Raw genomic sequence first — 55,144 nt, 5'->3', positions numbered from 1 at the left:
CGTCGCCGCCGAGCCTCGCGACCATCTCCCCGGGCGCGGTGGCGCAGGCCTGGAGCCGGTCGGCGACCTCCACGAGCAGCCGGTCGCCGGCCGCGTGGCCGAGGCTGTCGTTGACGGTCTTGAAGCCGTCGAGGTCCAGGTAGCACAGGCCGAAGCGCTGGCCCGGGCCCGCGCTCAGGGCCTTCTCCAGGCGTTCGAAGAAGAAGCTGCGGTTGGGCAGGCCGGTGAGCGCGTCGTGCGTGGCCTCGTAGCGCAGCCGGAGGTTGAGCAGCCGCCGCTCGGTGGTGTCCTCCATCAGCGCGAGCTGGTACTGCGGGGTGCCGTCCGCGTCGCGCAGCAGGGAGACGGTGAGGTTGGTCCACAGGACGGTGCCGTCGGGCCGGTAGAAGGCCTTCTCCACGTGGTAGTGCTCGCGCTCGCCGCGCACCAGTTCGTCGTAGAGCCGCCAGGTCTGCGGCGCGTCGTCGGGATGCGTCCACTCCGTCGCCCGGCGTCCGCCGAGCGTGGGGCCCGCCACGCCGAACATGCGCATCAACGCCTCGTTGACCTGGAGGACGTTGCCGTCCAGGTCGGCGATGCCGATGCCTATGGCCGCGCCCTCGAAGACCGCGCGGAAGCGGGCCTCGCTGGCGTGCAGCGCCTCGGCGACCACGCCCTGCGCCTTCAGCGCCGCCTGGGCGATGGCCTCCTGCTCGGCGAGCGTGCGGGCGCGCAGTGCCCCGGCGAACCCGGCCGCCATCGCGTGCTGGAGCCGGGCCGAACGGGCCCGCAGGTCCTCCGGGTCTCCGTCCTCGCCGCAGTAGAGCACCAGGTAGGCGTCGACGCAGTCCAGCGTCCGGGAGAGCGCCTCGGGGTCGGTGCAGTGCGCGTCGACGAGGGCGGCGCCGACCGCCCTGGCCTCGGCCGCGTCGAAGCCGCGGGCACGCAGCACCCCGCTCAGCCGGCGGGCCAGCGGCAGCAGTTGCGCCTCGAACTCGGGCCGTGTGGACGACGTGGAGGTCACCGGGAACACCGCCCGGCTCCAGATCGTCGCGAACCGGCGCAGTCTGTCCTCCGGCCCGTCCGGCTCCGCGCTCACGCCGTACGCCCCACGCCGGCGAACCCGGAGAACGCGTACGGGTCCTCGTCCTCGGGCTCCCCCTCCGGCCTCCAGCGCGGCATCGGGACCAGTCCGGGCTCCACCATGTCGTACCCCTCGAAGAACCGCTCGATGTGCTCGCGCGAACGCATGATCAGCGGATTGCGGATGTTCTTGTACACGTCCACCGCGCCCCCGGCCCGTTCGGCGGGCAGCGGGATGTTCTCGTACGAGGCGTGCGTGAGGACGAGCAGGCTGCCGGGGGCGAGCGCGTCGCGCAGCTCGGCCACCGCCGTGTACGGGTCGTCCTCGTCTGCCACGAAGTGCAGTATGGCAACCAGCAGCAGGGCGACCGGTCGATTCAGGTCGATCAGCCGCTCCACCTGGGGACTGCCCAGGATCTCGGCCGGCTTGAGGAGGTCGCCGGCCACGACGTCCGCGTCGTCGTGGCCCGCCAGGACGGCCTCGCTGTGCGCGACCGCCACCGGGTCGTGGTCGACGTACACCACGCGGGCGCCCGGGCGGCAGCGTCCGGCCACCTCGTGGACGTTGCCGAAGGTGGGGATGCCGGAGCCGATGTCCAGGAACTGGTCGATGCCCTCGTCGGCCGCGAAGCGGACGGCCCGGCGCATGAACGCCCGGTTGGCCTGCATGATCTTGGGGAGTCCCGGCATGAACTCCATGGCCCTGCGGGCCGCTTCCCGGTCGACCTCGAAGTTGTGCGAACCGCCCAGGTAGAAGTCGTAGATCCGGGACACGCTGGGCACCGAGATGTCGATGCTGCGAGGGGCCCAGGCGGGACGCTCCATCTAGCTCTCCAAGGCATAGGCGATCCGGTGTTCGAGCTGAGGCTACTGATCGCCCGCCAAAGGGGCGAGTCCAAACGGAAATTGACCGTCCGTTCCCGGTCACTGCCGCGGGCACGTGCCGTGGGCGAAGGCATGCCAAAGCGCACGAACGGGGCCGTCCCCTCCACCTGGGCAGGGAGGGGACGGCCCGCTGGTCGTGCGCCGGAGGGCGGGTGGGGGGAGGCGGGGCGGGAGGCGGGGGCGGCAGGCGGGGCTACTTCTTCGGCGCGCCGACCGGTTTGCCGTCGGGCTTGACGGCGTACCACGTGCCGCCCACGCCCTGGCCGTTGGTGTCACCGGGCTTCTTGTCGCCGGCGAAGGTGTAGATCGGCCAGCAGTCGACCGTCTGCTGGGCGGCGCCGTCGGGCCGGGTGAAGCTCATCAGCCCCTTCTTCTCCACGCCCTCGGTGTCGTTCGCCCGGACGGGCGCCACGACCGGCCACTTCTCCAGGCAGGCGCCCGTGCAGGCCGACACGGGTTTCGGCCAGGCCTCGTCCTTCAGGAAGCGGTAGACGGTCATGCCATTCCCGTCGACGACGATCTCCCCGAGTTTCGGGTCTTCGCGGGTGGACAGCCCGGCGGCGGGCTCGGCCTTGGCCTTCTTGCCGTCGGCGGCCAGCGCGTACCACTTCTTGCCGACGCCCTGGCCCTTGACGTCCCCGGCGGCGGTGTCCTTGGCGTAGCGGTACGCGGGCCAGCCGCCGATCGTGAGCTGCTTGGTGCCGTCGGGGCGGGTCACCTCGCCGAGCAGGTCCTCGTCGATGCCCTCGCCCGCGATGGCGTCGTTCGCGGCCACCGGCGGCCAGGCGGTGGCGCAGTCGTTCTCGCAGGTGGTCTTGGGCGGCTTGGCGGTGTCGGCGTCGAAGCGGTAGAGGGTGCGGCCCGCTCCGTCGGTCACCAGCGCGCCGATCTCGGCGTTCGGCGAGACGGACAGCTTGCCCGCGGGTTCCGGCGCGTTCCCCGGCGCCCCTCCGGCGCCGGTACCGGCTCCGGCGCTGGTGCCGGTGCCCGTGCCGAGGTCGCCGACGTCGCCGGGCGCGGCCGTCGCGCCCACATTCTGGCTGGTGCCGGCGGCGCCGCCGTCCTGACCGCACGCCGTCGTCAGCGCCAGCACCGCCGCGGCGCCCGCCACGAGTGAGGCGCTCCGCCAGGAGGTCTTCATCGTCAATCCCCGATCGTCACGAAGGTGTTGGGGGCCCTTCCGGCCGCCGCACGACCCTGGGTACGCACGGGGAAGCCCGTTGTGTTCAACGGGGCGCGGGTCTTCTTTCCGTACGCCACCGGCGGGTGGCCGCTCGTACGGGTTTCCGAGGTCCGGCCAGAGCCGGTCCGGCGCCGCCAAACCCCTGGTGGGGGGCGTGTCCCTCCTTTGGGTCAATCGGTGGGCACTCGGACGTGGGACGGTGCGCCAGGCTTCATGATCTGCGTCGTGCATGGACCCGAACCGACCCGATCCGCCGCCGCCGGACGGGTGTTGGCCCTGGTGACGCTGACGTTCACCCTCGTCGGCATACCGGCCGGACCGGCGCAGGCCGACGCCTGCGCGTACGCCTCGACCGGGCCGGGCGGCACCACCGCGGTGGCGGTCGCCGGGAGCCCGTCCTGGCCCACCTTCCCGCCGTGCCCCCGGCCCACCCCGACGCCCACGCCCACCCCCACCCCGACTCCGCCCCCGCCCGAGCCCCCTCCCCCGCCGTCGCCGTCGCCGTCGCGGAAGCCTCCCCCGCCCGCTCCGCCGGCGCCGAAGCCCGAACCGCCGCCCCCGGCACCGCGCCCGGTGCCGCCCCGGCCCACGCCGACCCCGGTCCCGACGCCCCGGCCTCCCGCGCCGGTCCGGCCGGAGGCGCCCGCGCCCACTCCGTCGGTCACGCCGACGCCCACGCCCAGCCCGTCGCTGCGCCCCGTGCACTATCCGCGCCACCGCGCCGCCCGGCCGCCGCAGCGGTCCACCCGCGGGGCCACGTCGCCGCTCGTCTTCGTCCTGCTCATCACGGTGCCCGCGGTGGTCGCCGTCGCCGCGCTCCGTGCGCGCTGATTCCTGGAGGCCCCTCTTGCCGGAATGGCTTGTTCTCACCCTCGCGATGCTGGCCGCCTGTGCCGTGGTGGTCGTCGTCACCCTCCTGCGGCACCGCACGGCGTCCGACGACGAGGACATCACCGAGACCCCGGACGTCATCGAGTACATGACGATGTGGATCGGCGTGGTGTACGCCATCGTCCTCGGCCTGGCCATCGCCGGGGTCTGGGAGGCGCGCAGCGCCGCCGAGGCCGACGTGCAGACGGAGGCCGTCGCGCTGCACGAGATCTCGGAGCGGGCCCGGGTCTATCCGCCCGAGGTCCGCGACCGCATCCGGGAGGATGTCAACGCCTATGTCGGACACGTCGTCACCACCGAGTGGAAGGCCATGGCCGAGCACGGCGAGGTGACGGAGCGCGGCACCGAACTGCTCGGCCGGGTCCGCGCGGACGTCACCGACTACGAGCCGAAGTCGGACTTCGAGGCGCAGGCGTACCAGCCCCTCGTCGACCAGGTGACCATCGTGGACCAGGCCCGCAACTCCCGGGCGCAGTCGACCGGGGCGACGATGCCGGGGGTGGTGTGGTTCGGGCTCATCGCCGGGGCCGTGATCACCATCGGGATGGTCTTCGCCCTGCAGATCCGGCGCACGCCGCGCGAGCTGGTCCTCGCGGGGCTGTTCTCCGCGCTGATCGCCTTCCTGCTCTTCCTGATCTGGGACTTCGACGCGCCCTTCAGCAGGGGCGTCTCGGCGTCGACGGACCCGTTCCTGAGTCTCTTCCCGGGGGCCGGTGACTGACCGGGAGCACTGCCACGCCGCCGGGGACGGCGACGGCCGACGCGCCGTCACCGTCCCCTGAGCGGCCCACACGCTTGCCCCATTCGCGCGACTGCGATCGCGGTGACGTGCACGGCTTCCTAGCGTTTCGGACATCGAGGTGCATTCCTGGCGCGAGCGGAACAGGTCCGCCGCTGCTCCTCGGGACCCGGAGGATTCACCATGCGCGCGATACCCGTCGCCTCGGTCGCACTGCTGGGCGCCGCCGCACTGTCCGCCTGTGTGCCGGCCGGCGCCGTGGGCTCGAACACGTTCGGCTTCACCGTCTCCCCCGCCACCGTGGCACCGGGCGGCGAGGTCACGCTGGCGGTGGGCCGTACCGCCGCCGGCTGCCACGGGCGGGTCACGGTCACCTCGCCGGTGTTCGACACGGTCACCATCCCCCGGGACGAGTCGTCCGCGACGGCCCGGGTCGACCGGGACGCCCGGCGCGGGGCGGTCTACCAGGTGACGTTCGCCTGCCGGGACAAGACCGGCACCGCGCAGCTGACCATCGCCGGCGGCGGTTCGCACCACCCGTCCGACGGGCCCTGGCAGTCCAAGGGCGTGCACGCCGGGGAGGGCGGCACCGTCGCCGGGTTCGACCTCAAGCAGATCGGTCTGGGCGCGGCCCTCATCGCGGGGGCGGTGGGCACGGCGTACCACCTCTCGCGCCGCCGTTCCGGCGCGGACGGCGCCTGAGCCGTCCGCGGCGCGCGCAGCACGTCGCCCCGGATCCCCACCGGATCCGGGGCGACGTGCTGCGCGCGTCCTCCGCCGTGCGGTCAGATCCGCCGCTCGGACCGGCGGCGCATCCAGAACAGACCGCCGCCGGCGACGGCCGCGGCGACGAGCCCGCCGCCGATGGCGATGTCGGTCGAGGTCGCTCCGCTGGAGCTGCTGCCGCCCAGGCCGCCGCGGACACCCCCGATGACGGTGAAGGCCGCGGGCCGGGTCAGCCGCCGGCCCGAGCAGTTGACGGTGATGTCGTAGGAGCCCGGCCGGGCGTCCTCCTTGATGGTGGCGGTGCCCCTGGACGTCTCGTTGGCTCCCCTGACCGGCGTCAGGTGGGTGGTCCGGAAGGCGTCCGAGGTCATCGTGCCGCCCTGGGGGCAGCCGTCGACCGTGACGGTCATCTGGCCGCCGCGGGCGATCACGCTGGGCAGGGCGACGATGTTGCTCGGCTGGTTGTGGTCCCCTCCGGCGGTGGCCGCGGGGGCGGCCAGACCGAGGACAGCGACCGCGGCGCCGGCTGCCGCGAGGGCACGAGTGTTGCGCATGTGATCCTCCGCGGAAGACGCCCCGGGTCCCGTCCCCGGTCGATCGGCGAGAAAGCGCCTCCCAGAAAGACCCTCAGTTGACCTGCGCGCAGCCGCATTTCGGGAATGGTCCGTCCTGGTGAGAGGGGTGCCGGGCGGGAACCGCGCCGGTGGATATCGCCGCAGGTCACGCACCGTCAGGAAAACTCCGCCGCCCGCCTCCCGGATGGCGCACGGAAGGAGGCGGCCACCACCCGTTCGCCGCCGCCCCGTCGCCGGTCCCCCGCACGCCGCTTAGCGTGCTCGTATGCGCGGATGATCCGGCGACGGCCGGACCGAGAGGGGAAGGCGAATGTACGACTCCGAGTTGGCCGAAGAGGAGGAGCGGCGGAGGAAGCGCGCTCCCTGGGGCGTGATAGCGCTTGTTCTGCTGACCGGTCTCGCGCTCATCCGCAACGGCTCGGGGGAGTTCGACGTGGGCCCGCCCCAGCCGGCGTCGGCCGCCGCCGCCCCGGACACCCGCGCGGCCCCGGGCGACGCCGCCGCCCCCGGCGTCGCCCCGCTGCCGTACTCGGTGCCCGACCGGGTCTCCATCCCCGCCATCCAGGTCGACGCGCCGGTCATGGGCGTCGGTCTGGACGCGGACGGCTGGGTCGACGCGCCCCCGCCCGAGGACCCGAACCTGGCCGGCTGGTTCACCGGCGCCGTCTCCCCGGGGGAGAAGGGCACCGCGGTCGTGGTCGGCCACGTCGACAACCAGCAGGGCCCCGCGGTCTTCTACGGGCTCGGCGCCCTGAAGAAGGGGAACAAGGTGGAGATCCACCGCCAGGACGGAAAGACCGCGGTCTTCGAGATCTACGGCATCGAGGTGTTCGAGAAGGACAACTTCCCGGGCGACCGGGTCTACGGCTCGAAGGGCACCCCGGAACTGCGGGTCATCACCTGCGGCGGCGGATTCACCAAGCAGAACGGCTACGACGGGAACGTCGTCGCCTTCGCCCGCCTGGCCGAGGTCCGCTGAGCGTGCCCCGGCCCGGCGGGCGCGGCGGTGGTCAGATCAGGCGCCGGCGGGGAATCGTGAGGTGGTATCCGGAGTCGAGCAGCCGGGGCAGGTAGCGCCGCAGGGCGCGGACACTCTGCGAACGGTTTCCCCCGGCGTCGTGCGAGAGCACCACGACGCCGGGGGCCGCGCCTTCCTCGACCCGGTCGACGATGGTGCCGGTGCCGGGTGTCGTCCAGTCGAGGGTGTCCACGGTCCAGGCGAGCGGCTCCATGCCGAGTTCCGCGCCGAGCTGGAAGGTGGTGCGGTTCCAGGCTCCGTAGGGGGCCCGGAACCAGCGGGGCGCCTCGCCGTAGGCCTTCTCGACGACCTCGCTGGTGCGCTCCATCTCGGAGCGGATGCGGCGCCGGGTGAGTGTGGTCAGCTGCGGGTGGGACCAGGTGTGGTTGCCGACGACGTGCCCCTCGTCGTACATCCGGGCTAGCAGGTCGCGGTTGTAGTCGGCCATCTCCCCGCACACGAAGAACGTCGCGTGCACCTCGTACTTCGCGAGGGTGTCCAGGATTGCGGGGGTGTACTCGGGGTGGGGACCGTCGTCGAAGGTGAGCAGCATGGTGCGGCCCCGGCCCGACATGCGCAGGATCGGTTCGCTGCGCACCGGGGGCTGGCGCGGGGCGGCACGCGGTGCCCCGTATCCGGTCAGGGGCTGGAGGCGGTAGGCGGAGGGCTTGAGCGGGCTGCGCTGCGGGGGGCCGGGGGCGGGGGCGGGCGGCCGGGCGGGGCCGTTTCCCAGCCCCAGGGCGAGGGCGCCGCCGGCGCCGGCCGCACCCAGGGCCGCGACGCCGGTGAGCAGGGTGCGGCGGGTGAACAACTGATCCTTCTCCATGACTCATCAGTCGCCCGGCGAGGGTGCGCCGCACCTGAGCAACACCGGTGCGGCGGCACGGAACCACCCGCCCGGCTCAAGATCACGAGGGTCTCCGATAGCCTCACCGCGTGACGGAACAGCACTCCCATCGGTTCGAACGCGGCACGGACGGGCCCAAGGTCATCGTCGCCGGCGTGGACGGCTCCGACTCCTCGCTGCGGGCCGCCGCCTACGCCGGCGGGCTGGCCAGGAGGCAGGGCGCGCTCCTCGCGGTGGTGTACGTGCAGCCGGTGCTGGCCGGGGGTGCGACGCTCGGGGCGTCGGTGGCGGAGACGACCGACGAGATCGCCGAGGAACTGGTGGCGCAGATCCGGGAGGCGACCGAGCGGGTGAAGGGGATATTCGACGTCCGCTGGGAGTTCCACACGTTCCGCGGCGACCCGTACAGCGGGCTGGTGCGGACGGCCGACGAGCTGAAGGCGGACGCGGTCGTGGTGGGCGCCTCCGAGCAGGCCGGCCACCGGTTCGTCGGCTCGGTGGCGGTGCGGCTGGTGAAGTCGGGACGCTGGCCGGTGACGGTGGTGCCGTAGCGGGTACCGGGCCGTCGCCCCTCGCGGATCCTGTGTGCGTCCTGGGTCCGTTGTGCATCGTGCCTTCCGCGGCGGGCACGGGTGAGTCATCATGATCCACCGTCAGCCGTTTGCCGATCACGAAGAGGTGTGGTGCATGGCCGGGTTCCGCATGGGTGAGGGTGTTCTCCGCCGCAAACCCATCGAGCACATCGAGGAGACGGAGAGCGGTGGCGGCCTGGTCCGCTCGCTGGGACTGTGGCAGCTCACCGCGATCGGCGTGGGCGGCATCATCGGGGCCGGCATCTTCACGCTGGCCGGCACGGTCGCCAACGGCACGGCGGGGCCCGCGGTCCTCGTCTCCTTCCTCATCGCCGGTGTCGCGAGCGCGGCGGCGGCCCTGTCGTACGCCGAGTTCGCCGGGCTGATCCCGAAGGCGGGCTCCGCCTACACCTACGGCTACGCGGTCCTGGGCGAGCTGGTGGGGTGGTTCATCGGCTGGGACCTGCTCCTGGAGTACACGGCGATCGTGGCGGTGGTCGCGATCGGCATCTCGGGCTACTTCAGCTTCCTGGTCGGCGAGATGGGCGCCGACCTGCCGAACTGGATGCTGGGCGCGCCGGGCACCGGGGACGGTCACCGGGTCGACCTGTTCGCGGCCCTGCTGTGCCTGCTGATCGCGTACCTGCTGACGCTGGGCATCAGGAACGCCGCCCGCTTCGAGATGTTCGTGGTCGTGCTGAAGGTGCTGGTGGTGCTGGTGGTGATCGGGGTCGGCGTCTTCCACGTGAAGACCTCGAACTACCACCCGTTCTTCCCGTTCGGGGTCGGCGGGGCGTTCACCGGTGCGGCGACGGTGTTCTTCGCGGTCTTCGGCTACGACGCCATGTCGACGGCGGCCGAGGAGTCGAAGGACGCCCAGCGGCACATGCCGAAGGCGATCATCTACTCGCTGGTCATCTCCATGGTGCTGTACGTGGGGGCCTGCCTGGTGCTGACCGGCATGCAGAACTACAAGGAGATCGACCCGGAGAGCGGCTTCTCGACGGCGTTCAAGTCGGTGGGGCTCGGCTCGCTGGCCGACATCATCGCGGTGGGCGCCATCATCGGCATCCTCACGGTGATGTTCACGTTCATGCTCGGTGTGACCCGCGTGTGGTTCTCCATGTCGCGCGACGGCCTGCTGCCCAAGTGGTTCGCGAAGACGCACCCGACGCGGCACGTGCCGACCCGGGTCACCTGGATCGTCGGGGTCGCCTCCGCCGTGATCGCCGGCTTCCTGCCGATCGGCGAGGCGGCGGAGCTGACCAACATCGGCATCCTGCTGGCGTTCGTGGTGGTGTGCGCGGCGGTGATCGTGCTGCGCTACCGGCAGCCGGACCTGCCGCGCACCTTCCGCACCCCGTGGATGCCGTTCGTGCCGGCGCTGGGCATCGTCTTCTCGATCTGGCTGATCACGTTCCTGCAGTGGCAGACCTGGGTGCGGTTCGCCGTGTGGTTCGTGGTCGGTCTGGTGATCTACTTCGCGTACTCGTACCGCAGGTCGGAGCTGGCCGGCCGTTAGAGGGCGGCCAGGAATCCGGCGACGAGCGCGTTGAAGACGTCCGGCCGCTCCATGTTCGGGTAGTGCGCGGTGTCCTCGACGGTGACCGTACGTCCGTGGGGGACGCCGCGCACGAGCCGGTCGGCCATGCGCAGGTGGTCCTCGCTGTCGACGCCGCCGCGCACGGCGAGCACCGGTACGCCGATGCCCGCGAGCCGCTCCCAGGTGTCGCGGACCGGGATCCTGTGGTCGGGCTCACCGGCGGTGTGCTTGCGGATGGTGCCGAGGGCCATGTCGCGCTGACGGCGCAGCAGGGCGGGGTCGACGTCGTCCGCCGTGCGGTGCGGGCCGGGCACGAAGCGCAGGAACGCCTCCACCCAGGCGTCCACGTCGCCGGCGGCCAGGGCCCGGTTCCAGTCGGCCAGCACCGAGGTGGTCCACGGGTCCTGGAAGTCGGGCTCGCTGGTCCCGGCCCCGGACACGATCAGCGCGCGGACCAGGCCGGGATGCTCCAGGGCCGTGTCGACGGCGACGCCGCCGCCCATCGAGAGGCCAGCCAGGACCGCGGAGTCGATGCCGAGGTGTCCCAGCAGGGCGGCGACGTCGTCGGCCGGCCGGAAGGGGCGGGTCGCGTTGGCGGAGGCGCCGTGGCCGCGCGCGTCGGGGACGACGACCCGGTGGGTCGCCGCGAGGGCGCTCACCTGGTCGTCCCACATGCGGTGGTCGAGGAACCCGCCGTGCAGCAGCACCAGCGCCGGTCCCGAGCCGGTGTCGCGGTAGGCGAGGTCGCCGTCGGGGGTGGTGAGAAAACGGAGATCCGCAGCAGCAGTCATGACAACCAGGGTGTCATCCTGCTCCCACTTTGACAACCTGGATGTCATACTGAGGGGGTGACGGACCTTGATCCCCCGCTCCCGCCCGACGAACTCGCCCGCCGCCTCACCCAGGTGTACGACCTGGTCGGCCCGGTCTACCGGCGCGCGCAGCGCCTCGTGGAGCAGGGCCTGGCGCCCGAGGGGCTCTCCGTGGGCGTCCGCGCCGTGCTGGCCCTGCTCCACCGCAACGGCCCGATGACCGTGCCGCAGATGGGCCGGGCACAGGCGATCAGCCGCCAGTTCGTGCAGCGGATGGTCAACGACGCGGCCGCCCGGGGCCTGGTGGAGAGCGTCCCCAACCCCGCGCACCGGCGGTCGTCGCTGATCCGGCTCACGGACTCGGGCCGCACGGCGGTCACCGCCGTGCTCGACCGGGAGAACGTGCTCCTGGGCCAGGTCGGCGGCGGCCTGACGGACTCCGACCTCACCACCTGCCTGCGCGTGCTCGGTGCCATGCTGACCGCCCTCGACGACGTGGACGTCGGCTGACGCACACCCCCGCTCCCCCACGCGTCCGCCGCCCGGCTACTCGCCCATCACCAGCCCGTCCTCGGCGGCGCCCCGGCCGAGCACCACGTCGCGGATGCGGTCGCGCACGCCCCGCAGCTCGGCGCCCTTCTCCAGCGCGCGGTTGAGGTTCACCACCCGGCCGGCATCGACGTCGAACACCTGCGGCACGAACTCCGCCCTGGTGACCTTCCAGCGCTCACCGGCCCGGTCCGGCGGGGCGAAGGTGAAGCGGCCGATGGTCGACTGGTTGCCGCGCGGGTCGCGCACACCCTCGTCGTTGACCATCTCGCCCGCGATCTGGTCGCCCATGCCGTAGACCACCCAGGTGCCGTTGACCTTCTCGTAGGCCTGCGGGACGTGGGCGTGGGTGCCGAGGACGAGGTCGATGTCGGGGCGGTCGCCGGTGCGGGCGGCGGTCAGACTCCGGGCCAGCGCCGTCTGCTCCTGGTCGGGGGTGTCCTGCCACTCGGTGCCCCAGTGCATCGACACGACGACGACGTCGGCGCCGGCCCGCCGCGCGGCCCGGGCGTCCGCGACGACGCGCGCCTCGTCGATCAGGTTCACCGCCCAGGGCTGCCCGTCGGGGAGGGGGTGGCCGTTGGTGTGAAGGGTGTAGGCGAGGTGGGCCACGTGGGCCCGGCCCGCGCGCAGGACCGTCGTCGTGTCCGCCTCGCCCTCGGTGCGTGCGGTCCCGGCGTGCCGTACACCGGCGCGGTCGAGCGCGTCCAGGGTGCGGCGGATGCCGTCCGCCCCGTCGTCCGCGCTGTGGTTGGAGGCGGTGGAGCACCCGTCGTAGCCGGTGGCGGCCAGCGCCTTCGCCACCTCGGGCGGGGACTTGAAGAGCGGGTAGCCGCTGTAGTCGCCGTTCGCGCCGTAGACGGTCTCCATGTGGCACAGGGCCAGGTCGGCCGCCGAGACGACGGACCGGGCCCCGGCGAGCATGGGCCGGAAGTCGTAACCGGTGCCGCCCGCGTCGAAGCGGGCCCGCTCGATGATCGAGTCGTGCGGGAGCACGTCCCCGGAGGCGACCAGGGTGAAGGAGCCTTCGGCCGCGGCGGGCGGGGCCGGCGCCGGGGGTTTCGGCGGTTCGTGGTCGCGGGCCTGACAGGCCGCGCCCGCGGCGAGGAGAGCGGTCAGGGCCAGGGCCACCTGCCGACTGCGTGTGATCATCCGTTCACTCCGCTGGGTCGCACACACCGATGAAAAGTCACATTTACGTATGAACAGGTAAAGAGTGACGGCCCGTCACGGGCGGCTTCGACACGCCCATTAGCCCGTCCGGCGTGCTCCCGCGGGGTGTGCACCACCCCCGCCGACCGTTCGTCGAACCGTTCGTCGACGCGATCGACCGTCCGCCGCACACCCGTGCGCGCGCCCTGTCCCCGTCCGGCCCCCTGCGATGCCATACGGCCATGACGGCCGGAATCACCCTCACGGACACAGCGAACGGCACGACGACCGCCGAGCACGAGCTCGCCGCACTGCAGCGCGAGCACGGCCGGCCGCTCTTCGCACTGCTGCTGCGGCTCAGCGACGGCGACCGGCAACGCGCCGAGGACCTCGTGCAGGAGACCCTGGTGCGCGCCTGGCAGCACCCCGAGGCCCTGCGCGCCGACGACTTCGACTCCGTACGGCCCTGGCTGCTGACCGTGGCCCGGCGGCTCGCGATCGACGCGCGCCGGGCCCGACAGGCCCGCCCCGCGGAGGTCGGCGACGCCGTGCTGGAGAACGCACGGGTCTGCGCGGACCACGCCGAACGGGCCGCCGCCGCCCTCGACGTGCGCGAGGCTGTGAAGACACTCACTCCGGAGCACCGTGACGTCCTGGTGCTGGTGTACTTCCAGGGGGCGAGTGTGGCGGAAGCGGCGGCGGCCCTCGGCATCCCACCCGGTACCGTGAAGTCCCGTGCCTACTACGCGCTGCGCGCCATGCGCAGGGTGCTACCGGGATACGCCGCCGACCTGCGGTGAAACCGACCCTTTGGTCAAGCCTCCGTAAAGCGCCTTGCCCAGGACCCCGGTTGAGCAGTCGGCTGTCCTCATCCGTGTTCCGGACGGGGGTCCACGACCCGGTCGGGCGACGCGCACGCACCGGAGGAAGGCAGGAAGGGATGCTGCACAGAGGTCACGAGAGCACGGACGGCACCGGCGGGGGCGAACTGAGCGTTCCCATGGCGTGGTTGTACGCCGAGTACATCGCCGACGAGCTGCTGCGGACCGGCGACCTGATGCCGCCGACGTCCTTCGAGTTCCGCGCCGGACGCGACGCGCTGGCGCTCACCGTCTTCCTGTCCGACACGGACGGCGAACTGAGCGGCATCCGCGTCGTCACCCACCTGGAGACCTGGCTGTCCCTGACGGCCTACGACCAGCCGTGGCACGAGTGGGTGCACGGGCGGCTGGCCGAGGTCACGGCCGACGCGGTGGCCGCCGGACGCCACTCGCCGGACCTGGAGCTGGCCCGGGCGGCCTGGCGCTGGCTCCAGGACACCGAGTTGCTGGCCCCCGACCTGAACGCGGTCCCCGGCGGCGCGGCGGTGGGCGGCGAGGACGAGGGACCGAAGGTGTGGACGCCGGCCTGGCAGCTCGGGCTGCCGCTCGGGCACCTCGCCATCCACCTGTTCTAGCCGTCCCGCCGACCGCCCGGAGGGCCCGCGGCCCTTGTCCGGGGACGGACCCGGCGGCGTCCCGGACGCCTTGGTTGCGATTCGATCGCGGCTTGAGTGATTCGGCGGTCGGGCGCGTACGGGTGGGAGCACGGAGTAACCCCACCCGCACCCAACGGTACGAGGATTCGGCATGAGGTCCCTGGAAAGGCACGGCGACGTCGGCGCCTACGCGCTGGGTGTGCTGGAGGAGGCGGAGGCGTTCCGCTTCGAGGACCACCTCATGGAGTGCCCCCGGTGCGCCGCCCAGGTGACCGAATTCGGCCCCGCCACCCGCCAGTTGATGCTGTACCGGAAGGCCACCCCGCGCGTCGTCCACCCCCTGGCCGGGCCGGGACCGCGCCTGCTCGACCGGCTGCTGTCCGAGGTGGCCACCCGTCACCGGGCCGGCCGCAGGCGGGTGCTGTACGCCGTGGCCGCCGCCGTCGTGTGCGCCGTGGCCGGGCCCGGCGCCGTGCTGTACGCGAGCCAGGGCGAGCGGACGGCGCCGCTCACCGCGACCGACGCCCGGTCCGGGGTGTGGGCGCGGGTCACGGCCGAGGACGAGACCTGGGGCACGGGCGTGCGACTCGAGGTCCGGGACGGGACAGGCCCCCGCTCCTGCCGGCTCGTGGCCGTCGGCCGCGACGGCTCCGAGCAGACCGTCACCAGCTGGACGGTCCCGGGGCACGGGGACCGGTCGCACACCGTGCGCGGCGGGGCCGCCCTGCACCCGGACGAGATCGACCGCTACGAGGTGCGGACGGCGGACGGCGGACGCCTGGTGACGCTGCCGGCCGGGTGAGCGCGGGGCCGCCCCTCACTTCAGCAGGCGGGACATCCTGCGGTCCGCCAGCGGTTTGCCGCCGGTCTGGCAGGTCGGGCAGTACTGGAGCGAGGAGTCGCTGAAGGAGACCTCGCGGACGGTGTCGCCGCACACCGGACAGGGCTCCCCGGCGCGCCCGTGGACCCGCATCCCGCTCTTCTTCTCGGCCTTCAGCTTCCCGGCGGCGAGGCCCCGGGAGCGTTCCACCGCCTGGATGAGCGTGTCGCGCAGGGCCGCGTACAGGCGCGCGGCCTCCTCGTCGGTGAGGGAGGCGGCCAGTTTGAACGGGGACATCCTCGCGGCGTGCAGGATCTCGTCGCTGTACGCGTTGCCCACGCCCGCGATCAGGCTCTGGTCGCGCAGGGCGCCCTTGAGCTGCCGCCGCTCACCGCCGAGGAGCGCGGCCAGGCGCGCCTCGTCGAAGTCGTCGGCCAGCGGGTCCGGACCGAGCCGGGCCACGCCGGGCACCTCCTGCGGGTCGGACACGACGTACACCGCGAGCCGCTTCTGCGTGCCGGCCTCGGTCAGGTCGAAGCCCGCGCCGGTCTCCAGGGCGGCCCGCAGCGCGAGCGGCCCCTTGCCGGGCCTGGGCATGCCGCTGGGCAGGCTGTCCTTCCACTGCAGCCAGCCGGCCCGGGCCAGATGGGTCACCAGGTGCGGGCCGCCCGCGGTCTCCACGTCGAGGAACTTGCCGTGGCGGTGCACGGCGGCCACCCGGTGGCCCTCCAGCGCCGTGAGCGGGGGGTCGTACGTCTTCAGGACACTGATCGCCACGGGCAGGACCCGGACGATCTCGCGGCCGGTGAGGTGCTCGGTCAGGAAGTCGCGGAGCGCCTCGACCTCGGGCAGTTCTGGCATACGTCCAGAGTGCCACCGGCCGGCGGCGGGGCCAGTGGGGTCAGCCCGCGGCGTGCGCCACCACGAACTCCGCCCACACGACCTTGCCGCCGCCGCGTGCCTCCACGCCCCACTGGTCGGCGAGCGTGTCGACCAGGAGCAGGCCCCGCCCGGAGACCCCGTCGTCCCCGGCCTCGCGGCGGCGCGGCAGGGCGCTGGAGGAGTCCTCGACCTCGACCCGCAGTCGCCGGTCGGTCCCGGTGAGCAGCCGCAGGGTGACGACGGCGGAGCCCTCGGTGTGCATGAGGGCGTTGGTCATCAGCTCGTCGGCGACCAGCTCGATCTCGTCGCTCTGGCCCCTGGCCCCCCAGGAGCGGACCGCGGCGCGGATCATGTGCCGGGCCTCGGTGAGTCCCTCCGGGTCGCCCGGCGAGACGTGCTGCTGGACCCGGCCGAAGGTCCTCGGGGCGCCCGGGCCGTGGCGGCGCAGCAGGAGCAGGGCGACGTCGTCGTCGCCGCGGCGCTCGTCGGCCACGTCGATGAGCCGGTCGGCCAGGTCCCGCACGTCCTTCGGCCCGGAGCTGATCAGCGCCGTGAGCACCTCCAAGCCCTCGTCGAGGTCGGCGCCGGGCTGCTCGACCAGGCCGTCGGTGCACAGCAGCAGGGTGCTGCCCGGGTCCAGCTCCAGGGTGGCGACCGGGTAGGCGAGCCGCCCGAACTCGGCGGACAGGCCGAGCGGCAGCCCGCCCTCGACCCGGACGAGCCGGCAGGTGCCGTCGCCGAAGCGCAGCAGCGGGTCGATGTGACCGGCGCGGACCACCTGCACCACTCCGGTGCCCAGGTCGGCCTCGGCGTACAGGCAGGTCGCGAAGCGGTCGGTGTCCAGCTCGTGCAGGAAGACGGAGGCCCGTGCCATCACCGTGGCCGGCGGGTGGCCCTCGGCGGCGTAGGCGCGCAGCACGATGCGGAGCTGGCCCATGACGGCGGCGGCGTGCGTGTCGTGGCCCTGGACGTCGCCGATGACGGCGCCGACGCGGCCGCCGGGCAGCGGGATCAGGTCGTACCAGTCGCCGCCGATGTCCCGGGCGAGGCCGCCGCCGATGGAGGCCGCGCGGTAGCGGACGGCGACGTCGCAGCCGGGCACGGTGGGGATGGTGCGCGGCAGCATGGCCTGCTGGAGGCCCTCGGCGAGGTCCATCTCCTGCTCGTAGAGCATGGCCCGCTGCAGGCTCTGCGCGATGCCGCTGCCGAGCGCGACCAGGACGTTGCGGTCCTCGGGCGAGAAGCCGTACCGGTCGCTGTAGAGGAGCCCGATGGCGCCGATCGGGCGGGCCTGGGCGATCAGCGGAAGGTAGGCGGCCGAGGTGATGTCGAGGTGGGTGATGCCCGCCCACAGTTCGGGGTAGCGCGCGGCGAACTCCTCCGGCGACTCGATGAAGCGGGGGCTGAGCGTCCGTACGGCCTCGCTCATCGGGTAGGGCTCGTCGATCCGGGTGATCCGGGTGCCGGGGACGAAGCTGTTCTCGGGGCCGTCGGCGACCAGCCGGATGCGGCCGGCCTCGACCAGCCCCATCACCAGGCTGGTGGCGCCCAGCCGGGTGAGGCCGTGGGTGTCGCGCAGCACGTCGATGACGTCGTCCACGGTGCGGGCGTGCGCGAGGGCGGCCGTGGCGAGCTGGACGACGTTGGTGAGCCGCCGGCGGGCCTCGTCCAGCGCGTCCTGCTCGCGGTTGCCCGCGATGTCCGCGATCTCCTGGGTGGCGTCGCGGACGACGCCGATGATCCGGCGGGGGCGGCCCGTCTCGTCGCGGCGGATGTAGCCCTGGGTGTGCGTCCAGCGCAGCGTGCCGTCGCGGCGGCGCAGCCGGAAGTAGGTGCCGTAGTTCTCGCTGCCGTCCTTCATGGCCTGGGCGACGATGGTGTCGATGCGGCGGCTCTCCGCCGTCGGCACCCTCAGCGACAGCGACTCGGGGCGCCCGTCGAACTCCTCCGGGCGCAGGTCGAGCACCTCGTGGGCCTGGGCGTCCATGTGGAACAGACCGGCGTCCAGGTCCCAGTCGAAGCTGCCCATGCGGTTGAGCGCCAGGATCGGGTCCGGGTGGGCGGGCCAGTCGTCCGGGAGTGACGGGGCGCTCGCTCCCCGATCAGACATGGACCCCACCTTGCCAGGATTTGTCGGAATCTTCGAGTCCTGGTCCACCGGACAGCGCAGAGGGAGCAACGGCACGCCGGGGCGGGTACCCGGAGCCGGTACGAGAGGAGTCCGGCCGTGGAGTGGTTCACCGCACCCGACTACTGGCTGAGCCGGCTGGTCTTCCAGCGGGCCCTGGCCGTCGTGTACCTGGTCGCGTTCCTGACGGCGGTGCTGCAGTTCCGGGCGCTGCTCGGCGAGCGCGGTCTGACGCCGGTGCCCCGCTTCGTCGAGCGGGTGCCGTTCCGGCGGGCGCCGAGCCTGTTCCAGTGGCGCTACTCGGACCGGTTCTTCGCGGGCTGCGCCTGGGCGGGCTGCGCGGTGTCGGCGGCGCTGGCGGCGGGCGCCGACTCGCTGCTGCCGCTGTGGGGCGCGATGCTGCTGTGGCTGGTGCCGTGGGCGCTGTACCTCTCGATCGTCAACGTCGGACAGACCTGGTACGCGTTCGGCTGGGAGTCGCTGCTGCTGGAGACCGGCTTCGTCGCCGTGTTCCTGGGCAACGAGGAGGTGGCCCCGCCGGTCGTGGTGCTGTTCCTGCTGCGCTGGCTGCTGTTCCGGGTGGAGTTCGGGGCGGGACTGATCAAGATGCGGGGCGACGCGTGCTGGCGGAAGCTGACCTGCCTGGACCACCACCACGAGACCCAGCCGATGCCGGGCCCGCTGAGCTGGTTCTTCCACCACCTGCCCCGGCCGCTGCACCGCGTCGAGGTCGCCGCGAACCACGTCACCCAGTTGGTCGTGCCGTTCCTCCTGTTCGCCCCGCACCCCGTGTCGACGGCCGCCGCCGCCCTGATGATCGCGACCCAGCTCTGGCTGGTGCTCTCGGGCAACTTCTCCTGGCTCAACTGGATCACCGTCGTGCTGGCCCTGTCGGTGGTCCGCCTCCCGGCGGATCACCCGTCCGTGGCCGGCCCGCCGCTCTGGTACGAGGCCGTGGTCCTGGCGGTGGCGGCGCTACTGGTGTTCCTGAGCCACCGGCCGGTGCGCAACATGGTCTCCCGCCGCCAGGTGATGAACCGCTCCTTCGACTCCCTCCACCTCGTGAACACCTACGGCGCCTTCGGCTCGGTGAGCCGGGTCCGCTACGAGGTGGTGGTCGAGGGCACCGCCGACGAGGTGGCCCGCGAGGACGGGGACTGGCGGGCCTACGAGTTCAAGGGCAAACCCGGTGACCCGCACCGCTGGCCGCGCCAGTTCGCGCCGTACCACCTGCGACTGGACTGGCTGATGTGGTTCGCCGCGCTGTCGCCCTCGTACGCCGGACCGTGGTTCGCCACGTTCGTCGAGCGGCTGCTGGAGAACGACCGCGCCACGCTGCGGCTGCTGCGCCGCTCCCCGTTCCCGCCCGACGCGCCGCCCCGCTTCGTGCGCGCCCGGCTGTTCCGCTACCGGTACACGACCTGGCGCGAGCTGCGGGAGACGGGCGCGTGCTGGGAGCGGACGTACGTGCGGGAGTACCTGCCGCCGACCCGGCTCACCGCTTCCGGGTGAGCCGGGCGGGCCGAGGCGCTAGGCGCGCTTCAGCCGCAGCGTCATCAGCTGGAACGGCCGCAGCCGTACGGTGATCCGGTCGCCGTCCAGCCCGGGGGCCTCCGCGTCCGCCAGCGGGCGCTCCAGCAGGTCGGTCACCTGTACGCCGGTGGCCGCGAACCCCGTGGTGAGCGTGGCGCGGGCCCGGCCGCCGTGGGCCTCGTGGAAGCGGACCACGACGTCGCCGCTGCCGTCGTCGGCGAGCTTGACGGCGGTGACGACGACCGCGTCCCGGTCGACCGTGACGAGCGGCGCGACCTTTGCGGCGCCGCCCGTGCGGTGCCGCTCCGGCAGGTTGATCCGCCAGCCCTCGCGCACGGCGTCGCCGATGCCCGCGCCGGGCACCAGCGCGTGCCGGAACCGGTGCACGCCCTGGTCGGTCTCGGGGTCGGGGAAGCGCGGGGCGCGCAGCAGGGAGACCCGCACGGTGGTGGTCGTACCGCGGTCGCCGTCGGTGCGGACGGTGCGGGTGACGTCGTGGCCGTAGGTCGAGTCGTTGACGAGCGCGACGCCCCAGCCGGGCTCCTCCAGGTGCACGAACCGGTGGTTGCAGGCCTCGAACTTGGCCGCCTCCCAGCTGGTGTTGGTGTGGGTGGGCCGGTGGAAGTGCCCGAACTGGGTCTCCGACGCGTACCGTTCGGCGTGCACGTCGAGCGGGAAGGCGAGCTTGAGGAACTTCTCCGTCTCGTGCCAGTCGACCTCGGTGTCCACCTCCAGCCGCCGCTCCCCCGGGGCCAGCGTGAGGACCTGGGTGACGCGGGAGGAGCCGAAGGAGCGGACGACGCGCACCGAGGCGCCGTCGTCGCCGGGGACGACCTCGTCGGCGTCGGTGAGGTCGGTGACCGTGTGGCGGTAGAACGCGTCCACGTCCCAGGCGTCCCACATGTTCGGGAAGTCGGGGTGGAGCTGGAGCAGGTTGGCGGCCCCGCCCGGCGCGACGGTCTCGCGCTCGGCGGCGATGTCGTAGGCCGAGACCACCAGGCCGCGCCCGTCGATCTCGACGCGCAGCAGGCCGTTGTCGAGGACGTGACCGCCGCCGGGGCGAGGGGTCAGACCGGTGCGGCCCTCGGCGGCGGGGGACGCGGCGGCGCCGGCCGGGATCCCGGCCCGTGCGTGCGGGGCGGAGTTGAAGACCAGCGGGGTGTCGCCCTCACCGGCCAGGGCGCGCTGGGCGGCGTCGATGATCGCGTCCAGCTCGGCGGCGACGCGGTCGTAGGTGGCGCGGGCCTCGCGGTGCACCCAGGCGATGGAGGAGCCCGGCAGGATGTCGTGGAACTGGTGCAGCAGGACCGTCTTCCAGATGCGGTCCAGGTCGTCGTACGGATAGGGGAACCCGGCCCGTACGGCGGCCGTCGCCGCCCACAGCTCGGCCTCGCGCAGCAGGTGCTCGCTGCGGCGGTTGCCCTGCTTGGTCTTGGCCTGGCTGGTGAGGGTCGCGCGGTGGAGTTCGAGGTAGAGCTCGCCGACCCAGACGGGCGGCTCGGGATTCTCGGCCTCGGCCTTCTCGAAGAAGGCGTGCGGCGTCTCCCACTCGACGGTGGCCGAGCCTTCGAGGTCCCGCAGCCGGGCGGCCTTGGCGACCATCTCGCGGGTGGTGCCGCCGCCTCCGTCGCCCCAGCCGGTGGGGGCCAGGGAGTGCCGGGCGACGCCCTTGTCCTTGAAGTTCTTCGCCGCGTGGGCGATCTCGCTGCCCTTCATCGAGCAGTTGTAGGTGTCGACGGGCGGGAAGTGGGTGAAGATCCGGGTGCCGTCGATGCCCTCCCAGCGGAAGGTGTGGTGCGGGAACGTGTTCGTCTGGGACCAGGAGATCTTCTGCGTCAGCAGGTACTTGGCGCCGGCGGCCTTGATGATCTGCGGCAGCCCGGCGGCGAAGCCGAAGGTGTCGGGCAGCCACGCCTCGTCGTTCTCGACTCCGAACTCGTCGAGGAAGAACCGCTTGCCGTGGACGAACTGGCGGGCCATCGCCTCGGAGCCGGGCATGTTGGTGTCCGACTCGACCCACATGCCGCCGGCCGGCACGAACCGCCCCTCGGCCACGGCCTTCTTGACCCGCGCCCACACCTCGGGCCGGTGGTCGCGCACCCACGCCCACTGCTGGGCCTGGGACATGGCGAAGACGAAGTCCGGCTCGTCCTCCAGGAGGGCGGTCATGTTGGAGGTGGTGCGGGCCACCTTGCGCACGGTCTCGCGCAGCGGCCACAGCCAGGCCGAGTCGATGTGCGCGTGCCCGACGGCGCTGATGCGGTGCGCGGAGGGGACGGCGGGGGCGGACAGCACGTCGGTGAGGCGGGAACGGGCCTCCTCCGCCGTGCCGTTGACGTCCTGGAGGTCGATGGCGTCCAGCGCCCGGTCGACCGCGCGCAGGATCTCCCAGCGGCGCGGCGACTCCACGGGCAGCTCGGCCATCAGCTCGCCGAGCACCTCCAGGTCGAGCACGAGGTTCCACACCGTCTCGTCGAGCACGGCGAGGTCCATGCGGGCCAGGGTGTACTGCGGTTCGCTGCCCGCGGTGTCCTTGTCGCCGAGGCGGGTGGGCACGAAGGGGTGGTAGTCGAGGATGACGGGGTTGGAGGCGGCCTCGATGTGCAGGCGCACCTCCTCGCCGCCCTCGGCGGGAGCGGCGATCCGCACCCACTGGTTGCGCGGGTTGAGGCCCTTCACGGGAGTGCCGTCGGGGCGGTAGACCAGGCCCTCGCACTGGAAGCCGGGCATGTTCTCGTCGAAGCCGAGGTCGAGGATCGCCTCGACGGTCTTCCCGGCCCATTCCTTCGGCACGGTCCCGGTGACGCGGAACCAGCTGGTGCCCCAGGGCGCGCCCCAGCGGGCGCCGGTCTCGATGGGCTCGGGGTGGGCCGCGAGTCCCTCCTCGACGGGGACGGGCTCGCCGGGCGCGTTCCAGACCGCGACGTCCAGCGGGACGGACTCGGGGTAGAGGGCGGGGCGGACGCGCTCGTCGAGGACGCGCTTGAGGCGGGCTTCGACCAGGTCGCGGTCGTCATGCATGCGGGTGCTCCGGGGTCGGGGGCGGGTGGTTGCCGGGGTGGGTCACGAGGAGGGGGCGGACGTCAGGTACTGCTCCCCCGCCGGGCGGGGTCCGAACCGTGCGGGCCGGGGGCGTCGCGCACGGCGTCGGGGGTGACGACCTCCGTGATGCCGCGCGCGGCGAGGTGTCCGGTGTCGGCGGCGCGCGTGTCGAGGACGGTGGTGGGGCGGGCGCCGTCGGCGACCAGCCGGAAGAAGGCGTCGAAGACGGCACCGCCGGGGGCGCAGGCCGAGCGCGCCGCCGGATCGGCCGGAACGACGAGCGCGGTGGTGCGCGGGGCGGGGGCGGAACGGGCCCCTTCGCGGGCGGCGCGTGCGGCGCGGGCCAGGACCCGGGCCGTGTCCTTCGGCCGGCGGTCGTTGGTGAGGAGGCCGAGCCCGTACTCCAGCTCGGGGAAGTCGGCCAGTGTCCGGGAGACGTCGTGGGAGCACCACCAGGTGACGCCCCACAGGTCCGGGCAGTCCAGGGCGTTCTCGACGGTCGCCTCGGTGAAGGCGGCGGCGTGCTCGGCGGGCACGAGCGGGGCGGGGGCGCCGACCTCCTGGAGCCAGACGGGGCGGTGCGGGTCGTCGGCCCAGGCCTTGCTCAGCTCGACCAGGTAGGCGGCGTGGTGCTCGCCCGGCACAGAGGTGCGGCCGTGCCGCTGGGCGGTGCCGTTGAAGACCCAGGAGTGCACGGCCGTGACGGCGCCCCGCCGGGCGGCCTGGGCCGGGGTGAAGGGCTGGTCGTCCTGGTACCAGGTGGCGTCGTACTCGGCGTGCAGGTGCATCCGGCCCGGGGCGCCCTCCTCGCAGGCGGCCAGCATCCGCTCCAGCCAGGCGTCGATCTGGTCGCTGGTGGCGCGGTCCGGGTCGGGGTGGGGTCCCGCGGAGAACTGGTTGACCTCGTTGCCGAGGGTCATGCCGAGGAAGTTGGCCCGGCCGGCCAGGGCGGCGGCGAGGGTGCGCAGGTAGGCGGCCTGGCCCTCGACGACGTCGGGGTCGGTGAAGAGGTTGCGGCGGTGCCAGGTGCGGGTCCAGGCCGGGACGAAGTCGAAGCTGCTCAGGTGGCCCTGGAGGCCGTCCACGTTGACGTCGAGGCCGCGTTCGCCGGCCGCGTCGACCAGCGCCACCAGCTGCTCGACCGCGCGTTCGCGGATCAGGGAGCGGTTGGGCTGGAAGTAGGGCCACAGCGGGAAGACGCGGACGTGGTCCACGTCCAGGGCCGCGAGGGAGTCCAGGTCGGCGCGGACGGAGTCGATGTCGAAGTCGAGCCAGTGGTGGAACCACCCTTCGGTCGGGGTGTAGTTGACGCCGAAGCGCACGGCAGAAGGCATGCGGTGTCCTTGTGACGGGGGAAGCGGGTGGTTCAGCCCTTGACGGCGCCCTCGCCGACCCCGCGGAAGAAGTACCGCTGGAGGCAGGCGAAGAGGACGATGAGCGGCGCCACGGCGATGATCGTGCCCGCGGCGACGAGGCGTTCGTCGTTGGCGAAGGTGCCGTGCAGGTAGTTCAGGCCGATGGTGAGGGTGAACTTTGAGGGGTCGCTCAGCACGATCAGGGGCCACAGGAAGTCGTCCCAGGCTCCCATGAAGGCGAAGATCGCGACGACGGCGAGGGTGCCCTTCACGGCGGGCAGCGCGATCCGGAAGAACCGCTGCCAGACGTTGGCGCCGTCGACGAAGGCGGCCTCCTCGATCTCGTAGGGGAGGTTGAGGAAGGCGTTGCGCATCAGCAGCACGTTCAGGGCGCTCACGCAGCCCGGCAGCACCACACCGACCAGGGTGTTGTTGAGGCCCAGTTCCCGCATGGTGGTGAACTGGGCGATGATGATGCCCTCCACCGGCACGAGCATGGCCAGGATGAACACGAGGGTGGCGACGCGCCGGCCGCGGTAGCGCAGCCGGGCCAGCGCGTACCCGGCGAGGGCGGCGCCGACGCAGTTGGTGACGACGTTGGCGGCGGCGACCTTCAGCGAGTTCAGGGCGTAGTCCCAGACCGGGATGGTGTCGGCGACCCGTTCGTAGTTGTGCAGGGTGGGATCGGAGGGCAGGAACTTCGGCGGGGAGCTGAAGATGTCCTCGGTGGGGCCCTTGAGCGAGGTCGAGAGCTGCCACAGGAACGGACCGATGGTCAGGGCGAGGACGCCGAGCAGCAGCAGGTAGCGCAGGGCGAGTTCCCAGCCGCGCACGCGGCGCCCGTGCTCGTCGGTGATCCGGGGTTCGCGCTTGCGTTCGCGGCCGGTGGCGCGGGCCTTCCCGGCGGGCCGGGTTTTCTCGGCGAGGCTCACGCCTCCTCCTTCCGGTCGGCGCGCAGGACGAGCAGCATCAGGACGACGGTGACGACGAAGACGACGACGGAGAGGGCGGAGGCGTAGCCGACCCGGCCGGTGAGGCCGGTGCCGGTGCGCTGGACCAGCATCACGAGGGTGGTGTCCTCGCCGGCCGGTCCGCCGCTGGGGCCCGCCATCAGGTACACCTCGGAGAAGACCTTGAAGGCGGCGACCGAGGAGAGGGCCGCGACCAGCACCATCGTGGAGCGGACGGCGGGCACCGTGACGGTGAGGAAGCGGCGGACCGCTCCCGCACCGTCCACGGCGGCGGCCTCGTGCAGCTCGCGGGGCACGTTGGCGAGCGCCGCCAGGTAGATGATCATGTAGTAGCCGAGGCCCTTCCAGACCGTGACGCCCATCGCGCTGAGCAGGATCAGCCACTGGTCGCTGAGGAACCCGACCGGACTGGCGCCGAGCATCTCCAGCAGGGAGTTGACCAGCCCGCGTTCGTCCAGGAGCCAGACCCAGATCAGCCCGACGACGACGATCGAGGCGACGACCGGGGTGTAGAAGGCGGAGCGGAAGAAGGTGATGCCGGGGATGTTCTTCTGCACCAGCAGGGCGAGCAGCAGCGGCAGCAGGACCAGCGCGGGGACGACGCCGAGGACGTACAGGGAGCTGTTGCGCAGGCCGATCCAGAACATGTCGTCGTGGAGCAGTTCGCGGAAGTTGGCGAGGCCCACGAACTCGCCGGGCACCAGCGTGCGGCGGTCGGTGAAGGAGTTGACCAGCGTGGAGACGAACGGGTACAGGATGAACGCGCCGGTGATCAGCAGCCCGGGGGCGGCGAACAGCCATGGACTGGCGGGCAGTTGGCGCCGCACCCGCCGGGCGCCGCGGTTCTTGCCGGGGCCCGGGGTGCCGGTGGTGAGGGTGGGACTCGCCATGACGCCTCAGCCCTGCTGCTGGAGGAGCCGGTCGCACGCCTTGACAGCGTTGTCGAGGGCTTCCTCGGGGCTCTGCTTGCCCTGGAGCGCCTTGGCGACCTCGTTGCGCAGCTCGGTCTTCATCTGCTCGCTGAAGAGCACGGGCGTGTAGTTGACGGCGTCCTTGAGGGACTTGGCGGCGGCGACGCGCACGCGGGTCTCGTCGGTGCCGTCCTCCTTGGTGAAGTACGGGTCGTCCAGCGAGCCGGCGGTGCTCGGGAAGATGGCGACCTGCTGGGCGAACGACATCTGGTGCGCCGCGTCGGTGACGTAGTGCGCGAAGGCGACCGCGGCCGGCTTGCGCCCGCTCTGCGCGTTCACCATCAGGCCCATCACGTACATGTTGACGTGGCCGGTGCTGGTGATCTGGTCGGTGATGCCGATGTTCTTGTACAGACTCGGCGCCTGCTTCTTGAAGTTGGCGAGGTCGAGCGCGCTGCCCGGGTTCATGGCGACGGCGCCGGTGAGGAACTTCTTCCCGGAGGACTCCGGGGTGGCGGTCAGCGCCTGCGGGTCGAGGGCCTTGGCGTCGTACAGCTCCTTGTAGCGGGTGAGGAGTGCCACGCCCTTGGCGTCGTTGAACGCGAAGGCGGTGCCCTCCTTGTTCATGAGCGGTACGCCGTAGCGGCCGAAGTCCTCGATGGTGGGCACGTTGGCGAGGGTGGCGACCTCGCCGCCGGTCTTGTCGGCGATCTTCAGGGCGGCGTCGAAGACCTCGTCGTACGTCTTCGGCGGCTGCTCGGGGTCGAGTCCGGCCTTCTCGAAGAGGGACTTGTTGTAGAACAGGGGGCCGGTGTTGAGGTACCAGGGGAAGGCGTACGTGCCGTCCGTGCCCGGTATCCGGTGACTGGCCCAGGCGCCCTCCAGGTACTCCTTCTCGTACTGGCCGGCCGCCTTGTCCAGGTCCAGGGCGAGGCCCGCCTTGGCGAGCGGCGCGACGAGGTCCGGGGAGACGTTGACGACGTCGGGCAGAGTGCCGCCGGCGGCGTCGGCGCTGATCTTGTCGGCGTAGCCCTCGCCGGGCTGGTCGACCCACTTGACGTGGGTACCGGGGTACTTCTTCTCGAAGTCGGCGATCAGGCCCTCGAAGTAGTCCTTGAAGTTGGCCCGCAGGTTCCAGGTCTGGAAGGTGATGTCGCCCTCGACCTTGCCCGAGGCGTCGGCCGAGCCCCCGCCGTCACCTCCGGACCCGCAGGCGCTGAGGGGCAGGACGAGGGCGGCGACGGCTGCGGCGGCGAAGGTTCTGCGCGAGGTGGGCACGGTGGCACGTCTCCCTGAAGGGCGTCGGCGGTGGGATGCCAGCGACCATGCCCGGCGATTCCCCGGAAAGTCAATGGATTCCCCTCAACTAATGTCCTGCGTGCAGCATTAGTGCAGGTCAAGACCCCTATGAAGCGTCACTTGCCAGTCACCACTAATGCGCTTTAGGATCTTTCCACTCAAGCGCTTTAGCGCACGCATCGAAGTGAGGAGTGCGCATGGCGGCCAAGCGGCCCGCCGCGCGCCGGCCGACGATGAAGGACATCGCACGGCGGGCCGGGGTCTCCGAGAGCGCGGTGTCCTTCGCGCTGAACGACCGGCCGGGGGTCTCCGAGATCACCCGGGACCGGGTGCGCCGGGTGGCCGAACAGCTCGGCTGGCGGCCCAGCACGGCGGCGCGCGCCCTGTCCGGGGAGGGCGCGGCGACGGTCGGCTTCGTGCTGGCGCGGCCCGCGCACACCCTCGGCGTCGACTCCTTCTTCCTGCAACTGGTCTCGGGCATCCAGGAGGTGCTGGCCCGGCGGCACCTGGGGCTGCTCTTCCAGGTGGCGCCGGACGTCGAGGACGAGTGCGCCGTCTACCGGCGCTGGTGGGCCGAGCACCGGGTGGACGGGGTCCTCGTCGTGGACCCGCGCACCGACGATCCCCGCCCGGACCTGCTCGACGAACTCGGTCTGCCCGCCGTCGTGATCGGCGGGGCGCCGGACGAGCGCCATCCGGGACTGTCGACGGTGTGGGCGGACGACGCGGGCGCGATGGCCGCGCTGGTGGACGCGCTGCACGCACTCGGGCACCGGCGGATCGTGCACATCGCCGGACTGCCGGACCTCGCCCACACCGAGCGCCGGATCCGCGCCCTGCGCGCCGAGGCCGGGCGGCGCGGCCTCGGCGAGGTCGAGTCGGTGACCACCGACTACTCCGACGCGGAGGGCGCGGCCGTCACCCGCCGGGTCCTGGAGGCGCCCGCTCCCCCGACGGCCCTGGTCTACGACAACGACGTGATGGCCGTCGCCGGGGTCGCCGCCGCGTCCGGACTCGGCTTCTCGGTGCCGGCGGACGTGTCCGTGGTGGCCTGGGAGGACTCGGCGCTGTGCCGCATGGTCAAGCCGTGGCTGTCCGCCCTGTCCCGGGACAGCGTGGAGTTCGGCCGTACGGCGGCCACGGAGCTGACCGCCCTGCTCGACGGCGGTCCCGCCCGGACGGTGCGGGTGCCGGTGCCGCGGCTGATCGAGCGCGACAGCACGGGGCCGGTCCGGCCTCTCTGAACGCGGCCGGACCGGTACGCGCTCTCGACGCGCGGGCCGCGGACGGGCAGAGTGCTGTCCTGCGTACTCGCCGGTAACGGCGTGCTCGCCGACATCCCGCATCCCGTCACCGCACCCCGAGGAGCCCTCCGTGACCGACTGGGCCGGCCGCACCGCCACCGAGATCGCCGCCACCGTACGGGAGAAGCGGGCCACGCCCCGCGAGGTGGTGGCGGAGCACCTGGCGCGGATCGAGCGGCTGGACGGCCGTGTCGGCGCCTTCCGCGCGGTGCGGGCCGATGCGGCGCTCGCGGAGGCCGAGGAGGTGGGCGCGCGGGGCGATCTGGACGAACTGCCGCTGGCCGGCGTGCCGGTGGCGGTCAAGGACAACCTCGCGGTGCGCGGCGAGACCACCCGCGTCGGCTCGGCCGCCACGCCGCACACGCCCGCGGACGCCGACCATGTCACCGTGGCCCGGCTGCGGGCGGCCGGCGCGGTGGTCGTGGGGCTGACGAACGTGCCGGAACTGTGCGTCTTCGGCACCACCGACGGCGTGCTCGGCACCTCCCGCAACCCGTGGGACCCGTCCCGCTCGGCCGGCGGCTCCTCGGGGGGCAGCGCGGCCGCGGTCGCCGCCGGGATGGTGCCGCTCGCGCTCGGCAACGACGGCATGGGCTCGCTGCGCATCCCGGCGGCCAACTGCGGTCTGGTCACCCTCAAGCCGGGCCACGGCGTCGTGCCGGCCGGCATCGGCGAGGGCGACTGGTTCGGCATGTCCGAGAACGGGCCGCTGGCCACGACGGTCGCGGACGCCCGCCTGATGCTCGCGGTCCTCGCCGGCCGCCCCCTGCCGGACCGCGAGGAGCCCGGCGCCCTGCGCGTCGCCGCGTCGCTGCGCAGCCCGCTGGCCGGCGTCCCCGTCTCCCGGCCGTACGCGCGGGCGGTGCGCGAGGCGGCCGGTGTCCTGACGAAGGCGGGGCATCAGGTGCGGCGGGCGGACCCGCCCTACCCGGCGTCGCTGGGCGTGACCGCCCTGACCCACTGGACGGCCGGTACCTCGGTGGACGCGCGGAACCTCGACGCGCGGCTGCTGACCCGGCGCACGCGGGTGCACGCGGCCCTCGGGCGGCGCTTCGCCGCCCGGGTGCCGGACGGCGGGGGCCGGGAGCGGCTGCGCGCACGCCTGGAGCCGTTCTTCGCCGAGTACGACGTCCTGCTCACCCCGGCGCTGGCCCGCCGCGCCCCCGGGGCCGGGCCCTGGCACGAACGGGGCTGGCTGCGCAACGTGGTGGCGAACTCCGCGTACTCGCCGTTCACGCCGCCGTGGAACCTGACCGGCTGGCCCGCGACGGTGGTGCCGTTCGGCACGCTGGACACCGGCGCGCCCTGCGCCGTGCAACTGGTGGGGCGCCCGGGCTCGGAGGCGACGCTGCTGGAGCTGGCGGAGCGGATCGAGGCGCTGCACCCCTGGCGGCGGACGGCCCCGCTCGATTGAACGGCGTTACAGGGCGCGGTGCATGACGTGCAGGCCGACGCGGCCGTGCCGGGGGTGCTCGAAGGCGTCCGGGACCGTGCCCAGGACGGTGAAGCCGAGGGAGGTCCACAGCCGTACGGCGGGGTTGGTCTCGACGACGGCGTTGAAGACCATCCCCCGGTAACCCTCGGCCTTGGCGGCGGCCAGGACGTACTCGGCGAGGGCGCGGCCGGTGCCGCGTCCGGCCCGGTCGGGGTCGACCATGAAACCGGCGTTGGCGATGCGCGCGGCGGGACCGCCGTAGTTGGGGGTGACGTAGGCCGAGGCGACGACGGTGCCGGTGTCGTCCTCGGCGACGTAGACGCGTTTGGCGGGGTTCATCCACAGGGCCCGGGCGTCGGCCTCGCAGGTGTGCGGGTCCCAGGCGTAGGTTTCGCCGGCGGCGACGATGCGGTGCCAGAAGGGCCAGATGTGCGGCCAGTCGCCCGCGGTGGCTTCCCTGATCAGCATGGGCGTGAGTCTGGCACGCCCATGCGTCCGGCGGCTTCGGGGGTTGCGGACGGTTCAGTCCACGCTGGGCAGGATGTGCGGCTCGGCGAGGTCCTCCTCGTAGCCCGCGAGACGGATGGGGGCGGAGCGCGCCCACACGTCGAGGCTGCCGATCTCGCCGGGCCGGCGGCGCGCGCGCCCGCCGCCTTCCTCGGTGCGTTGTTCTGGCTTCGTCGTCGTTTCCGGTGTCACCGCGCACTCCTTATGTGTCGGGTCACCCTGGGGGCTGCCCGGCGCCCGTGTCCTGTCCCGGCACCCGGCGCCCACTCGGGTGTGAGTCGAAATGCAGTTCGGACGCGGTGGCGCCGGTACCTCGTGCGGGAGCGGGCCGCGGTGAACCGGCTCGCTCCATGACGGACCTCGGGTGCGGGTAGTGCCCTGTGCCGCCGCCCGTCCGCTTCAGATTAACCAAATGAGCGGGGGTGCGCTCTATGGCGCTCGAAAGATGGGAGAACCATTGCCCTTCGTTCCGCGCCCAGTTGGCCCATGTGTGCCCCGCTTCCTCCGCTTGTGCATCGCGCGCAACTCACCCGTTCGGCCTACGCCGGCGACCACACCTTCGAACGCGCGACGGGGGCGGGACGCGCAGTTAAGTCGCCGTTGGCTGCGCCGCAAGCTCGCCGCGCTCTGCTGCCCGTCGGCAACGGCTGTCTCGTGGGAGGACCGGGGCATGGAACTGCGCAGCGTCGAGGAGCTGATGGACCTGCTGTACGCCTGCCGGCGCGAGCAGCCCGGCGGCGAGGAGGCGGGGGATCCGTACGGGCACGCGCTGCGGACGGCCGCGCTGCTGCGCCGGCGCCGCCCGGCCGACAAGGAGCTGCAGGTCGCCGGGCTGGTGGCGCCGGTGGGGCCGCTGCTGGGTCCGGGCGACCCGGCCGTCCGGACCGCGGAGGCGGTACGGCCGCTGCTCGGGCCGCGCGTCGCCCGCCTGGTGCGCCGTCGGGCCGACCCCGGACCCCGGGCCCACGACGACGACCTGGTCAGTCTGTGTCAGGCGGACGAGGAGGCCCGCACCGCGGTCTTCGACGCCGGGGTCCTGGAGGACTGGCGCACGGTGCTGGAGCTGACGGCGGCACGCACCGCGCGGCTGGGCCGGGTGGAGTGACGCGCCGTCACCACTTGCCGGGTGCGTAGTCCTTGAGGAAGACGCCGTACAGGTCCTCGCCCGCCTCGCCGCGCACGACGGGGTCGTAGACGCGGGCGGCGCCGTCGATCAGGTCGAGCGGGGCGTGGAAGCCGGCCTCGGCCAGGCGCAGCTTGTCGTAGTGGGGGCGTTCGTCGGTGATCCAGCCGGTGTCGACGGAGGTCATCAGGATCTTGTCGGTGTCGAACATCTCCTGGGCGCTGGTCCGGGTGACCATGTTCATCGCCGCCTTGGCCGCGTTGGTGTTCGGGTGGCCTGCCCCCTTGTAGCCGCGGGCGAACACGCCCTCCATCGCCGAGACGTTGACGACGTAGGCGCGCCCCGACGGCGCCTTGCGCGCGGCCTCGGCCATCGAGGCGCGCAGCGCGCTGATGAGGATGAACGGCGACGTGTAGTTGCACAACTGGGTCTCCAGCAGCTCCACCGGCGAGATCTGCTCGATGGTCTGCACCCAGGTGTTGGTGTCCACGACGTCGGGGACCAGTCCGCCCGCGTCGATGGCGGTGCCCTCGCGGTGCCGCACCACGCTGGCGTTGCCGGCGACCAGGGCGAGGTCGGCCACCTTCTGCGCGTCGAGCCCCGAGGCGCCCAGCGGCAGCGCGGCCAGTCCGTCCACGGCGCCGGAGTTGAAGGCGCCGATGACGTGGTGGGCGGGCAGCGCGCCGGCGGGCAGCGGGGCGCTCTCGCCCTCGACCAGCGCCGCGTACGCGGAGGGCAGGCGCCGGACGGTCTGGGTGGCGTTGTTGATCAGGATGTCGAGGGGGCCCCGTGCGGCGACCTGCTCGGCGAGGGCGACGGCCTGGGCGGGGTCGCGCAGGTCGATGCCGACGACCTCCAGGCGGTGCATCCAGTCCCCGGAGTCGTCCATCGCCTTGAAGCGGCGGATGGCGTCCTTGGGGAAGCGGGTCGTGATCGTGGTGTGGGCGCCGTCGCGCAGCAGCCTGAGCGCGATGTACATGCCGATCTTGGCCCGGCCGCCGGTGAGCAGCGCGCGCTTGCCGGTGAGGTCGGCGCGGGCGTCGCGGCGGGCGCGGTTCTCGGCGGCGCAGTCCTGGCAGAGCTGGTGGTAGAAGTAGTCGACCTCCACGTAGCGCTGCTTGCAGATGTAGCAGGAGCGGGGGCGCTGCAGTATCCCCGCGATCGTGCCCTCCTCCGTGCGCGAGGAGGGCAGCAGGCCCTCGGTCTCGTCGTCGATGCGCTCGGCGGACCCGGTGGCGGTGGCCTCGGTGACCGCCTTGTCGTGGGCGGTCTTGGCGGCCCGGCGCTCCTGGCGGCGGCGCTGCTTGACCATGCGGTAGATGTGCGAGGTGGCGCGGCGGACGGCGATCGCGTCGGGGTGGTCGACGTCCAGCTCGTCGAGTTCCGCGAGCACGTCGAGGCAGACGGCGAGCCGTTCGGGGTCGATGCCGGGTCCGTGCGCGGAGGGGATCTCCGCCTGCGCGGACGCCCGGCCCGCGGGCGCCTCGTCCGTCGTCGCCGAGCCGTCCTGTGTCACCGTCATCGCCGTTGCCGTTCCCTGGTCGCCGTCGCGGCGCTCCGGGAGGCGACCGCTGTCGAACAGCGGATTTTATTTCAGCGCGCGGCGCGGATCCAAACCCGCCGGGGTCAGGGACGGCACGCCGTGAGCAACGTCTCCACCTCCTCGGTCACCGCGAGGGCGAGCCGGTCGAGGTCCGGCACCGCCTTCCCGTCGGCGACGAGGCCGAAGTGCACCTGCCCCCGGTACGTGGAGACGGCCACCGCGAGGGAGTGGCCGCGGGCCAGCGGCGCCAGCGGGTAGACCTCGGTGAGCGGGTGTCCGCCGAGCCGCAGGCCGAGGCTGGGCAGGGGCACGCTGGTGACCAGGATGTCGAACCAGAGCCGGGCGGCCCCCGAGACGAGCGGCCCGCCGATCCGGTGGCCGAGCGCCGGCACGTGGTCGGCGAGCAGCGCGACGGCTCCGGCGCCGCGGCCCGGACCGGCGTCCTTGTTGCGGTCCATGGCGGCGCGGACCGTACCGAGCCGGGAGAGCGGGTCGGGGTCGCCGACCGGGAGTCGCATGAGGTATCCGGAGAGCCGGTTGCCCTGGGGGTGCGCGGTGCGCGGGCGGCGCTTGGAGACGGGGATGAGCGCGCGGGGCGCGACGCCCTCGCTTCCGTCGCCGCGCTCGTCCAGCCAGCGGCGCAGGGCGCCGGCGACGACCGCGATGAGGACGTCGTTGACGGTGCCGCCGGTGGTCTTGCGGACGTGGTGCACGTCGTCGAGGTCGACGGCCACGCCCGCGATCCGGCGGGTGCCGGAGGACTCGGCGGTGAGCGCGGGCGAGGAGCGCACGTCGAGGGTGGACAGCGCCGCGGCGGCACCGATGTCCAGCGCGCGGCCCGCGTCGGCCAGGGCGTCGCGCAGCCGGTCGGGCAGCGCGCGCACGTCCGGCACCCGTCCGCGCGGCGGCCGCTCGGGGCGGGGCCGGGGTGCGGGCAGGTCCATCGGGTCGAGGACCCCGGCGGCGAGGGTCAGGGCGCGCAGCCCGTCGGCCAGGGCGTGGTGGAACTTGAAGAGCACGGCGAAGGTCCCGCCGTCGACGCCCGGCAGCACGTGCGCCTCCCAGGGCGGCCGGTCGCGCTCCAGGGGACGTTGCATGAGGCGCCCGGCCCGGGCGTGGAAGTCGGTGGCCGGGGCGTGCAGCCGCACGTGGTCGAGCGGGTCGAACCGGGGGTCGGGCTCGCGGGTGGCCCCGCCGAACGCGTAGGGCCGCCGCAGGGCCAGCGGCGGCTGCCAGGTGTCCTTGATCCTCATCCGCAGTCCGGGCACCGCGGGGGCACGGGCCGCGAGGAGGTCCGCGGCATGGGCGCCCGCGGTGGCCGGGCCGGCCTCGAAGACACCGAGCGCGCCCAGGTGCATGGGGTGCTCGGCGGACTCGATGTTCCAGAACGCCAGGTCGAGGGGAGCGAGCGGGTCGGGACTCAAGGGCTTGCCTCGCAAGGACGGCGCACGGCGGCGACGGGTGGATCAGCAGTCAATCCCCTTCCGTCGATTACGGTCAAGCACGGTCACGCTACGCACGGTTAACGGGGGATTAAAGTCCCGCCCCTTTCGCCAGGGGCGGGACCGGTGCGACTGATGCCGTGTCCGTGCTGACCTCGGCTCACGCCGTCGGCGGCGGCGGCGCCTGCGCCGGGGTTCCCCACCCGGACGGCTGCGGGCCGACTGGGCGCACCGCCCGCGCGATCAGGCGGTGCAGCCCGCCGGGACGGGCCGGGACGCGTCGCGGATGAGCGCCTCGTGGGCGGCCCTCATCCGCTCGACGTCCGGCTTGAGCACCTTGCGGTCGTAGGTCGTCAGACCGTTCAGCTCGCCCTCCACGTCCGAGATCTGGGTGTAGACGGCGCCGTTGCCGCCCCGGCAGACCAGGGCGCGCACCTCGTCGAGCTTGGTGAGGTAGTCGTCCGTGTACGTCCGCGGATCGACGTCGACGTACGACTGCTGCACGGACCACGCGTGTCCGGGCACCGCGAGGCCGAGACCGCCGTACTCGCCGGAGACCAGGGCGCGCCGGCCGTCCGGGGAGGGCGGCAGGGCGGGGCTCGGGTAGCCGTGCTCGTCCATGATGTCGCCGGCGCCGCCGTCGGCCCCGAGGTTCAGGCCCGACTGGTTGTTGACGAGCCGGGTCGGGTCCCAGGCCTTGGCCTGCTCGGCGACGCGGCCGATGTCGTACTGGCCCCAGCCCTCGTTGAAGGTGACCCACATGACGATCGACGGGTGGCTGACGTGTTCGTCGATCATCTCCTTCATCTCGCGCTCGTACTCGGCGCGGGCGGCGGTGGACGGGTTCTTCCCGGCGGTCATCGCGGGCATGTCCTGCCACACCAGCAGGCCCAGCCTGTCGGCCCAGTAGAACCAGCGGTCGGGCTCGACCTTGATGTGCTTGCGCACCGAGTTGAAGCCGAGCTGCTTGTGCAGCTTCAGGTCGTACGCGAGGGCCTCGTCGGTGGGCGCGGTGTGCAGCCCGTCGGGCCAGAAGCCCTGGTCGAGGGTGGCCATCATGAAGACCGGCTCGCCGTTGAGCAGGGTGCGCGGCACGCCGTTCACCTGGTCGACGGCGATGGAGCGCATTCCGAAGTAGCTCTCCACCCGGTCGTGCCCGACGGTGACCTGCAGGTCGTACAGGAAGGGGTCGTCGGGGGACCACAGGCGCGGGTCGCGGATCTTCAGGGTCAGCGGTTCGCCGGTGCGTCCGCTGACGGTGGCGACCTTGCGGTGCCCGGCGTACGCCGTGGCCTTGACGCGTACGCCGTCGCGCACGCCCTTCGGCTCGACGGTCAGGGTGCTCGCTGCGACGTCCGGGGTGAGCTTCAGCGAGTCCACGTGGTCCCGGGCGACCGGCTCCATCCACACGGTCTGCCAGATGCCGGAGCTGGGCGTGTACCAGATGCCGCTCGGGTCCAGGCGCTGCTTGCCGAGCGGCGGGTTCTCGCCGTTCGCCGCGTCCGTCGGGTCGTAGACGCCGACGATCAGCTCCTGGGTGCGGCCGGGCTTGAGGGCGTCGGTGACGTCGGCGCTGAACTTGTCGTAGCCGCCCTTGTGGTCGGCGACCTTGACGCCGTTGACGTACACCTCGGACTGCCAGTCGACGGCGCCGAAGTTCAGCTTCAGCCGCTGGGAGGAGCCGATGTGCCAGTCACGGGGCACGGTGAAGGTGCGCCGGTACCACATGCGGTCCTCGTGCCGCTGGATGCCGGAGAGCTGGGACTCCACCGGGTACGGGACGAGGATGCGCTCCTTGAGGTTCTTGCCGACCGGCGGCTGCTCCCCGGCCTCGGCGGCGGCGAACTGCCAGCGTCCGTTGAGGTTCTGCCAGTCCTCGCGCGTCAACTGCGGGCGGGGGTACTCGGGAAGGGCGTTGTCCGGCCCCACCTCGTCGGCCCAGTCCGTGCGCAGCTCGTAGGTGGACGCGTTGCCGCCGCTGCTCCAGAAGGCGTTGACAACGTTGCCCTGAGCGTCGGTGAGGCCGCCCTCGCCGTCGTAGCGGACGTCGGCGGTGCCGGGGGCGTCGCCGTTCTTGTTGCCGACGACGGGCTGGTCGAGGGCGACGAGCAGGGCGCTCGGGTCGGCGGGGTCCAGCTCGGCCTCGCCGAGGGGCCACGTGGCGCCGCCGATCACCGCTTCGAGGTGGTCGGCGAGTCCGGCCGGGGGTGCGGTGAGGGGGCTCGCGAAGTCGAGCCTGAGGGTGCGGCCGGTGGACTGGACGGTGGTCGCCGTCGCGCCGTTGTAGTCGAACCCGTCGGGCAGGCGGAACGCCGACTGCGGGATCGCCTCCTTGCTGCCGCCGGGCTCGGTCCAGCGCAGGTGGAGGTTGGAGCCGCCGTAGTGCTCGAAGTACTCCAGCTTGATGTCGTAGGACTGGCCGGCCGTCAGCTCGATCGGCTCGGCGGTCTGTTCGCGGTCCCAGTCGTCGACCCAGTGGTCGATGGCGAGCCGGCCGCCGATCCAGAGGCGGAAGCCGTTGTCACCGATGATCGAGAAGGTGTGGGCGCCGGTCTTCTCCGGGACGAGCTTGCCGGTCCAGCGGACGCTCACGTCGTCCGACTGCCCGGTGGCGAAGGCGAGTCGCGGCTCCAGGGTGTCGAAGTCGAGCTGCGGATCGAAGCCGGTGGCCTTGAGTTCATGGAAGTCGAAGGCGCCGGGGGCGGACTGGGTGTAGTACTCGCCCTTCAGGCCGTGGATCTCCGCGGTGTCGTGGGCGTCGGCCGCGTGGGCGGCGGGGACGGCGGCCAGGCCCGCGACGCCGAGCGCGGCGGCTAGCAGCAGCGCGAGTCTGTCTCTGAGTCGTTTGGTGCGCACTGACCCTCTCCTCGAGAACGGGTGGTGGCCGAATGGCTCAGGACATCGATGTCATACATCGATGTAACGGCGGATGTGCAGTGGCATGACAGCACGGATTCCGCTTGACGTCCAGGGACATGACAACGGCCCCGGGCGCCGCACGCGGATCGCGTCCCCCGCGCGCCCCGGGGCCGTCGCCCCTCCGTCACGGCACCCGCTGCCCCTTGCCCAGCGCGATCACGCCGCCCTTGGAGACGGTGTACAACTCGCCGTCCCGCTGCGGGTTGACGCCGATCGTCGCCCCCGGCGGCACCTGTACGTTCTTGTCCAGCACCGCTCCGCGCACCACCGCGCCCCGGCCGACGTGCACGTTGTCGTGGAGCACCGAGCCCTGCACGACCGCCCCGGGGTCGACCACCACGCCCGGGGACAGCACGGACCGGGTCACCTGCCCCCGGATCAGGCAGCCCGCGCTGACGATCGACTCGCCCGCGATGCCGCCGGCGTTGAAGCGGGCGGGCGAGAGCTGGGTGGAGTGGGTGTAGACCGGCCAGTCGCGGTTGTAGAGGTTGAACGCGGGCCGCTCGGCGATCAGGTCCATGTGGGCGTCGTAGTAGGCGTCCAGCGTGCCCACGTCCCGCCAGTACCCCTGGTCCCGGGAGGTCTCCCCCGGCACGTGGTTGGCGCTGAAGTCGTACAGCGCCGCCTCCCCCCTGTCCGTGAGCTGGGGCAGGATCGAACCGCCCATGTCGTGCACGGAGTCCGCGTCCTCGGCGTCCCGCTGCAGTGCCTCGACGAGGGCCTTGGTGGTGAAGACGTAGTTGCCCATCGAGGCGAAGACGCACCCGGGGTCGTCGGCGAGGCCCGGAGGGTCGGCGGGCTTCTCCAGGAATCCGGCGACCGTCTGCCCGTCGGAGCCCGGGGTGATCACGCCGAAGGACGGCGACTCGGCACGCGGGACCCGTATCCCGGCGACGGTGACGCCCGCACCGGACTCGATGTGCTGGGCCAGCATCTGGCGCGGGTCCATCCGGTACACGTGGTCGGCGCCGAAGACGGCGACGTACTCGGGCTGTTCGTCGTGGACCAGGTTCAGGGACTGCAGGATCGCGTCGGCGCTGCCCAGGAACCAGCGCGGACCGAGGCGCTGCTGGGCGGGGACCGGGGTGACGTAGTTGCCGAGCAGGCTGGACATCCGCCAGGTGGTGGTGATGTGCCGGTCCAGGGAGTGCGACTTGTACTGGGTGAGCACGCAGATCCGCAGGATGTCGGCGTTGACCAGGTTGGACAGCACGAAGTCGACCAGCCGGTAGGTGCCGCCGAAGGTGACCGCGGGTTTGGCGCGGTCCGCGGTCAGGGGCATCAGGCGCTTGCCCTCTCCGCCCGCCAGGACGATGCCGAGCACCGAAGGACCTCCACGACGCATGGCCGCTCCCCTCACCCTCGTTCACCCCGGCCGCCCCGGGCGGGGCGGCCTAAGCCCGCTTGAGGATCTCCTCGTACAGCCGGACGGTGCGCCGCGCGACCGCCTCCCAGCCGAACTCCTCGACCGCGCGCGCCCGGCCCGCCGCGCCCATCCGCCGGGCGGTGTCCGGGTCGCCGAGGACGGAGTCCAGTGCGTGCGCGAGCGCCGCCTCGAAGTCGTCGTCCCCGACACCCTCGTACGCCACGAGTACCCCCGTTTCGCCGTCGGCCACGACCTCGGGGATGCCGCCCACCCGGGAGGCCACCACGGGGGTGCCGCAGGCCATCGCCTCCAGGTTGACGATGCCGAGGGGCTCGTACACGGACGGGCAGACGAAGACGGCGGCGTGGGTCAGGAGCTGGATCACCTCGGAACGCGGCAGCATGCGCGGCAGCCAGTGCACGCCCTCGCGGGCCCGGCTCAGCCCGGCGAACAGGTCGCGGAACTCCCGGTCGATCTCCGGGGTGTCGGGGGCACCCGCGCACAGCACGACCTGCGCGGCCGGATCGACGTCCCGCACCGCGCGCAGCAGGTGGGGCACGCCCTTCTGGCGGGTGATGCGCCCGACGAACAGGACGTACGGGCGGGAGCGGTCCAGGCCGATCCGGTCCAGCACGTCCGTCTCGGGGTCGGGCCGGTAGAGCCGGGTGTCGATGCCGTTGTGCACGACGTGGACCCGGGAGGCGTCGAGCGCCGGGTAGCAGCCGAGGATGTCGTCCCGCATCGCACCGGACACGGCGACCACCGCGTCGGCCGCCTCGACGGCGGTGCGCTCGGCCCAGCCGGACAGGGCGTAGCCGCCGCCGAGTTGCTCGGCCTTCCAGGGCCGCAGGGGCTCCAGGGAGTGGGCGGTCACGACGTGCGGGACGCCGTACAGCAGCTTGGCGAGGTGGCCGCCGAGGTTGGCGTACCAGGTGTGGGAGTGCACCAGCTCGCGCCCTTCGAGGGCGGCGGCCATGGCGAGGTCCACGGAGAAGGTGCGCAGCGCGTCGTTGGCGCCGTCCAGCACCTGCCAGGGGCGGTGCCGCAGCACGCCGTCGGTGCGTCCCTCGCCCCAGCTGTGCACGTCCAGGTCGACGAGTCGGGCGAGTTCCCGGGCGAGGAACTCGACGTGGACTCCGGCGCCGCCGTACACGTCCGGCGGGAACTCACGGGTCAGCAGTCCCACGCGCACCCGGAACCTCCCGTCTCGGCGGCTGGTTCCCACATGGTCACCCAGAGCGGGCGCCGGGGGAAGAGCGCGGTGCCCCCGGGGGACGGGAGAAGCAGCAGTCGCCGCAGACCCCGGTCCCGGGCACCCGGTAGTAGAGGCAGCAACTGCGGCGCCGGAACGGGAGGTCCGCGGCGGCCGCGGCGAGGGTGCCGGTCCCGGCGAGCCGGGGGTGGGCGAGCAGTCCCGCGGTCAGCGACCGGACCTGGGCGGCGGTGTCCGCGCGGCCCTCCCGGCGGGCCCAGCGGTCCAGTTCGCGGCCGGCGCCGGCCAGGGCGGAGGCCGCGTTGCCCCACAGCAGGCCGGTCGCCACGCCGTACCGGGTGCGCACGGCGGCGGTCAGCGGCGCCAGGTGGGCGGCGAGCACGACGTCCGCGACCGTGGCGGTGTCCCCCGGCAGCGGACGCACCTCGGCGAGCCACAGGTCGTCCGGGGCGCCGGCGTCGGGGTCCCAGCGCAGCAGGCGCGGATCGAGGTCGGGGACCGCGCCGTAGAGGACGGCGCAGGCCAGCGTCACCGACCACAGGCGGGCGGCCAGCCCCTGGTGGGCCACGGAGGCGGCGACGCGGGTCTCCCCGGCGCCGAGTGCGGCGGCGACCTTCCGCACCCGGAGGCCCAACGGGTCCGGCTCGACCGGGAGGTGCCCGTCCGGCGCGGTTTCCTCGTGCCCGCGCTCGGGCATGTGCTCGCGCTCGGGTGCGCGTGCGGGTGCGGGTGCGGGTGCGTACGCGTGTACGAGCGGTACGGCGGCGCCCGGCCGACCGGACGGCGACGGCGGCCGCGACGTGCGCAGGACGCTGAAGCCGCCGAGCGGGCGGAGGGCGGCGAGGGCGGGGTCGAGGTCCACGCAGAGCAGTACTACCAGGGCCCTCGGGGACGCCGGACCAGGGGTGGGGGCCGGAAGTCGCCCACCCAGGGGAGGACGGCGGGGCCGTCGTACTCCATCGGCAGTAGGACGCGAAGAATGCTCAGGGACGACGACGGGAAGACCCCGGGACGGCATCGTGTTGTTCATGGATGACGACCGTTCGCCGCGCCGGGCCCAGCGCCCCCGCCTCACGCAGAGGAGCAGCCGATGAGCGCCCTCGCGTTGTCCGTGCTCCTGTCGCTGGTCTCCGCCGTGGCGTACGCGGGCGGAGCGATCGTGCAGGAGCAGGTCGCGGTGTCGTCACCCGCCGCTCAGTACGCTCCGCTGCGCCGGCCCGGCTGGTGGGCGGCGGTCGCGCTCAACGGCCTCGGCGGTCTGCTGCACGTCGTCGCCCTCGCGCTCGGTCCGCTGAGCCTGGTGCAGCCGCTGGGAGCGCTCACCATAGTGTTCGCGCTGCCCATGGCGGCGCTCTTCGTCGGCCGCAGGGCCGGTGCGACCGCCTGGCGGGGCGCGGTGATGGCCACGGTCGGACTCGCCGGTCTGCTGTCCCTGGTCGGCGCCTCCGACGCGCAGTCGCTCGACACGGCACAGCGGATCGGGGCGGCGCTGGTCACGGGCGGAGCGGTCGTGGCGCTGATGATCGCCGGCCGGGCCGTGCACCGCCACCCGGCGGTCCGCAGCATCCTGCTGGCGACCGCGTCGGGCATCGCCTTCGGCATGTCCTCGGTGTTCACCAAGACGGTCGCGGTCGACTGGACCGGCGGGGTCTCCGCCGCCGACCTGCCGTCGCTGGCCGTGATCGGCGTCCTCGCCACGGCCGGCATGGTGCTGTCCCAGGCCTCCTACCGGGGCGCGGGTCTGGCCGCCCCGCTGGCCACGCTGACGGTCGTGAACCCGGTGGTGGCCGCCGTCGTCGGCATCACGATGTTCGGCGAGATCTTCCGCTACGGCACGACCGGCACGGCGCTCGCGCTGAGCTGCGGCGTGGTGGCCGCGGGCGGGCTGATCATGCTGACGACGGAGCGGATCGCCCGGGAGGGCGCCGGGGCCGCCGAGCCCGCGGCGTCCCCGTCCGGGGACGCCCTGACGCCCGCGGAGGCCGGGGCTACGGCGGGCGGAACGACAGGGGCCGGGGCGACGGTGGCCCCCACGGCGGTGGCCGAACCCGTGGCGGCCGGAGCGACGGCCTACGAGACCATGGCCGCCGGACCGGTGCGGTCCACGGCGGCGCTCGTCGCACCGGAACCCGTGGCGTCGGTGCCGGTCGTGCCGGAGCCCGTAACGTCGGTGCCGGTCGTGCCGGAGCCCGTCACTGCAGAGCCCGTCGCGCCGGTGCCGGTGCCGGAGGCCCGGCTGTCGGCCAAGGTGCTCGTGCCCTCCCCGGTGGCCTCGCCGGTCACGCCGGTCACCGCCCCCGCCGAGGAGGCGTACGACGCCCGGCCGCCGGCGGACCGCCCCGCCCCGACGCTCTCCTACGGCGCCTTCTACGGCGGCCTGTTCGTCCCGCCGCCCGTCTTCGGCCGCCGACGGGTCCGGATCAGATCCTGACGCCGCCGGCCCGCAGGTACGCCAGCGGGTCGACGTCCGAGCCGAAGCCGGGTCCGGTCCGCACCTCGAAGTGCAGGTGCGGGCCCGTGACGTTCCCGGTGGAGCCGGAGCGTCCGAGGCGCTGACCGACCCCCACCGACTGACCGGCCTTCACGGAGATCGCCGAGAGGTGCGCGTACTGGGAGTAGCGGCCGTCACCGTGCCGGATCACCACCTGGTAGCCGTACGACCCGCCCCACCCCGCGCTGACGACCCGGCCGGCCGCGACCGACTTGACGGAGGTGCCGGTGGGAACGGGGAAGTCGACTCCGGTGTGGTAGCCCTTGGACCAGGAGGAGCCCGTCTTGTGGTACGGCGTTCCGGTGGCGGCGTCGACCGGGGCGACGACGGCTTGGTGGGTGGCGGCCTTGCCACTGCCGGAGGGCGACTTCTTCGGCGCCTTCCGCGGCTCCTGCCGTTTCTGCTGCTGCGGCTCCGGTTCCTGCTTCTGCGGCTTGGCTTGTTTCTGCTGCCTCTCCTGCCGCTCCGGCTTCGGCTGCTTCCGCTGCCCGGCCTGTTTCCCGGCCGGGGCGCCGGACGCCTTGGCGGCCCCCTCGCCGCGCAGTGACAGACGCTGGCCGGGCAGGATCAGGTCGGGATCGGATCCGATCGCGCCCCGGTTGGCCTCGTACAGGCGCTGCCAGCCGCCCCGGACCTCGTGGGCGTCGGCGATGCCGGAGAGGGTGTCGCCGGTGACCACCTTGTACATGCGGGACGTGCCCGCCCGGGACTGGGGTGTGGTCTGCGGCCGCACGTCCTTGACCGAGTCCGTCTTCGGCACGGCGCCCGCCGCGGGCTTGTCGGTGGAGGGCTTCTCGCGGCTCTTCTCCGCCCCCGCTCCCCCGGCCGGCCGGACGTCGGGAGTGCCGCCGCCCCGGGTCAGTCCGGCCCGCTGCGAGCACACCGGCCAGGCACCGGGCCCCTGCGCGTCGAGCACCTTCTCGGCCACGGCGATCTGCTGGTCCCTGGTGGCGAGGTCGGCGCGCGGGGCGTACCGCGTGCCGCCGAAGGCCTCCCAGGTGGACTGGGTGAACTGCAGTCCGCCGTAGTAGCCGTTGCCGGTGTTGATGTCCCAGTCGTGGGTGGACTCGCAGGCGGCGACCTTGTCCCAGGTCGCCGCGTCGGCCGCCTGGGCCGTGCCGGTGCCGACGAGAGGGAGGGCCAGGCCGGCGCCCCCCGCCGTGACGGTCAGTGAGGCGCGGTTGATCCTGTTCGGCTGATACCGGCGGTGCCGGCCGCGTACGGCCATGGAGGTCCCCCTCGACATTGCGTCAGGAGCGGCAAAAGTAAGCGCCGCGAACAGGCCATGACAAGACGGCAACCGGCCGGTTGGCGGCCCCGCGTGGCCGGGACCGAGCGACCGTCGGCGGGTGGAGGAGCCCGCACCGCCCGCTGAGGCATCGGCCCCCTTCCTCCCGTACTGAAGCCCGGGGGAGCACGACGTGCGACGCGTACGGAAGTCCGGGCAGCACGAAGAGCGACCGTCGTACCGGCACGTCAGCATGATCGAACGGCGGAATTGGCGATACTGGCGGTCACCGGCACCACAGACACCAAGGTCATTAGGAGCCAACGCAATGAGCACTACAGCGCAGATCGGCGTCACGGGTCTCGCGGTCATGGGCCGCAACCTCGCCCGCAATTTCGCCCGCAACGGCTACACGGTCGCGGTGCACAACCGGACCGCGTCGCGCACGCACGCGCTGGTGGAGGAGTTCGGGAGCGAGGGCGACTTCGTGGCGGCCGAGACCGCGAAGGAGTTCGTGGCGGCGCTGGAACGGCCGCGCCGCCTGGTGATCATGGTGAAGGCCGGTGACCCGACCGACGCGGTGATCCGGGAGTTCGCCCCGCTCCTCGAGCCCGGCGACATGATCATCGACGGGGGCAACGCGCACTTCGCCGACACCCGGCGCCGGGAGCGCGACTTGCGTGAGCAGGGAATCCACTTCGTGGGCACCGGCATCTCCGGCGGCGAGGAGGGCGCGCTGCACGGCCCGAGCATCATGCCGGGCGGCTCGAAGGAGTCGTACGCGTCGCTGGGGCCGATGCTGGAGAAGATCTCGGCGAAGGCGGCGGACGGGGCGCCCTGCGTCACGCACGTCGGTCCGGACGGCGCCGGGCACTTCGTCAAGATGGTGCACAACGGCATCGAGTACGCCGACATGCAGTTGATCGGCGAGGCGTACCAGCTCCTGCGCGACGTCGCCGGGTACTCCCCCGCGCAGATCGCGGAGATCTTCCGCACCTGGAACACGGGCCGTCTGGACTCGTACCTGATCGAGATCACGGCGGAAGTGCTGTCGCACGTGGACGCGGCGACGGGCAAGCCGTTCGTGGACGTGGTGGTCGACCAGGCGGAACAGAAGGGCACGGGCCGCTGGACCGTGCAGATCGCCCTTGACCTGGGCGTGCCGGTCTCGGGCATCGCGGAGGCCGTCTTCGCCCGCTCCCTGTCCGGTCACGCGGCGCTGCGCGAGGCCTCGCGCGGCCTGGCGGGCCCGAAGGCGTCGCCGCTCGGCGAGGCGGAGGCCGCGGCCTTCGCCGACCGCGTCGAGCAGGCGCTGTACGCGTCGAAGATCGTGTCGTACACGCAGGGCTTCCACGAGATCGCGGCGGGCAGCGAGGAGTACGGCTGGGACATCGACCTGGGCGCGGTCTCCGCGATCTGGCGCGGCGGCTGCATCATCCGCGCGGCCTTCCTGGACCGCATCCGCGCCGCGTACGACGCCCGGCCCGACCTGCCGAGCCTGCTGTCGGACGAGACCTTCGCCCAGGAGATCGCCGCCGCGCAGGACGACTGGCGCGAGGTCCTGGTCGCCGCGACCCGCCAGGGCGTACCGACGCCGGGCTTCGCCGCCGCCCTCGCCTACTACGACGCCCTGCGCGCCGAACGGCTCCCCGCCGCGCTGACCCAGGGCCAGCGGGACTTCTTCGGGGCGCACACGTACCGCAGGACGGACCGGGACGGCGCGTTCCACACGCTCTGGGGCGGGGACCGGTCGGAGGTCACCGCGTAGTACCCGCCCCGCCCGGCCTGCCCTCGGCCACTCAGGTGAGCGGTGGCCCCGGCTCGGGGTTCGGCACGGGCTCGGGCCCCGGCGGGACCGGCGACGGGGAGGGCTCCGGCGGACCGGGCGGCGGCTGGGGCCCCGGACCGGGGGGCTGCGGGCCGGGCCCGGGAGGCGGAGGCGTCGGCTGCGGGCCGGGACCCGGGGGCTGGGGCGGAGGGGTGGGCTCCGGGCCGGGGACCGGCGGCGTCGCCGGGTCGGGGCGCGGCTGCGGTGGCTCCGGGTCCGGGCCCGGAGTAGGACCGGGGGTCGGCCCGGGTGGGACGGGGTCCGGGTACGGGTTCGTCATGGCACTGTCCTCCGGCCAGTCGGTCGACGTCGGCTCTCTGGACTTGTCCCCCGCCTACCCGAGCGCCGCCACCCCACTCACCCGGCCGTAGGAGCCTCCGGGGTCCGGGCGGCCCGGGCGGGCCCGCCACCACCGCGGCTCCCGTCCGGGAAGGCGCACGGGGCCGAGTGCGCGGCGGCACGGCGGCGCGGCCATGTGTGGCGGCGCCGGCACGTGCGTCCCTCGGCGTTCCGCTCGTCCCCGGTCAGAACCGGTCCGGGTGCGCCACGAGCCATTCCTTCGCCGCGCGCAGCAGCTCCGGGTCGGCGGCGGGCGCCTCGTCCGGGTGCCGCTCGGCCCACTTCACGACGTACGGGCACAGCGGCGCGACCGTGACGCCCTCGCGCCGTGCGATGCCGTACAGCTCACGCGCCAGGGAACCGGCGATGCCTTTGCCCTCGTGGGCCGGTTCGACGATCGTGTGCACGGGGACGAGGGCCCGCGCGGGTGCGTCGAGCACGAAGTACTCGATGCGTCCGACGACCTCCCCGGCCGCAACCGCCTCCAGCCGTCCGGCCGGCCGGTCGTCACGGATCTCGATGTCACTCACGGCCACGCTCCTCGTCCCCGCGCCATCAGCGGGTCAGTACACCGGTACGTCAGGCCGACACGGCCTGCGGGCTGCGTTCCTGGTCGGAGCCCGGCACCGGCTCGGACGCGTCGGCACCCAGGGCGACGATACGGTTCTCGCCGTCCACGTGCACGATCCGGGGCCGCAACGCCCGTGCCTCGGCGTCGTCGACCTGGGCGTAACTGATCAGGATCACCAGGTCACCGGGGTGGACGAGGTGGGCCGCGGCCCCGTTGATCCCGATCACCCCGGACCCGCGCTCGCCCTCGATGACGTACGTCTCGAGCCGGGCCCCGTTGGTGATGTCCACGATGTGCACCAGCTCACCGGGCAGCAGATCGGCGGCGTCCAGCAGATCGGCGTCGACGGTCACGGAACCGACGTAGTGCAGGTCGGCCTGGGTGACGGTGGCGCGGTGGATCTTGGACTTGAGAACAGTGCGCAGCACTTTGTACTCCTATGTGACGGCTCCCCGCCGCTTTCTGCAGGTCAGGGGCGTTGTTCACTGTACATGAGCATGCCTTCGACTCGAAGACCCTCAACAACCTCCTGCGGCCAGGCACCTCGGACCAGCAGTCCAAATCGTCCGGTGCCAGGCAAACTTCCAGGCGCCCCTGTGCGAACCTTCCGACAACCACGATCTCCGCGTCGAGGCATGCCGGGACGGCACTCCAGGCATGTGCCGGCCCAGCACTCGAACCAGTAGACACCTCTCCTCGCCAGCCGGGTGAATCAAATCCACGGCGCTGCCCTCGGTCATCCTCACTCCCCACGCTCACATCGACTGCCGCCATGGTGCCGCGCGCCGGCAGCCGTCCCGCACAGGAGCATTGCGTTAGCCCGGCTGCGGTACCACCCCGACGAACACGATCACCAGTCGCGGGTCTTCGTGGCCGACCTGCGAGCGGTCTCGGCTCGCCGTGGCGTCGACAGTGAGGTGCGCGGACTGATTCGGCGACTGGTCTCGGCGAGCTGCGAGTTCGCCGACCTGTGGGCTCATCAGGAGGTCGCCGTACGTCGGGCCGACCGAAAGAGGCTGATGCACCCGGACCTCTGCGCGATAGAACTCAATTGCCTCAGCCTGCTGAGTGAGGATGGTTCGCAGCGGCTGCTGTGGTTCACCGCCCCGGTGGGCGGCGACTCGGCGGAGAAGCTGGAACTGCTCGCCGTCCTGGGCAGCCAGGATGTCGGGGCCGCGAAGCAGAGCGGGTTCACTCTTCGCTGAGCGCAGCGTTCTGGTTGGCCCGTGGCTGTCGTCGGGCCCGGATCCCAGCGACAGGCAGGGCAGTCGAGAACGACGCTGCGGAGTCCGATCAGCCGGTGCAGCTCCTCCACCGCTGGGCCGGGATGCAGCGCCGCTCAAGCTCGCACCCGCACCGACAACTCGCTTCCGTGGCCTTGAGGCGAGCCGGCCTGGTGTCGTTCGTGCCACAACGGGCCACGTTCAGCCACGAGTTCGGCGACCACATTGGCCGACAGGCCCGTGATCCCCCGGTCGCTGATGATCGCTGCACGAGCTGTGTTCCCCACCACACAACCATGAGCAACAATCGGGTGCTCGACACCTCACCGCTTACCGTGCACGAGCTCGGTAGTGGGGGCCTCAGTCGCTATGGGCGACCGGCTCGGAGTGGGCGTCGAGCGCATCGAGCACTGCGTCGCCGTTCGCCCTCGCCCACTCGGTCAGCATGTGGATCGGATCGATCAGTGTCGCGCCGAGCGGGGTGAGTTCGTACTCGACGCGGGGCGGCACCTCGGCGTAGGCGTGGCGGCGGATGAGTCCATGTGCCTCGAGCCGTCGAAGCGTCTGGGTGAGCATCTTGCGGGAGATGCCGCCGATCAAGTCGATCAGCTCGCCATGGCGCACCGGACCCCTGCTGAGGCCGTAGAGCACGACCACCGTCCACTTGTCGGCGATCAGCTCGACCGCAAGACGCGCCGGACAGTCGGCGAGAAAGGCGTCCCCGGGACCGAAACCGCTCATGGCGCCAAAGGTACCTGCTGGTTCCTGTCACATTCATAGCCTGGGTCCTCTCCCCTTCCAAAGCCAGGAGAGTCATGCGAGTCATCACCCAGCAAACGTTCGGCGGTCCCGAGGTGCTCACCATCGTGGACGCGCCCGAGCCCCAGCCCCTCCCGACCGAGGTTCTCGTCCGCGTCAAGGCGATCGGGCTGAACCCGCTGGAGGCGCGCCTGCGCGCCGGCGAGTTCCCGCTGATCGGCCGGCCGCCGTTCATCCTCGGCTGGGACATCAGCGGCGTGGTCGAGGAGGCGCCGGGGACGTGGCGGTTCAGGCCCGGCGACGAGGTGTTCGGGATGCCGCTGTTCCCCCGGGCGGCGAGCGCGTACGCCGAGGTCGTGTCGGCGCCGGCGTTGCACCTGGCACGCAAGCCGGCGTCGCTCTCACACGTCGAGGCGGCGGCGCTGCCGGTCGTCGGGCTGACGGCGTGGCAGGGCCTCGTCGACCTCGGCGGTGTGCGCGAGGGCGACCGCGTCCTGATCCACGGCGGTGGCGGCGGGGTCGGCCACGTCGCGATCCAGATCGCGAAAGCGCTCGGCGCGCACGTGATCGCGACCGCCAGCGGGAGCAAGCAGACGTTCGTCGAGGGGTTCGGCGCCGACGAGGTGATCGACTACACGGCGGTCGACTTCACCGAGGCGGTCCGCGACATCGACGTCGTGCTCGACACGATCGGCGGCGACACCGTCGAGCGGTCGCTCGACGTGCTCCGCCCGGGCGGTCACCTGGTGACCGCGGTCGCCGAGGAGGATGCGGAGCTTGTCACCAGGTACGAGGCGGCCGGCATGCGCTTCAGCGGCATCGCGGTCGACCCCGATCCGGTCGCCCTGCGAGGTCTCGTCGCACTCGTCGAACAGGGCAGGCTCCGGGTCCACGTGCAGGAGACGTTCCCGTTCGAGCGCGTCGCCGACGCGCACCGGCTGCTCGACGGCGGTCACCTCCAGGGCAAGCTCGTCCTCACCGTCTGATCCCGTCGTGGGGCCTCGCGCAAGCGAGGCCCCACCGAGGTGTCCTCTGAGTCCCCACGGCCGGCTCCGGCCTTTCGTCTCAACGAACCGAGTCGACCTGTCTCATCCAACTCAGTCCACGCAGGTCACCGTCATGCGGAGGCCTCACTTCATTAGACCGACAGGCCGCCGCGCCCTCGGGAACGCTCCGCTCACAGGCCTGCCGATGATCGCGATGTGCGGCGCCGGTGGACGAACCGCGCGGTCGAGGGGCTCCTCGGACTCGCTCCGAAGCACCGCCGCCCTTCTGCTGCGACGGTGGCGGTCAGGGGCGGCGCGGGGGGGACTGATCGGGAGTTCGACGCCGGGGCGGTACGCGTGTGATGAGCGACGTGATGCGTCACACGGTCCTGCCCGTGGGTCGCGGCTGCTTTGTACAAGGACGTCGTCGCTCGCCCCGTGCAGCACGGATGACCAAGCAAACGGGGACCGGTGCGGATCAGTTGCTCGTGTTCCTCGGGATCGGTGACCGCCGAGGCGAGGCCGGTGACGACGACACTCCAGCCGGAGTGCGTCACGGTGTCGACTTCGTCGGCCTCGAAAGCGACCACGGCGCCGTCGATGGCACGGACCAGCTCGGAGTAAGCCGACGTGCGCAACAGCACGGCACCGCTCTCATCCGGGAGGAAGTTGACCGGCAGGACGGCGGGTCTTCGCGAGGCGGTGGCGCGGGCCAGCCTTCCCTGACCTGTCGCAGGCCGACCTTCGTCCCGGTGAGGGTCCCAGGGCGGCTTCGCCCGCGGAACGCGCCGAACCCGTGTGGGACGTAGCACTTACAAACGCTGTCGACGGTCCCGCGCCGGTCGGCCTCACCGGCGCCGCAGCCAGTCGTCCGCGACGCCGCCCGGTACGCGCGTGCGGGCACCGCGTCGGCCTGGCACGGCCGCGGTCCTTGCAGAGCGCCCCCATACCGCGAGCGAGCTGACGAGCCACGTGACACACCTTACAGACGGAAGCCAGGCATCCGGGCCCAGAGCCCTGTTGCGGCGGCCGCCAGGTCAGCACGCCGGGACACTTGTACACCCGCTGCGGGCCGACGGGGTCCTCAGGGTGAGCCGGGAGTTCGGGTGCGTGCCGGGGCAGCCCCGCGTCCACGAGGGGCGGGGCTGCCTTTCTCTCTTCCTCTCTTCCAGGTTCTACGAACCGAAGGTCTTCCTCCGGGGCCTCACTGTGAGCCGTGGGTCGGTGAGTCAGTGGTCGGAGTAGCTGAAGTCGCCCATGGTCCAGGCACTGACGTCCTCGATCGCGACGCGGTACATCCCGCCTGTCTCCGGGATCCCCACCGTGCCCTGCAGGATCCGGGCGACGTGGAAATGCAGATACGTGGGCGGTCCGTCCTTCCTCGCGGGGGTGTCGAAGAGGGTGGAGAACTCGCCCAGGTCGGCGGAGTCCGTCAGCACCTCCGACACCCTCTTCCTCCACATGGCTTCCGGAGCCAGCCGGCCGGTGATGACAGCACCACCGGTGACCACGGTCAGGGACATCTGGTTGCTCTGCCCGGACTCCACAAGGGCGGCTATGGCAACGAGCAGCTCGTCAAGCTTCGGCATGGGATCGAATTCTATGCACCGGCCCGCGCCGGCGGGGCGCCTCGGGCAGGTCCTCAGCGTGATCGTGGGAGTGGTCCGCTGTGCGGCCGGGCCCGAACCCGCGGCGGACGAGCGCGATCAGGGAGGGGCCTCCGCGGAAGCACCACAGGGCGATGACCGGATCACAGATGGCGCAGGCCAGGGAGGAGTCGTGGTAGAAGGGCAGAATCGGATTGCCCTTGAGGTGGTGGACCAGGTCCCAGGCCGTGTGGAGCAGCCAGCCGAGGCCGATGAAGGTCCAGGAGTCCAGGCCGCGGTAGGCGACGTAAGCCACGAGTGCGACGAAGGGGATCTCCCACGGACCGAATCCGCCCCCGCTCAGATAGGCGGCGCCGGCTCCGCCCACCATGATCGCGTTGAAGCGGCGTCGGTGTGGTTCTTTGATCAGGGACATCAGCAGGCAGTAGATGATGCCGACGATCACCGGTGACACGAGGCTCATGAGGGAAGGGCTTCTTTCTCCTGGGGGCGGGCCGCATCGCCGCGGTCGAGCCGTCGCACCGCGAGCAGCCCGCCGGCCCCCGGGACGAGGGCCAGGACCTTGGCGGCGGCCCGGGCCTGCCTGAGGCGCCAGGTCGTGATGACGACGAACAGGTAGGCGCAGCCGTGGGTGGGGCCCATCAGGGACGAGAGAGGCTTGAGGTGGACGGTGAAGACATTGGTCAGCATCACGACCAGGGAGATCAGCTCGGCGTGAGCCGCGATGCGCAGGTGGGGCGGAGGCGGGAGGCGCACGGTCATGCCCCCGTGGTGGAGCCGGGGCGGATGATCATCAGTACGGTGACGGTGGCCCAGAGCAGGTTGAAGATGCCCGTGGCCATGGCGAGCCGGGCCGACGACGGGGGAGCCGGCGCCGACGGCGGTGCGGCAGAACCCGTCGTCGCGGCCACGGCGCGGTCCTGGGCGGGCAGGATCAGGAAGGTCAGTACGGCGGCGGCCGTTGCCGTCAGCAGGATCGAGGTGATCAGCCAGGCGTCGCCGAGGACACCGAGACTGCTGGCCGTGGCGAAACCGAAGAGGGGAACGGCGATGCCGACGCCCGCGTAGATCCGGCAGATGCGGTGCAGCGTGTGCAGAACGGCACGGGCGTTGCCGTCGGCGGAGTCGCCGAGGGCGCGGCGCAGCGTGGCGGGAAACATGCTCGCGGCGACGGTGACCGGGCCGACGGCGATGATCGCGGCCAGGACGTGCAGGGACAGAAGGAGCTTGGTCACGCCTGGTGCTCCGGAGTGGTGGGCGTCGGGCCCTGGGCGCGCCAGACGGTGCCGCGCCGCTCGTGGGAGAAGAGCTCTTCGACGGCGTGCGCGACGCGGGGGCCGACCTCGCGCTCCAGCAGGTACAGGCCCAGATCGAGCCCGGAGGTGACGCCGGCGCCGCTGATCAGGTCGCCGTCGTCCACGATGCGGGCGCGGACCGCGTGGGCGCCGGTGGCGTCCAGCATGTCGAGGCCCATGTGATGGGTGGTGGCGTGACGCCCCTCCAGCAGGCCGGCCATGGCCAGGACGAGCGAGCCACCGCACACGGTGGCGACGGAGACGTCCGGGTCGTCCATGGCCTGCTTGAGGAGCGCGGGGAGCTCGGTGGTCAGCGTGCGGCCCAGCAGCACCGGGACGGACTCGTCCTGCTTCCACTCGCCGGCGCCCGTCTCTCCTTCCGGGACCTCGCCGGGTTCTCCCACGCGGCCGGAGGCACCGGGCACCAGAACCATGTCCGCCCGCTCCAGGTCAAGGGTCCCGGTAGCCCGCAGTGCCAGTCCCCCGGTGCCGCTGATCACCTCGCGGGAGCCTTCCGCGGTGACCAACTCGACGGTCACCGCGCCACCCGATGCCGTACCGCCGGCGTACAGCACCTCGTAGGGGGCGACGACATCGAGTGGGTCGAAACCGTCGAACAAGACGAATTGGATATGCATGGAGCACTCCTTCCGGGCCGATCTCTCTCCGACGCGTTGAAGTCAACCGTCCGCCGACGAGATCGCCCAGTGGCACAAGTGACAGTTGTCAACGGGAAAGTGCCACATGCCTCAGAAGGCTTCTGATCTGCGTTGACATGGGGTTTTCTGCATGCCGGGCCCGTATCCGTCGGGTGGAAACGAGGTAGGTTCCGGCCATGCACACAGTCGCCGTTCTCGCGCTGGACCAGGTGATCCCGTTCGACCTGTCCACCCCGATCGAGGTCTTCTCCCGGACCTGCCTGCCCGACGGACGGCCGGGGTATCAGGTCCGGGTCTGCGCCGAGCACGACGAGGTCGACACCGGCGCCTTCACCCTGCGTGCCCCCTGGGGTCTGGAGGGCCTCCGGGACGCGGACACGATCATCGTGCCGGGCGTCACCGATCCCACGGTCCCGCCGTCCACCGCCGTACGCGACGCGCTGAGGTCGGCCGCCGCCGACGGCACCCGGATCGCCTCCGTCTGCGTGGGCACCTTCCCCCTCGCCGCCACCGGGCTCCTCGACGGGCTGCGCGTCACGACCCACTGGCGCGCGGCCGGGTTGCTGTCCACCCTCCACCCGGAGGTCGACGTCGACCCGGACGTCCTCTACGTCGACAACGGGCAGTTCCTCACCTCGGCCGGCGCGGCCGCGGGCATGGACCTGTGCCTGCACATGATCCGACGGGACTACGGGTCGGCGGTCGCCGCGCACGCCGCCCGCCTGTCGGTGATGCCGCTCGAACGCGACGGGGGCCAGGCACAGTTCATCGTCCACGACCACGCCCCCGCGCCGAAGGGCTCCGAACTGGAGGCGCTGCTCACCTGGCTGCGGGAGAACCTGGCCCGCGACCTCACCCTGGCCGACATCGCCGCGCAGGCCGGGACCAGTACCCGGACCCTGATCCGGCGCTTCCGCGACCAGACCGGCACCACCCCGCTCCAGTGGCTCCACCGGGCCCGCATCCGCCAGGCACAGCACCTGCTGGAAACCACGGAGCACTCCGTGGAGCGCATCGGCGGCCAGGTCGGCTTCGGCTCGTCCACCACCTTCCGCGACCGCTTCAAACGCACCACCGGCGTCAGCCCGCAGACCTACCGACGCACCTTCAGCTGAACCGGTGGCTTCACAGCCCTTCAACCAGTTGACCCAGTGGCTTCACAGCTGTTCATCCCGCGACAGGGAGGGTGAGTTCCTCGATGCCGTCCGTGTCACGGTCATTGCGACGTAGACCGGCAGGAGTTGACGTTTACGCATGTGTCCACCGTGGGGACAGGGCCGGCGACGGGCCGTTCAGCGGCCACCGCCATATCGTCCGGACATGGACACCTCTGATGCACCCCGCGTCCTCGTCATCGGGCTTGATCCGTTTCGGGTGCCGGGGCCCTGGGATCCCGCGCCGGCCGCCAAGGCGATCGAGGCGGGGCTGTCGAAGTTCGCCGAACACGGCGTGGGGGTGGAGACCTGCCTGATCGGCGTGGACGGAAGCGACGACGTGGGCGAGGTCGTCGGGACCGCGCTGCGCGCTCATCCGTGGGAGTGCGTCACGATCGGCGGTGGCCTGCGGCACTCGGATGATCAGGTCGAACTCCTGGAGCAGGTGGTCAACCTGGTTCGGCGCTACGCGCCCGAGGCCGCCATCGCGTTCAACAGCACACCGGCCACGACCTACGAAGCCGCTGCGCGCTGGATCGAGTGACCCGGACGGACGGGGAGGTGGATGCCGTCGGTCCACGCGTGCACGTCGTCCCCGCGGGGTCACCTGTGGGCCGACAGTGGACCGGCCCCGCCCGTCCCACCGTCCCCCACCGACGGCCAGGCTCGATGACGCGGCCCGCGCCGCCGAGGTCGGCGCGGGGCGCCTCGGCGACACGGCCCACGCCGTGGAACTCGACGCGTTCACCTGGTCCTGGCGGCTGACCCAGCTCGGCGTGGGCCTGCTCTGCCTCGCCCTGACAATCGCCGTGGTCCTCCTGATCGGCGGCCGTGGGCCGGTCCCCCGCCGTACCTCGCGCCCAGTGCATGGCGGGTGAGCGGACATCATGGGCCTGATCCTCAGCGGTCGCGACGGCTGCAACCAGCGCGTCTTCCCGCGCCACATCCTGGGCGAACGCGGCCCCGGTCCCGTCCGCCTCTCGTCACCGGCGCCCGCCCTCAGCCCCCGGCCACCGTCGGCGACGCCACCGGTGCAGCCGCGGCGCGGGACTCCCCGTGGGGCGTGGGGGTAGGGGGCCTGGCCGGGGTACGCCGAGCGGGGGGGCGGGTGGCCCGCCTTGTGAGACGCGCGCAACCCACCGACCCGGGGCGGGAGTTCACCGAGCCGTTCCTGCCAGTG

Annotated in this window: 52 protein-coding genes and 2 pseudogenes (1 of these 54 cut by a window edge); 21 read left to right on the top strand and 33 right to left on the bottom strand. The window is 72.6% G+C overall.

The genetic code is table 11. The features are described from left to right. From rmdA to Sdi02f_RS03225, 3 genes are all read right to left on the bottom strand, one after another. Positions 1 to 1,078 carry the 5' portion of a cyclic Di-GMP phosphodiesterase RmdA gene (gene rmdA / locus Sdi02f_RS03235; RefSeq protein ID WP_053638709.1) on the bottom strand. 1,067 nt of this gene lie to the left of the window's left edge, so only the first 1,078 of its 2,145 coding nucleotides appear in the window; the start codon lies at positions 1,076 to 1,078; its stop codon lies off the left edge, out of view. Next, entirely contained in the window at positions 1,075 to 1,887 is an 813-nt protein-coding gene (locus tag Sdi02f_RS03230; RefSeq protein WP_030399417.1) for an SAM-dependent methyltransferase, read from the bottom strand. The genes rmdA and Sdi02f_RS03230 overlap by 4 nt, the downstream gene beginning before the upstream one ends. A gap of 253 nt (positions 1,888 to 2,140) precedes the next feature. Continuing rightward, positions 2,141 to 3,088, bottom strand: coding sequence for an SCO0930 family lipoprotein (locus Sdi02f_RS03225; protein ID WP_031185935.1), 948 nt, complete (start codon positions 3,086 to 3,088; stop codon positions 2,141 to 2,143). A 267-nt stretch (positions 3,089 to 3,355) separates the two neighbouring features. Between Sdi02f_RS03225 and Sdi02f_RS03220 the strand changes: the two genes are divergently transcribed. The 3 genes from Sdi02f_RS03220 to Sdi02f_RS03210 all read left to right on the top strand — a co-directional run bounded on the left by Sdi02f_RS03220 (position 3,356) and on the right by Sdi02f_RS03210 (position 5,462). Next, the gene (locus Sdi02f_RS03220; protein WP_108932916.1) at positions 3,356 to 3,961 is read left to right on the top strand and encodes a hypothetical protein; all 606 of its coding nucleotides are present in this window, start codon (positions 3,356 to 3,358) and stop codon (positions 3,959 to 3,961) included. 16 nt (positions 3,962 to 3,977) lie between these two features. Further along, entirely contained in the window at positions 3,978 to 4,742 is a 765-nt protein-coding gene (locus Sdi02f_RS03215; protein WP_107049818.1) for a bestrophin-like domain, read from the top strand. A gap of 201 nt (positions 4,743 to 4,943) precedes the next feature. Further along, positions 4,944 to 5,462, top strand: a complete 519-nt coding sequence (locus Sdi02f_RS03210) for a hypothetical protein (RefSeq protein ID WP_030404721.1) — start codon at positions 4,944 to 4,946, stop codon at positions 5,460 to 5,462. A gap of 83 nt (positions 5,463 to 5,545) precedes the next feature. Here the strand turns inward: Sdi02f_RS03210 and Sdi02f_RS03205 are convergent, their stop codons facing one another. Next, entirely contained in the window at positions 5,546 to 6,040 is a 495-nt protein-coding gene (locus tag Sdi02f_RS03205; RefSeq protein ID WP_030404722.1) for a hypothetical protein, read from the bottom strand. 331 nt (positions 6,041 to 6,371) lie between these two features. On the opposite strand from Sdi02f_RS03205, the gene Sdi02f_RS03200 reads away from it, so the two are divergent. Next, positions 6,372 to 7,040 (top strand): class F sortase, encoded by a 669-nt coding sequence (locus tag Sdi02f_RS03200; protein WP_030404723.1) that lies wholly within the window; start codon positions 6,372 to 6,374, stop codon positions 7,038 to 7,040. Between the two features lie 31 nt (positions 7,041 to 7,071). On the opposite strand, the gene Sdi02f_RS03195 is transcribed toward Sdi02f_RS03200, so the two are convergent. After that, positions 7,072 to 7,905: a polysaccharide deacetylase family protein gene (locus tag Sdi02f_RS03195; protein WP_053638505.1), complete on the bottom strand. Its 834-nt coding sequence runs from the start codon at positions 7,903 to 7,905 to the stop codon at positions 7,072 to 7,074. A gap of 110 nt (positions 7,906 to 8,015) precedes the next feature. Between Sdi02f_RS03195 and Sdi02f_RS03190 the strand changes: the two genes are divergently transcribed. Next, positions 8,016 to 8,477, top strand: a complete 462-nt coding sequence (locus Sdi02f_RS03190; RefSeq protein WP_030404725.1) for a universal stress protein — start codon at positions 8,016 to 8,018, stop codon at positions 8,475 to 8,477. Between the two features lie 136 nt (positions 8,478 to 8,613). Then, positions 8,614 to 10,020 carry an amino acid permease gene (locus Sdi02f_RS03185; RefSeq protein WP_030404726.1) on the top strand — a complete coding sequence of 469 codons (1,407 nt, stop codon included), beginning with the start codon at positions 8,614 to 8,616 and terminating at the stop codon, positions 10,018 to 10,020. Here the strand turns inward: Sdi02f_RS03185 and Sdi02f_RS03180 are convergent. Continuing rightward, on the bottom strand, positions 10,017 to 10,832 hold the full coding sequence (locus Sdi02f_RS03180) for an alpha/beta fold hydrolase (protein ID WP_053638504.1): 816 nt from the start codon (positions 10,830 to 10,832) through the stop codon (positions 10,017 to 10,019). The genes Sdi02f_RS03185 and Sdi02f_RS03180 overlap by 4 nt on opposite strands. A gap of 57 nt (positions 10,833 to 10,889) precedes the next feature. Between Sdi02f_RS03180 and Sdi02f_RS03175 the strand changes: the two genes are divergently transcribed. Beyond that, positions 10,890 to 11,363 carry a MarR family winged helix-turn-helix transcriptional regulator gene (locus Sdi02f_RS03175; RefSeq protein ID WP_053638503.1) on the top strand — a complete coding sequence of 158 codons (474 nt, stop codon included), beginning with the start codon at positions 10,890 to 10,892 and terminating at the stop codon, positions 11,361 to 11,363. A 36-nt stretch (positions 11,364 to 11,399) separates the two neighbouring features. Here Sdi02f_RS03175 and Sdi02f_RS03170 read toward each other — a convergent pair whose 3' ends face one another. Further along, positions 11,400 to 12,554, bottom strand: a complete 1,155-nt coding sequence (locus tag Sdi02f_RS03170) for a CapA family protein (RefSeq protein WP_053638502.1) — start codon at positions 12,552 to 12,554, stop codon at positions 11,400 to 11,402. Positions 12,555 to 12,796: 242 nt separating this feature from the next. Here Sdi02f_RS03170 and Sdi02f_RS03165 point away from each other — a divergent pair, with 242 nt between their 5' ends. From Sdi02f_RS03165 to Sdi02f_RS03155, 3 genes are all read left to right on the top strand, one after another. Further along, positions 12,797 to 13,354, top strand: coding sequence for a sigma-70 family RNA polymerase sigma factor (locus Sdi02f_RS03165; protein ID WP_030404730.1), 558 nt, complete (start codon positions 12,797 to 12,799; stop codon positions 13,352 to 13,354). Between the two features lie 140 nt (positions 13,355 to 13,494). Then, positions 13,495 to 14,010 carry a hypothetical protein gene (locus tag Sdi02f_RS03160; protein ID WP_030404731.1) on the top strand — a complete coding sequence of 172 codons (516 nt, stop codon included), beginning with the start codon at positions 13,495 to 13,497 and terminating at the stop codon, positions 14,008 to 14,010. 172 nt (positions 14,011 to 14,182) lie between these two features. After that, complete coding sequence (locus Sdi02f_RS03155; RefSeq protein WP_030404732.1) at positions 14,183 to 14,833, top strand: zf-HC2 domain-containing protein; 651 nt, start codon at positions 14,183 to 14,185, stop codon at positions 14,831 to 14,833. A 15-nt stretch (positions 14,834 to 14,848) separates the two neighbouring features. On the opposite strand, the gene Sdi02f_RS03150 is transcribed toward Sdi02f_RS03155, so the two are convergent. Both Sdi02f_RS03150 and Sdi02f_RS03145 read right to left on the bottom strand, forming a co-directional pair. Beyond that, positions 14,849 to 15,712, bottom strand: coding sequence for an Fpg/Nei family DNA glycosylase (locus Sdi02f_RS03150; protein WP_053638501.1), 864 nt, complete (start codon positions 15,710 to 15,712; stop codon positions 14,849 to 14,851). A 40-nt stretch (positions 15,713 to 15,752) separates the two neighbouring features. Further along, positions 15,753 to 17,843, bottom strand: coding sequence for a SpoIIE family protein phosphatase (locus Sdi02f_RS03145; RefSeq protein ID WP_053638500.1), 2,091 nt, complete (start codon positions 17,841 to 17,843; stop codon positions 15,753 to 15,755). A gap of 117 nt (positions 17,844 to 17,960) precedes the next feature. Between Sdi02f_RS03145 and Sdi02f_RS03140 the strand changes: the two genes are divergently transcribed. After that, positions 17,961 to 19,373: a lipase maturation factor family protein gene (locus Sdi02f_RS03140; protein ID WP_053638499.1), complete on the top strand. Its 1,413-nt coding sequence runs from the start codon at positions 17,961 to 17,963 to the stop codon at positions 19,371 to 19,373. An 18-nt stretch (positions 19,374 to 19,391) separates the two neighbouring features. On the opposite strand, the gene Sdi02f_RS03135 is transcribed toward Sdi02f_RS03140, so the two are convergent. From Sdi02f_RS03135 to Sdi02f_RS03115, 5 genes are all read right to left on the bottom strand, one after another. Further along, positions 19,392 to 22,415, bottom strand: a complete 3,024-nt coding sequence (locus tag Sdi02f_RS03135; protein ID WP_053638498.1) for an alpha-mannosidase — start codon at positions 22,413 to 22,415, stop codon at positions 19,392 to 19,394. Between the two features lie 62 nt (positions 22,416 to 22,477). Beyond that, the gene (locus tag Sdi02f_RS03130; RefSeq protein WP_031084844.1) at positions 22,478 to 23,770 is read right to left on the bottom strand and encodes a glycoside hydrolase 5 family protein; all 1,293 of its coding nucleotides are present in this window, start codon (positions 23,768 to 23,770) and stop codon (positions 22,478 to 22,480) included. A gap of 32 nt (positions 23,771 to 23,802) precedes the next feature. Further along, positions 23,803 to 24,723: a carbohydrate ABC transporter permease gene (locus Sdi02f_RS03125; protein WP_030404738.1), complete on the bottom strand. Its 921-nt coding sequence runs from the start codon at positions 24,721 to 24,723 to the stop codon at positions 23,803 to 23,805. Beyond that, complete coding sequence (locus Sdi02f_RS03120) at positions 24,720 to 25,652, bottom strand: carbohydrate ABC transporter permease (protein WP_108932653.1); 933 nt, start codon at positions 25,650 to 25,652, stop codon at positions 24,720 to 24,722. Before Sdi02f_RS03120 ends, Sdi02f_RS03125 begins: the two co-directional genes overlap by 4 nt. A 6-nt stretch (positions 25,653 to 25,658) precedes the next feature. Further along, complete coding sequence (locus Sdi02f_RS03115; RefSeq protein ID WP_031084842.1) at positions 25,659 to 26,951, bottom strand: ABC transporter substrate-binding protein; 1,293 nt, start codon at positions 26,949 to 26,951, stop codon at positions 25,659 to 25,661. Between the two features lie 218 nt (positions 26,952 to 27,169). On the opposite strand from Sdi02f_RS03115, the gene Sdi02f_RS03110 reads away from it, so the two are divergent. Next, positions 27,170 to 28,216, top strand: a complete 1,047-nt coding sequence (locus tag Sdi02f_RS03110; RefSeq protein ID WP_031185361.1) for a LacI family DNA-binding transcriptional regulator — start codon at positions 27,170 to 27,172, stop codon at positions 28,214 to 28,216. A 130-nt stretch (positions 28,217 to 28,346) separates the two neighbouring features. Beyond that, entirely contained in the window at positions 28,347 to 29,690 is a 1,344-nt protein-coding gene (locus Sdi02f_RS03105) for an amidase (protein ID WP_108932652.1), read from the top strand. Between the two features lie 6 nt (positions 29,691 to 29,696). Here Sdi02f_RS03105 and Sdi02f_RS03100 read toward each other — a convergent pair whose 3' ends face one another. Both Sdi02f_RS03100 and Sdi02f_RS03095 read right to left on the bottom strand, forming a co-directional pair. Then, positions 29,697 to 30,179, bottom strand: a complete 483-nt coding sequence (locus tag Sdi02f_RS03100) for a GNAT family N-acetyltransferase (protein ID WP_030404743.1) — start codon at positions 30,177 to 30,179, stop codon at positions 29,697 to 29,699. 54 nt (positions 30,180 to 30,233) lie between these two features. Beyond that, the gene (locus Sdi02f_RS03095; RefSeq protein ID WP_037799457.1) at positions 30,234 to 30,410 is read right to left on the bottom strand and encodes a hypothetical protein; all 177 of its coding nucleotides are present in this window, start codon (positions 30,408 to 30,410) and stop codon (positions 30,234 to 30,236) included. A gap of 478 nt (positions 30,411 to 30,888) precedes the next feature. Here Sdi02f_RS03095 and Sdi02f_RS03090 point away from each other — a divergent pair, with 478 nt between their 5' ends. Further along, positions 30,889 to 31,323 (top strand): hypothetical protein, encoded by a 435-nt coding sequence (locus tag Sdi02f_RS03090; RefSeq protein ID WP_053662547.1) that lies wholly within the window; start codon positions 30,889 to 30,891, stop codon positions 31,321 to 31,323. A gap of 7 nt (positions 31,324 to 31,330) precedes the next feature. Here the strand turns inward: Sdi02f_RS03090 and Sdi02f_RS03085 are convergent, their stop codons facing one another. From Sdi02f_RS03085 to Sdi02f_RS03060, 6 genes are all read right to left on the bottom strand, one after another. Next, the gene (locus Sdi02f_RS03085) at positions 31,331 to 32,863 is read right to left on the bottom strand and encodes an SDR family NAD(P)-dependent oxidoreductase (RefSeq protein ID WP_031185358.1); all 1,533 of its coding nucleotides are present in this window, start codon (positions 32,861 to 32,863) and stop codon (positions 31,331 to 31,333) included. Between the two features lie 104 nt (positions 32,864 to 32,967). Beyond that, positions 32,968 to 34,308 carry a WS/DGAT/MGAT family O-acyltransferase gene (locus tag Sdi02f_RS03080; RefSeq protein ID WP_031185357.1) on the bottom strand — a complete coding sequence of 447 codons (1,341 nt, stop codon included), beginning with the start codon at positions 34,306 to 34,308 and terminating at the stop codon, positions 32,968 to 32,970. Between the two features lie 261 nt (positions 34,309 to 34,569). Beyond that, positions 34,570 to 37,182, bottom strand: coding sequence for a PA14 domain-containing protein (locus Sdi02f_RS03075; protein ID WP_108932651.1), 2,613 nt, complete (start codon positions 37,180 to 37,182; stop codon positions 34,570 to 34,572). 187 nt (positions 37,183 to 37,369) lie between these two features. Then, positions 37,370 to 38,590 (bottom strand): glucose-1-phosphate adenylyltransferase, encoded by a 1,221-nt coding sequence (gene glgC, locus Sdi02f_RS03070; protein ID WP_031084832.1) that lies wholly within the window; start codon positions 38,588 to 38,590, stop codon positions 37,370 to 37,372. Between the two features lie 49 nt (positions 38,591 to 38,639). Next, positions 38,640 to 39,803 (bottom strand): glycogen synthase, encoded by a 1,164-nt coding sequence (gene glgA, locus Sdi02f_RS03065; protein ID WP_108932650.1) that lies wholly within the window; start codon positions 39,801 to 39,803, stop codon positions 38,640 to 38,642. A gap of 37 nt (positions 39,804 to 39,840) precedes the next feature. Beyond that, entirely contained in the window at positions 39,841 to 40,686 is an 846-nt protein-coding gene (locus Sdi02f_RS03060) for a (2Fe-2S)-binding protein (RefSeq protein ID WP_108932649.1), read from the bottom strand. 228 nt (positions 40,687 to 40,914) lie between these two features. Between Sdi02f_RS03060 and Sdi02f_RS03055 the strand changes: the two genes are divergently transcribed. Beyond that, on the top strand, positions 40,915 to 42,255 hold the full coding sequence (locus tag Sdi02f_RS03055; protein ID WP_108932648.1) for a DMT family transporter: 1,341 nt from the start codon (positions 40,915 to 40,917) through the stop codon (positions 42,253 to 42,255). Here Sdi02f_RS03055 and Sdi02f_RS03050 read toward each other — a convergent pair. Continuing rightward, complete coding sequence (locus Sdi02f_RS03050; protein ID WP_030404752.1) at positions 42,245 to 43,543, bottom strand: transglycosylase family protein; 1,299 nt, start codon at positions 43,541 to 43,543, stop codon at positions 42,245 to 42,247. The two genes, Sdi02f_RS03055 and Sdi02f_RS03050, sit on opposite strands and share 11 nt — an antisense overlap. A 328-nt stretch (positions 43,544 to 43,871) precedes the next feature. Here Sdi02f_RS03050 and gnd point away from each other — a divergent pair, with 328 nt between their 5' ends. Continuing rightward, positions 43,872 to 45,311 carry an NADP-dependent phosphogluconate dehydrogenase gene (gene gnd / locus Sdi02f_RS03045; protein WP_030404753.1) on the top strand — a complete coding sequence of 480 codons (1,440 nt, stop codon included), beginning with the start codon at positions 43,872 to 43,874 and terminating at the stop codon, positions 45,309 to 45,311. Between the two features lie 584 nt (positions 45,312 to 45,895). On the opposite strand, the gene Sdi02f_RS03040 is transcribed toward gnd, so the two are convergent. The 3 genes and pseudogenes from Sdi02f_RS03040 to Sdi02f_RS36940 all read right to left on the bottom strand — a co-directional run. Next, positions 45,896 to 46,240: a GNAT family N-acetyltransferase gene (locus tag Sdi02f_RS03040; RefSeq protein WP_031084825.1), complete on the bottom strand. Its 345-nt coding sequence runs from the start codon at positions 46,238 to 46,240 to the stop codon at positions 45,896 to 45,898. A 49-nt stretch (positions 46,241 to 46,289) separates the two neighbouring features. Continuing rightward, positions 46,290 to 46,709: an aspartate 1-decarboxylase gene (panD, locus tag Sdi02f_RS03035; RefSeq protein ID WP_030404755.1), complete on the bottom strand. Its 420-nt coding sequence runs from the start codon at positions 46,707 to 46,709 to the stop codon at positions 46,290 to 46,292. A 160-nt stretch (positions 46,710 to 46,869) separates the two neighbouring features. Beyond that, positions 46,870 to 47,055: pseudogene (locus Sdi02f_RS36940) on the bottom strand (hypothetical protein); the annotation flags it as partial. Here Sdi02f_RS36940 and Sdi02f_RS03025 point away from each other — a divergent pair. Then, positions 46,989 to 47,486: an MmyB family transcriptional regulator gene (locus tag Sdi02f_RS03025; RefSeq protein ID WP_281262856.1), complete on the top strand. Its 498-nt coding sequence runs from the start codon at positions 46,989 to 46,991 to the stop codon at positions 47,484 to 47,486. The pseudogene Sdi02f_RS36940 and the gene Sdi02f_RS03025 sit on opposite strands and share 67 nt — an antisense overlap. A gap of 378 nt (positions 47,487 to 47,864) precedes the next feature. On the opposite strand, the gene Sdi02f_RS03015 is transcribed toward Sdi02f_RS03025, so the two are convergent. Continuing rightward, on the bottom strand, positions 47,865 to 48,245 hold the full coding sequence (locus tag Sdi02f_RS03015; protein ID WP_053638489.1) for a winged helix-turn-helix transcriptional regulator: 381 nt from the start codon (positions 48,243 to 48,245) through the stop codon (positions 47,865 to 47,867). Positions 48,246 to 48,319: 74 nt separating this feature from the next. On the opposite strand from Sdi02f_RS03015, the gene Sdi02f_RS03010 reads away from it, so the two are divergent. Next, on the top strand, positions 48,320 to 49,249 hold the full coding sequence (locus Sdi02f_RS03010) for an NADP-dependent oxidoreductase (protein WP_108932647.1): 930 nt from the start codon (positions 48,320 to 48,322) through the stop codon (positions 49,247 to 49,249). 461 nt (positions 49,250 to 49,710) lie between these two features. On the opposite strand, the pseudogene Sdi02f_RS03005 reads toward Sdi02f_RS03010, so the two are convergent. The 6 genes and pseudogenes from Sdi02f_RS03005 to Sdi02f_RS02975 form a co-directional block, all read right to left on the bottom strand. Beyond that, positions 49,711 to 49,965: pseudogene (locus Sdi02f_RS03005) on the bottom strand (pyridoxamine 5'-phosphate oxidase family protein); the annotation flags it as partial. A 513-nt stretch (positions 49,966 to 50,478) separates the two neighbouring features. Continuing rightward, positions 50,479 to 50,838, bottom strand: coding sequence for a GvpU-like protein (locus Sdi02f_RS02995; RefSeq protein ID WP_030404289.1), 360 nt, complete (start codon positions 50,836 to 50,838; stop codon positions 50,479 to 50,481). Beyond that, positions 50,825 to 51,319 (bottom strand): DUF6010 family protein, encoded by a 495-nt coding sequence (locus tag Sdi02f_RS02990; protein ID WP_051783663.1) that lies wholly within the window; start codon positions 51,317 to 51,319, stop codon positions 50,825 to 50,827. The genes Sdi02f_RS02995 and Sdi02f_RS02990 overlap by 14 nt, the downstream gene beginning before the upstream one ends. Beyond that, positions 51,316 to 51,618 (bottom strand): hypothetical protein, encoded by a 303-nt coding sequence (locus Sdi02f_RS02985; RefSeq protein ID WP_037799447.1) that lies wholly within the window; start codon positions 51,616 to 51,618, stop codon positions 51,316 to 51,318. Before Sdi02f_RS02985 ends, Sdi02f_RS02990 begins: the two co-directional genes overlap by 4 nt. Continuing rightward, positions 51,615 to 52,091 (bottom strand): DUF2269 family protein, encoded by a 477-nt coding sequence (locus Sdi02f_RS02980; protein ID WP_108932645.1) that lies wholly within the window; start codon positions 52,089 to 52,091, stop codon positions 51,615 to 51,617. The genes Sdi02f_RS02985 and Sdi02f_RS02980 overlap by 4 nt, the downstream gene beginning before the upstream one ends. Then, positions 52,088 to 52,789, bottom strand: a complete 702-nt coding sequence (locus tag Sdi02f_RS02975; RefSeq protein WP_108932644.1) for a DJ-1/PfpI family protein — start codon at positions 52,787 to 52,789, stop codon at positions 52,088 to 52,090. Before Sdi02f_RS02975 ends, Sdi02f_RS02980 begins: the two co-directional genes overlap by 4 nt. A 197-nt stretch (positions 52,790 to 52,986) precedes the next feature. Here Sdi02f_RS02975 and Sdi02f_RS02970 point away from each other — a divergent pair, with 197 nt between their 5' ends. The 3 genes from Sdi02f_RS02970 (at position 52,987) to Sdi02f_RS02960 (ending at position 54,842) form a co-directional block, all read left to right on the top strand. Next, positions 52,987 to 53,925, top strand: coding sequence for a GlxA family transcriptional regulator (locus tag Sdi02f_RS02970; protein WP_108932643.1), 939 nt, complete (start codon positions 52,987 to 52,989; stop codon positions 53,923 to 53,925). Between the two features lie 205 nt (positions 53,926 to 54,130). Beyond that, a complete protein-coding gene (locus tag Sdi02f_RS02965; protein WP_030404283.1) occupies positions 54,131 to 54,508 on the top strand; it encodes a hypothetical protein in 378 nt (125 codons plus the stop codon). A 76-nt stretch (positions 54,509 to 54,584) separates the two neighbouring features. After that, positions 54,585 to 54,842 (top strand): hypothetical protein, encoded by a 258-nt coding sequence (locus tag Sdi02f_RS02960; RefSeq protein WP_174843298.1) that lies wholly within the window; start codon positions 54,585 to 54,587, stop codon positions 54,840 to 54,842. Positions 54,843 to 55,144 lie beyond the last annotated feature (302 nt).

Source organism: Streptomyces ardesiacus (assembly GCF_003112575.1).
GTDB classification, from domain to species: domain Bacteria; phylum Actinomycetota; class Actinomycetes; order Streptomycetales; family Streptomycetaceae; genus Streptomyces; species Streptomyces ardesiacus.
The sequence above is the reverse complement of the archived record's forward strand: the minus strand, read 5'-3'. Positions and strand labels throughout refer to the sequence as shown.

Bases quoted from the DNA above. Each gene is read 5' to 3' on its own strand.
- Sdi02f_RS03170 (WP_053638502.1), bottom strand. From the start codon at position 12,554: ATGATCACACGCAGTCGGCAGGTGGCCCTGGCCCTGACCGCTCTCCTC.
- Sdi02f_RS03100 (WP_030404743.1), bottom strand. From the start codon at position 30,179: ATGCTGATCAGGGAAGCCACCGCGGGCGACTGGCCGCACATCTGGCCC.
- Sdi02f_RS03225 (WP_031185935.1), bottom strand. From the start codon at position 3,088: ATGAAGACCTCCTGGCGGAGCGCCTCACTCGTGGCGGGCGCCGCGGCG.
- Sdi02f_RS03015 (WP_053638489.1), bottom strand. From the start codon at position 48,245: ATGAGCGGTTTCGGTCCCGGGGACGCCTTTCTCGCCGACTGTCCGGCG.
- Sdi02f_RS03200 (WP_030404723.1), top strand. From the start codon at position 6,372: ATGTACGACTCCGAGTTGGCCGAAGAGGAGGAGCGGCGGAGGAAGCGC.
- Sdi02f_RS03160 (WP_030404731.1), top strand. From the start codon at position 13,495: ATGCTGCACAGAGGTCACGAGAGCACGGACGGCACCGGCGGGGGCGAA.
- Sdi02f_RS02990 (WP_051783663.1), bottom strand. From the start codon at position 51,319: ATGAGCCTCGTGTCACCGGTGATCGTCGGCATCATCTACTGCCTGCTG.
- Sdi02f_RS03085 (WP_031185358.1), bottom strand. From the start codon at position 32,863: ATGACGGTGACACAGGACGGCTCGGCGACGACGGACGAGGCGCCCGCG.
- Sdi02f_RS03205 (WP_030404722.1), bottom strand. From the start codon at position 6,040: ATGCGCAACACTCGTGCCCTCGCGGCAGCCGGCGCCGCGGTCGCTGTC.
- Sdi02f_RS03185 (WP_030404726.1), top strand. From the start codon at position 8,614: ATGGCCGGGTTCCGCATGGGTGAGGGTGTTCTCCGCCGCAAACCCATC.
- Sdi02f_RS02975 (WP_108932644.1), bottom strand. From the start codon at position 52,789: ATGCATATCCAATTCGTCTTGTTCGACGGTTTCGACCCACTCGATGTC.
- Sdi02f_RS03135 (WP_053638498.1), bottom strand. From the start codon at position 22,415: ATGCATGACGACCGCGACCTGGTCGAAGCCCGCCTCAAGCGCGTCCTC.
- Sdi02f_RS03195 (WP_053638505.1), bottom strand. From the start codon at position 7,905: ATGGAGAAGGATCAGTTGTTCACCCGCCGCACCCTGCTCACCGGCGTC.
- Sdi02f_RS03210 (WP_030404721.1), top strand. From the start codon at position 4,944: ATGCGCGCGATACCCGTCGCCTCGGTCGCACTGCTGGGCGCCGCCGCA.
- Sdi02f_RS02985 (WP_037799447.1), bottom strand. From the start codon at position 51,618: ATGACCGTGCGCCTCCCGCCTCCGCCCCACCTGCGCATCGCGGCTCAC.
- Sdi02f_RS03050 (WP_030404752.1), bottom strand. From the start codon at position 43,543: ATGGCCGTACGCGGCCGGCACCGCCGGTATCAGCCGAACAGGATCAAC.
- Sdi02f_RS03120 (WP_108932653.1), bottom strand. From the start codon at position 25,652: ATGGCGAGTCCCACCCTCACCACCGGCACCCCGGGCCCCGGCAAGAAC.
- Sdi02f_RS03090 (WP_053662547.1), top strand. From the start codon at position 30,889: ATGGAACTGCGCAGCGTCGAGGAGCTGATGGACCTGCTGTACGCCTGC.
- Sdi02f_RS03165 (WP_030404730.1), top strand. From the start codon at position 12,797: ATGACGGCCGGAATCACCCTCACGGACACAGCGAACGGCACGACGACC.
- Sdi02f_RS03010 (WP_108932647.1), top strand. From the start codon at position 48,320: ATGCGAGTCATCACCCAGCAAACGTTCGGCGGTCCCGAGGTGCTCACC.
- Sdi02f_RS03155 (WP_030404732.1), top strand. From the start codon at position 14,183: ATGAGGTCCCTGGAAAGGCACGGCGACGTCGGCGCCTACGCGCTGGGT.
- glgC (WP_031084832.1), bottom strand. From the start codon at position 38,590: ATGCGTCGTGGAGGTCCTTCGGTGCTCGGCATCGTCCTGGCGGGCGGA.
- Sdi02f_RS02965 (WP_030404283.1), top strand. From the start codon at position 54,131: ATGGACACCTCTGATGCACCCCGCGTCCTCGTCATCGGGCTTGATCCG.
- Sdi02f_RS03130 (WP_031084844.1), bottom strand. From the start codon at position 23,770: ATGCCTTCTGCCGTGCGCTTCGGCGTCAACTACACCCCGACCGAAGGG.
- Sdi02f_RS03145 (WP_053638500.1), bottom strand. From the start codon at position 17,843: ATGTCTGATCGGGGAGCGAGCGCCCCGTCACTCCCGGACGACTGGCCC.
- Sdi02f_RS03110 (WP_031185361.1), top strand. From the start codon at position 27,170: ATGGCGGCCAAGCGGCCCGCCGCGCGCCGGCCGACGATGAAGGACATC.
- Sdi02f_RS03180 (WP_053638504.1), bottom strand. From the start codon at position 10,832: ATGACTGCTGCTGCGGATCTCCGTTTTCTCACCACCCCCGACGGCGAC.
- Sdi02f_RS02970 (WP_108932643.1), top strand. From the start codon at position 52,987: ATGCACACAGTCGCCGTTCTCGCGCTGGACCAGGTGATCCCGTTCGAC.
- gnd (WP_030404753.1), top strand. From the start codon at position 43,872: ATGAGCACTACAGCGCAGATCGGCGTCACGGGTCTCGCGGTCATGGGC.
- Sdi02f_RS03150 (WP_053638501.1), bottom strand. From the start codon at position 15,712: ATGCCAGAACTGCCCGAGGTCGAGGCGCTCCGCGACTTCCTGACCGAG.
- Sdi02f_RS03230 (WP_030399417.1), bottom strand. From the start codon at position 1,887: ATGGAGCGTCCCGCCTGGGCCCCTCGCAGCATCGACATCTCGGTGCCC.
- Sdi02f_RS03055 (WP_108932648.1), top strand. From the start codon at position 40,915: ATGAGCGCCCTCGCGTTGTCCGTGCTCCTGTCGCTGGTCTCCGCCGTG.
- Sdi02f_RS02995 (WP_030404289.1), bottom strand. From the start codon at position 50,838: ATGCCGAAGCTTGACGAGCTGCTCGTTGCCATAGCCGCCCTTGTGGAG.